Source organism: Legionella quinlivanii, assembly GCF_003265995.1.
Taxonomy (GTDB): domain Bacteria; phylum Pseudomonadota; class Gammaproteobacteria; order Legionellales; family Legionellaceae; genus Legionella_C; species Legionella_C quinlivanii_A.
This window is the reverse complement of sequence record NZ_MVJN01000012.1, coordinates 1-57,671: the sequence shown is the minus strand read 5'-3', so window position 1 is coordinate 57,671 and position 57,671 is coordinate 1. Positions and strand designations below refer to the sequence as shown.

Genomic DNA, 57,671 nt, shown 5'->3' with positions numbered 1-57,671 from the left:
TTGAGTGCCGGTTTTATTGGCAATATGGCCAGCCAGGGTGTTGCTAGTATGGCCGGCTTACAGGAAGGAATGCATTGGGGTGCGGCATTGACCACCGCATTGGCCACAATGGCAAGTGCCGGTTTAATGCGCGGCATGAAAATGGATGGATTGGCAAAAGATGCCCTCGGCTTTTTAAGTGACAAGTCGCCTGCGCTATTCAATTTTTCCTCTGCAGCAGAAATGATGAGTCAAAATGCACTCAGTCAGGGAATAACGCTCGCTGCCAACCAGCAAAAGCATTTCGACTGGCAACGGCTGGCCGCCAGTGGCGTCACAGCAGGTCTAATGGGAGGAGAGGCAGGGGGGAGAGTCAGTAATGCCTTAAGAGCAATCGATAAAACCGAAATGATTAACACCGAGCTTAATTCATTACTAAATCAAGGCAGCCACGCCCTTCTGACCGGCCAAAGCATCAACACTTTGCAGATACTGGAAGACAATCTGGGAGATAGCATAGGTCAGGGCATTATGAAATCAGCAATTCAAGATTCTGAGAGTAATGAGCTAAACATAGAGGATTCAAGTCCAAGCCCCGAAGACAGCATTGAATCCCTCTATCTCGACAATGGAGAGAGTATCCTTCTGAATCTCAACGAAAATTCAACCGCCCAATCTATCCTTCCCCAAACAGATCCATTATCCTTGGCAACCAACAACGAATTAGACTTAAGAAACACCCTCACGGATCTGTACAATTATGGAAAGAACTCAATAATGGATAGATACAACAGCTTAACCCAAGGCCTGAATGACCTGGAAAAAGAATATAACGTCAGATCCCACTTTTATGACATATTACGAGATCTAAAACCAGAACCGATTGACAATACCCCCAGCTGGCTCGAAGATGTCGTCTCGTTTGGAATTGATCTCATACCCGTAGTAGGCCAAATTAAAGGAGGCATGGAGTTTTATACCGGCCGAGACATGGTAAGTCTCCAGGAAATGAACGGCAGTATGGCCCTTCTATCCCTAATTCCCCTCGCCAAACCACTCATCAAAACAGTTAAGTTTTTGAGTAAAACTAAGGCTGGAAAAGTGATTTCAACATATAAAGCAACTATCATAAGACACTCAGCAAATGCAGCTATAGCTGGTGGGAGTTCTTATGGTGCAGCTGTGTCAACGGGGGATGAGCATCCTATACAAACAGCTATACTGGCAACATTTGCGGGAATGATTGTCGGGTGCAAAGTAAATCCTAGTAGAGCAACTGCCACTAAAATTAATTTTCTTGCAGGTGGGGGCATAAGCTACGCTAATCAAGGAGTTGATTGGTATAAGACTGGGAAACCTGTAAGTTTAGGAAAAGTTTTCATAAACGCTACTTTTACAAGCCTAGGGGCTGCTTGGACTTGGGGCATGCCTGCAATTACAGCGGCAATGCTGAGATTTCAAACTGAAACGCCATCCATAAAAATAGGGGAAGAGCTCTATGACAAAATTTACCAAACAAAATCTTAAGTTTGTTGATGTAAGTCTAGGACCAAAAGGCTTCTTGATATGGATGTTTTTTCCTGCATTGTTTTTTATTCTGTTTATAATGACAATATGCATTGATGCATTACTACACATTTCTGAAGCCCAAGACGCCTTGGTTCATTTGATAGGTGGTTCAATGGTTTCTTGGTTCCTTTTCCGAGTGAGCTGTACATTGTTATTCGCTTTGAAAAGTGTCCAGGAAATTATAGTAGACGGAGATTACCTCTGTCTAAGATCATTTTTGGGAAGAAAGGACCGATTCCACATTGATACACTATTGGACGTAACCTATTTAAAAAATAATTGGTTGTTTACAGAATCACCTATTTTTAAGGTTGGCGGTGAACACATAGAATTATCATTCAAGACTAAATCGAAAGTTTACATAGGGGATAATGTAGATGGATACAGTGAGCTGAAAGCTATTTTAGGTGAAAAAATTAATCAGAGGTTGAAACTAGACAATCAGGAATTAAACTTTGTTGACCATATTTATGGTTCAAAAGGAAGGCAAATTTGGCTGGCCCTCCCTTCTTGTGTATTTTTTATTCTCGTCTTTTTTTGCGGAATCGTATGCTTTTCTACTAGCAGCTTGAATGTTGTTGAACGTATTGTGATTATTTTGGGTATTCTATTGGCGATGGCTTTTGTTGTACTAAGTATGCGAACAATATTTCTTGCAACTAAAACGGCACAGAATGTGAGCATTGATAATAACTCAATAAAAATTAGATTTTTTTCGGGATGTACTAAGAAGTATTTTTTTTCCGAAATTATCTCAATCCAGGAAGTAAAAAATACTAGGTTTTTCACAGAAGACTCAAATCTGTTTATGCAGGACAAGAATCATTTATTGATTAAACTTCAAAATAAGAAAAAAATCTATATGAGCGAAAACTTTGAGTATTATGATAAATTGAAGTTAGCTTTATTAGAAAGATTTGATCAGCCTTGCTAGATTGTACTTGCTGAAGTGCGATTAAAGTTTATCGCAAACATCCTGCACAGGGTTATGTCATATAAAATTATTTTTAATATAAATTAATGCTCACTTCAGTAAAAGAATGAAAATTAGTAATTAAGAACGGGTTGCTTTAATTGCATTAAAAAATGGTGAAAGAATATATGATTAGCATAAAGATTGAAAAAAAAACGATATAAATATCTCGGCCTGGGATTATTTTTCTCGTGTTTGTTGAAAATTCATTTCTTTGAATTTATGATTGCGCTAGCTGTAGTAAATGGATGTAGTTCATGACATTGTATGAGTTTAAATACATTATAGAAGAAATCATATCAGCCTATTATCAGAATAAGTACAATCTTTTAATGGATTCAATTAATCGGATTCTGGACTGTAATTTGACTAGTTCCATTGAAAAAATGACAAGTCTTACTATTTTATTGGAGGGATTATATAAACATTCTTGGACTTTATTTTCTCCTGAACAATTAAATAATCTTAGAATGATGAGATGGTCTAATCATTATGGAACGCCAACAGTCCCGTTTCTTCTCACATTTAGCTTTCAGATTAATCAAGTTTGCAACTCTCTCAAGTCAGGAGGTTCAACGCTTGTCAATTTAGAGGCTCTCAAAGCCTCCCCCTTATATACCATAGATCATATAAATCAGGTGTTGGTCAAACCTAATTCAATATTTGAAGTCGCTATACCACAGCTTTTACAGTCAAACGAAGCTTTTATCAAAACCCATAATCCGCTGGGCGGTTTTGTTGTAAAACCCTGTGACATTATTTCAGAGCAATTCCTTTTACATGCTGGACAATGCTATCAAAACAATGGAGCTGTATTGGAAATTGGAGCTGGTTTTGGAGCTGCATCACTTTTAGCGGGTTCAAAGGGTGTTAAAGTTTTTTGCAATGATATTTCTGCAGAAAATCTTGCTGTAGTTAAGCAACTTCATCTGAACCAGACAAAAGAAGGCATCACTGCCTCTGGAGATGCTTCTGAGTTCATATTAATACCAGGTGATTTTCCAGATGAATTATTCAGCCTACCCAAGAACTATTTCGATGCAATATTAATTAGTCGCGTCTTACATTTTTTTAAAGGAGAAAAAATAGATAAGGCGGTTTCATTTGCGGCCAAATTATTAAAACCGGGTGGAAAGTTATATATTATTTGTGAAACTCCATATTTGAAAAATTGGCAGAGCTTTTTGCCTGAGTATGAGAAAAGATTAAAGGATAATATTGAATGGCCTGGGGAAATTACTAATCCGGCCGATTATGAATGCAGTGGTAGAGTAAGCTCCTTGCCATCTTTTGTGCATTGGATGACTAAAGAAGTTCTTGAGAGAACATTAGAGCGAGCAGATTTAATTTTAGATTATTCAACTTACATTAACAGGAAGAAGCAATTTCCAGATGACTTAATATTATCAGAATATGGTAAAGAGAGTGTAGGAATTATAGGAGCAAGGAAAATTCCATGTTGAGTAGTACATTAGCCTGGTGGAATATTATCGTTCTTACTATCAAAGAATTTTTTAGTGAACGTGTTGATAAACCTCAATTTGAAATTGTTGATTTGTATGAGTGTAGTAAAACTAAATATACAAAAGCAGTCATTAAACTATCTCAAAGGCATATAATTGAAAAAAATATTAGTGACATAGTTGTTGATAACAATTTTATTGAGTGTTTAGACAAAAAAACAGTTCGCACTTTAACTTATATAGCCACCGTTGAAAGATTGAAACCAGACTACACGATTATCACCCAGCAAATGAGGGATGAGGTGGAAGGGTATATGCTTGAATTAAAATCAAAAAATGGAAGGGAAACTATTACAGGAACCCCTACAGAAATTTCTAGGGATAAAGATCTGATTTCTAAGCTGAACCCAATTGATGCTAACAGAGTAGGATATATGGCAGGAGTATCTGACACTGTAAAAGACTATAAAAATACAAAAGCTCATTTGGAGAAATAATTTGCAGAGCATGCTCTTAGATAAATTAAGTTCTAAAAGTCAATATAAGTATCCACTACTCCTCTTGGGAATGTATCTTACAGCCTTACTCGCCACTGTCTGTCTGGCTAGTAGAATTACTCAAATTGGGCCTATGCTTGAGCCAGGGGGAATTTTTATCTTTCCATTTACTTTTTGCATATGTGATATTGTGGGTGAGGTTTATGGGTATGCTTATCCACGCTTATTCATTTGGATTGGAATCATTTCCGAGGTTTTGTTCTCACTGATTGTTATCGGCGTTTCTCATTTGCCTGCTCCTGAGTTTTTAACTGGAGTTGAAGCTTATAAAATTGTTTTTGATCCAACGCTGAGATATGTTTGTTCAGGGCTTCTTGGATTATTCGTTGGTGAATTCGCAAATATTTACATCTTAGCGAAATGGAAAATTCGTTTAAAGGGGCGGCTTTATCTTTTAAGAAGTTTATTATCAACAGTTTTTGGTCAAGCTATATTAACAGTAATTGTTGATTTACTTAATTACTCTGGAGTTATTAAAGGAGGTGATTTACTTTGGATGATGTTATGCGGTTTTTTTTGGAAATTTTGTTGTGCACTAATTATGGTCTTCCCATCTTGGATTTTAGTTAAGTATTTGAAAAAAATTGAAAATGTAGATCATTACGATATTCACACCAATTTTAATCCATTTGTTTTAGAAATGAAGGAGGTTAGGTTGATTTAATACTGGATTCTTACCTCTATCAATATTCCAATAATCTTATCATCTTTATTATCGAGCTTAACCAAGCTCATGTTTTCACTAGTTTCTTGCATTTTGATGAAATTGTTTTGTTGCTCAATAAATAGTCTATTAAACAGAATTTGATCGCTTCCCTTTCTATAAACAATTACAAAATCCCTATCTTTTGGAATTTTTGCTACATCAAATATTAAAAAGGAGTTTAAAGGAAACAATGGCTCCATTGAGCTGTTATTCATAATCAGAGCAAACGAGCCTTGTGAGACATGTTGGTTAATCCATAATGTTTCATCTTCATCAGAAAAACATGAGGGCCATGATTTTAATAGTTCCCAATCTATGATAGGAACAGTTTGTATCTTTAAATCAGATTTTAGTTCCTCTGATATTTTTATTGTCATTGGCGTAAAGCCTAATAGCTCCTCTTGAGTAACGGAGAAATAATTAGCTATGGCCAATAATGCTTTCTTTCGTGGCTTTTTTGTTGAGCCCGCTAAAATGTGGTGAATGGTTGGTTGAGGTATTTGAGTTAATCTGGCTAACTCACTAACCGTCAAATTCCCATGAATACGCATTAAATGAGTCAGATTAGTAATTAGGTCATTTTCTTTCATAAATTATTTAATAAATTTATTCTATTGCGATTGACAAGTAGTATTGCATACTTGTAAATTATGTCAATTTGAATAATCTTATTCAAATTTATTCAAAACGTATTTAATGAGGAGCAAATATGGATGAGCAACCAGAGCGTGTTTTGGCGTACCAATTGGCTTTAACGATTGATGATGAAGCATTGATGAAAGTGGCTCGGCGTTGTGATCGGCGTAGTTTTCGTCATTTGTTGGAGGCTCGGGTCAGGGATAATCAGAAGAAGATGTTGACTATGATTTTTCCTCCCTCCAGTCATTTTTATTTTATATAAGAAAATTGTCACAATTAGCTTTAAGGAAGAAGTAATGAAGTTTTTAATTCCCACCGATTTGAATGATACCCATACCTTGTTTGTGAAGTTTGCTCTTGAGCGTGTTAATCATGAAGTGAGATTGCTCTATCCAGCTGATTTCCCTACTCGGCAGACCAATTCAGTGTATATCAAAAAAGGGGAATATGAATGGCGTTGTTCGGATTGCTATGAGTCGGTACTTAATAATCACTATGATGTGGTATGGTGGCGCGGAATTAGAACATTCATTCCACGGGAGGCCTTGCATGCTGATGATTATGAGTTCACTCTGAAAGAAAATGCCTTGTTTTATGATTCTTTGTTTGAAAACTTGAATGATGATGCCTGGTGGGTGAATAGTAAAGAAGCCTCTAATCGAGCACGTTCCAAATTGTTACAATTAAAATTAGCTCAGGAATGTGGGCTATTGGTACCCTACACCTTATGCTCCAATGATCCTTTGGAGATTCGTCACTTTGTCATTCACAACGAAGATAAGACTGGAGTCATTTACAAGCCCTTGACTACTTCTTGCTGGCATGAAGAAAAGCAAATCAAAATGACTAATCCATCACAAGTCAGATTTTTGGGATTACCTCCCAATAAGGTTCTGCAATTGACTCCCGGGATTTACCAGATGGAAGTTAAGAAGGATTATGAGATTGTAATTAATTGCTTTGGTGATTTTATGGTTGCCGCGAAACTTGTAGATCGCTCTCCTGAAAAATCTACATTAAATTGGCAGTCGATTGCTCAAGGCCAAGTTGAAGTTGAGCCTTATGAAGCCCCTGAAGAGTTACAAAAGAAATTGCGTTTGCTGATGTCAAAATTAGGCTTGGTTTATGGCTCTTTCAGCTTTATCCGCGATAGTGAAGGACAATATATTTTTAATGAAGCCCATGATGACAGGCAAATTCTCTGGCTTGAGGAATGCAATCCGGAGTTTAGAATACTGGATATTTTTGTGCAGTTTTTACAATCAAAAACTATAAAATTCAAATGGCAGCCGAAAAAATTTCAGCATAGCCTCGAGCGTTATAGGGCGCAAGTTAGCAGCGCATTTACCGAAAACAGAGATTATCGATTGGATTTGAACAATTTGCCCTTCGAGTCGATGGATTATGTTATGAAAATTACCTATGACAAAGATTGGTGGCGCCCATACGACTAGAACCTTTTCAATATTTATTAACGTTGATTAAGTTCAGGATTAATAATGTATTGCCCTTGAGCGGGTGTCCATTCATGGAATTATAGAGCTGATCACCATATGGATACCCCTTTTCTGAATATAATGATTTCTTAATGTTTGAGTGAGATATTGTATCAGAATCGGGCACTTGGGCAAAAATAGTACAGAATAGCCTGTTGTACGTGGTTAACGGCACCCATGACATATAAATCAAAGGCCGAAGAATTAATCATCGGCCAGATGTCAACAGATTCTAATTATCCAAAACAATACGATATCGTGCTTTACCTGAGCGCAGATGATCCAAAGCTTTATTCACGTCTTTCATTGCAAAGTGTTCAGTCATGGGGATGATGTTGTGTCGTGCGCAGAATTGCAGCATGTCTTGGATGGTAGCCGGGCTGCCGAGAGGGGAGCCTGAGATACTGCGCTGAGTCATAATCAGTTGCATTGATTGTGCAGGAATAGGCGCGGAGGTTACACCAACTGTATGAAGACGTCCATGTGGAGCAAGCGCATTAATGTAGGCTGACCAATCCAGATTAGCATTAGTGGTGTTCATTATAAAGTCAAACTGTCCTGCAAGTGCTTCGATTGCTTTTGGATCTTTTGAATTAACGACATGATGCGCGCCCATCTCTTTGGCTTCTGCTTCTTTGCCAGGGGAAGACGAAAAGGCTGTAACTTCGCATCCCCATTTGTTGAGAAACTGTAATGCCAAATGACCTAGCCCGCCAATACCAATAACGCCTACGCGATGAGTAGGGCGCACTTCAAATTGCACAATAGGGTTGAATACAGTAATTCCGCCGCAGAATAATGGACCGGCATTTTTAGCATCAATCGCATCGGGTAATGCGATTGCCCATTCTGAGTTACAACGCACCGTATCTGCAAATCCACCATGTCGTCCGATTATCGTTTGTTCTGCCGTTCCACAAAGATTATGATCCCCACTGAGACAACGATGGCAATGCATGCAGCTTCCACTAAACCAACCCAGGCCTACACGCTGTCCGATTTTCAGATTTTTAACATGATCTCCGACAGTCTTAACCGTCCCTATGACTTCATGACCAGGAACAATCGGATAATTACTGAAACCCCATTCATTATCAATCATAGCCAGATCTGAATGGCAAATGCCGCATGATTCCACTTTAATATCAACTTGATCTGCACCAATTTCACCTAAATCATATTCGAAAGGAGAAAGTTGACTGGATTTTTCTCTGGTTGCATAGGCATGGACTTTGGTCATGATAATTCCCTTTGAGATTTGGAGTTGGTATTTTTTTAAGGCCATAGAATTTATTAAAAATAAGATTGGCAGAGCATTGACTGCTTGTCAAATTAGAATAAACGCACCTACAAGCACATTTTCGCATCTAATGCCTGCGTAAGCGTTTTATGCAACACCTAATGAAAAAGAACTGAATAACATTCCGGATTGCCATTCTGAATGTTTCAAAAGATAATGAGTTTTTTAATAGTTAAGGATATCTATGTTAAGTCTGTTTCGGAAAGCACCTGCGGCTTCGCAAGCTACGATCATGCCTGTTCATGACAAAAATCCCAAGGGAGAAACTGCACTTCATCGCGCAGCGAGAGTTGGGAATAGTAAACTTATGGATGAGCTGTTAAAGGACGCAGCTTTGGTTAATGCTCAGACAGACCTTGGGGATACTGCATTACTTTTTGCGGCCCGCGGGCATCATTATGAAGCCGCGAAAACACTGATAAATCATAAGGCTTCCGTCACAATAGCTAACAAACAGGGCGAATTGCCTATTCACTTTGCAGCGACTGCGGCTGATGTGGATTTAAATGTCTTGATCTGGAGCAAAGAGACGCTTAACGCATTGAACACGCAGGGTGAAAACCCTTTGCATTATGCGGTTGCTGCTGGAAGCCTCCCAAATGTAAAAATGCTCTTGGCGAATGGCATCAATACTAATCAGGCTACTATAAAAGCTTCTTCTTTTGCATCAAAAGGCCTTCATACCTTCCCTGGATTGAGTACTCCCGTTCACTATGCTTTACATAGAGAAGATTTAGGCATCCTGCGGGAGTTGATGCGATACGACTACAACAGAAATTTGCAGAATCAACGAGGGGAGACTGCCGCATTTCTGGCTGTAAGCCACAAGCAGGCTGACAGTCTGACGGAAGAGGAGCTGCGCAGTTTGCTAAAAGGTCTTCATCTGGAAAAATTAACCGGGAACAAGGAAACAGTGCTTCATGCTGCGTCAAACAATACGAAGATCACTGCTTCGCAATTAACCACTATCTTATCCATAGTTAACCCTGAAGCTGAGGATAAGAGCCGTCGGGTTAATCATACGATAATGGATGCTAAAAACGATTCAGGAAAGACCGCTTTAATTCAGGCGGTTATCCAGAAACAATTAGGCAAAGTGGAGCTTTTGTTAACTCATGGAGCCAATCCTGATATCGTAGACGCATCAGGATTTACCGCTATCGTCTACGCCGCTCAGAAGGGCGATAATGCGATGCTTGAAAAACTGAAAGCAGGAGGGGCTGATTTTACCGGGCAAGCGGGTGAGCTTGCTATTAAACAAGCCTTATTAAATAAACATATTTCTACTGCTACACTGCTGATTAAATCAGGAGCGAAGGCCCAAACGCCTGTTTATCCAAGCGTAAGAATGAAAACATATTCTAGCATCAGCTCATATAGTTCAATCAGTGAATCTGTAAAAGTCAATGATGGTAAAGATCACCTGGGCTGTATTAAAGCAGGAGATACTGCTTTACATATTACTGCCAGACGAAGCAGCTTGAATGAGGCAGAGAAAGCAGAGAACCTGGCATTGGCTACTGCTTGTCTGGAGCAAAATAAAGGGCTGGTGAATGTGGGTAATGCCAAAGGGAAAACGCCTCCCTTTTATGCCTTAAAGACCCTTAATGAAGATATCGCTCCTCAGTTATCCTCCAAAGGAGCGCAATTTATAGAAAGCAGTAAGGAGCCTTCGAGCAGTCATCGAGATCCTCGTTATTACTCCCTGGACATGGCCGCAGCTGACTCATTATTTACCAGGGAAACAAGAGCTCTCTTTTTCAAGGGGGAATACGTATTAACTCCAGAGCAGTTATCCATTAAACAGAAAGTGGCCGAAAAATACCATTTGTCAGGAAAAGATGTACCTCCACCGGCTAAAATGGCTGACTTGGGAGCAGAGGAGATGTTGGTTCAGGAAGGTGAGGAGGCCTCTCAGGGACCAAGAGCGCTAAGCTGCTAGGGATGAGACTGATGAGCCAGAATTAACCTGATTGAATTTGGTAATTTTAAAGCAGCCAGTTAAGCAATGCCTGCCCTTGCCTTCGCAAAGGACGGGCATATGCTTTGAACTACAATCCAAATTTAACCGGCATAACCTCTATCCAGTTCCTGAGCTGGATGTGGCTGTTCTTTTCGTTGTATGAGATAGGCACTTAAAGACTCTGCCCGGCTTAATATTTCCTGACCTATTGTTTGCAAATGACCAGAAAATTTCTCTTCTTTTAATATTTGAATTAAGCCGGCTAATTCTTCACCGCCCAAATCATTCAGGTTCCCTTCATGGGTTCGGATAAATTGATTAAGTTTGTTCCTCAGGTTTGATACATTGAAATTTTCCTTTTCATTGGCTGTTTTCCAAAAGGTTCTGTCCATAAAGCCGTTTCTGGAAAAAATATCATCGAGATAATCTTTAGCCATTGTCTCAAGTTTAGCCGTCAACTCGATAATATCTTCTTTGCAACGAATTTCATAAGCCTGAAAATCCTGCAGCACCGTAGTATCCTGTACCCAGTGTCGTACAATTTGATCTTCCATCTGGTTTATTGTACTTAACAGGCGGCTATGCCCGCTTTGATTGAGTTTACGTCCGCTTCGTTGCTGATTTTTCGCGATATCATCATCGAGTATGTTATTACGGGTTTCGCGAAGAACATTCAAAAGTTCAATATAGCGATTGGGACTTGCTGCTTCTTTATTATTAAGTCTTACGAGCAAAGAATTAATTTGTTGATCACGCGTTTCAGATTTAAACCAGGCTCCTTTGTATTGTTTACCCAGGAGAGTCAAGTTCTTTTCGAGATCGGTTAATAAAGCTTTACTCTCTTTTTTGCCATGAAGAGCATTTAAATCCAGATTGGGTTTGCCGATAATTGCTAATTCATTGGCTATCTGGAATAAGCCTTGCTGTTGCACCGGACTGAGGTCGCGCACCAGACGCAAGTTGCTCGAGGGCTTTTGCGCTAAAATCCGTCTGCTTTCCTGAGTATAGTGTTTAAGGCCATCTTCCAAAAGCATTTCATTTTTCTTGTCTGACCAATTAATGCGTCGGGTCTCATTCTGTCTAGCATTGACAAAGGCCTGGTGATTTAGCATATGCAGCCACATCACGCGGTTACGGGTCTGATTGGCAGTTTTGTTATCAAATTGATACCAGCTTTCCTGTCGAACATTTTCTTTCATCAGCTCCACGTCACCACGGCAGTCAGAGGCTTTTTTGTAAAACCACTCAGCCATATCCTTTACGGCGTCCTGCTGCTCATCAGGAGTATCGCTCAGATAGACCGCCAGATTATCGTGCAAATATTGTTCTTGAGGCAGTTTATTGGTGCTTTGCAGAATAGCATTCAGTTTTTCAATTTCGACAGAGTTGTTTTGCTGAAAACGATTAACTCCTTCAAAAATGTAAGCCAATTCCTGCGGGCTGGATTTAGGTTCGCTGCCCACCGCCATAAATAATGCCCTTAAAAGAGGCTCTAATTCCCTGTCTTTAATGTTTCTGTTTTCAGCATAACGCAGCGATTGCATCAGACTGGCTGGATTGGCCTGTATATTTAGCTGAAAGCCGCTCCATACTTTGAGTAAAATAGCTAAAGAACTTGCAGGTAATAATTTTAAATTCTGATCAAAGGCTTTTTTATCGCCAAGATTGAGAAGAGAGCTTTCTTCAACAATTTTTCTGATGCTGTTCAATGATTGACAGCAAGCCGAGAAGTCGCTGAGGTTTTGATTTAAGTGACGGGCGAGCCTCAAAAGGGCGCTGACATCTGTTTGGGTTATTGAGAGATCTCCCATCGCGGTCTGCCAATCTTCGAGACTGAATAAACAATTGGTTGCATGGGATTGCAATTCTTTGCTTACAGCAGGCATCTTATAGAATAGCGAGACAAACCACTGAGCGCCTTTTACCAAATCACTGTGCCTTTCATGCCTTGCTCTATGCAGGAATTGTTCTAATGCCTGCAAGAGTTCTTTGAGTTGCTCGCTGGATTCCTGCTGTAATGACCATTTGATAGAGCCCAGAACCTGGCAATAAATTTTGAACAGCTCGGCAGTCATATGTTGTTGATTAGCCAGGCGCAACAGATGCTTTAAGCCGCCATCACTAAATGAATGCTGTGCAAGAATTTCCTGTAATGTTTCCAGGCTGAAAGGGGGATTATTCGTAAAGCGGATTAACTCTTGACTGGCTATCGGCATTTGTTCATGCATTGACAGATACCACTGCGAACCTGCGGCCAGATTGGAATGACCCTGAGCTTTTGCGGATTGCAAAAACTGAGTATAGGTTTGCAGACCTTGTCTTAGCTTTTCTTTAGTTTCTCTTTGTTTAGACCAGCGAATTCCAGCTAAAGATTGACAGCATAGACTAAAGTCTTCCAGACTCATCAATTGCTCATTTGCTTTATGAAGTAAAATCTCGATTCCGGCTTCGTCAAAAGAGTGTTTCTCAAACTGCGCCTGCAAATCTTGCAGCTTAAATGGCGGTCTGAGAACAAAGCGATCCAACTCTTGCTGGACAGAGGGCATTTCTTGCAGGCTGGATAAATACCAGAGCGAGGCATTGCCGGGTTCGGTATTGCCTTGCTGCTCTGCGGTCTCCAGGAATTGCTGATAGCTCTTAAGCATCGGCCCCGTTTGTCCTCTGACGTTCGATTCAGATTTCCAGGTGGCCAACATTTGATTTATCACGTTAGCCGACTGTTTCTGCTGTTCTGTAGAGAAATGGTATTTGCTAACCCACAGCTGGTTTAAAACTTTTAGGTCAGAAACTTGCAAATTGGCAGCCATTTCAGGTGAGATAACTGCTGGTTGCAAGCACTGATACCAGCCTTTTCCTTGCTCATTCAGGAGACTGCTAATTACCGGAAGTGCTGCGCTTGTCATGCCTTCGGCAAGGGAGCTCCACAGAGCTCGCAGTTCGGCCCGATATTGACCTTCATTAAGATTCCACCAGTGCCCCGTTTTCTTTACCAGGGTGTTGAATGAATCCCAGTTAACCCCTTCAGAAAACTGTTGCATGACCCTGGCAAACTGCTGCAGAAATAATTCGCGATCTTCTTCAGGCAGCTGAGTCATCAAGTCTTCACAGTGACGCAGCATTCGAATGCGCTGAACATAGTTACTTTGGGTCGCTTCTTTCAGTTGAGTAAACAATTTTCCTTCATCATTGGGGAAGCTATGCGCCAAATGCCAGAGGCTTTCATTGTCTTCATAACTCATTGCTCCACCGGAAAAGCGGTGTGACATATCTGACATTGGAGTATCATGAAGCAGATTATCAATGTTTTCCAAATACAGCTTACCCCAGCGCAGTTGTTCATATTCTGAAAACTGACCTAAATAATTAAGCAGAGGCAGGATCCGGCCTACGCGGTCCTTATCTTCCAGAAGACCAGGTCCGGTCATCCACTGGCTTAAGATGTGTTGTAGCGAGGGGTGTAGTTTTCCACTTAAGCGTACAAATGACTGACGAATTTCGGATGACACAGCTTTTAAAATATCATCCGCGTTGGGAGTAAGCAGGCCGCCGGCTTTGATTTGGCCATGTATGGGGGAGGCCTTGGTTATTTGCTGTACGCGGATTTTTAATTGTTCACTGAACTGCTCAATACTCACGAATTCCTGAGCATCATGGGTGAAACTTTCTAAAATATCCGCTTGAGTTGCCAGGATTGCCAGCTGTTCGGGAATGCTGTTAAGAAGCTCATGGCTCTTTGTGCCAACTGGCAGGGCAGAGAGGATTGCACCCAGATTAGCCATGTTATAAGTGCTCTTGTCAGCGGGTTGGAATTGTTCCAGCTGAATAAGCAAAGTTATTTCCGCAGCCGGTGTGAAGTTGAAGGGAGTGATATTCACTTTGCCCATTAACTCCTCATAATTCGCCTGTAAATCTTTGGCCGCTTCACCAATTCGCTCTTCGATAAGACGAATCTTTTCTAAAGAAGTTAAGTGATTCAAGGCGGAAATACTCAGCCATTTTTTCTCAAGACTATTGAGATGGCGAGTCAGCATGCTGGTAAACTCTGAGGCTTGTCCCGGATCAATGAAAGTGGAAATCAGGCGCATTCCCCAACCGGAAAATTGAGCGATACCGGTACGAAAACCCTGAGTGGCTGCATTTTGCAAGGTAAATACATATTCACGCAAAAGCATAACCTGCTCAAACAGTTTTTCATTTTCAGAATTACCAGGAACTTCCTGTAAACTCGCTTTGATCTTGCCGTGCTCGAGCCCAGGTGTGGCCTCAATAATTCGCAATAACTGCTCGCGTTCCTGTTGCAGCTCGTCTTCGAGATAAAACTGAAACACTTGACCTTCTTCACCGTTTCGAGCGGTACGACCACCGGTTTGTAATAAATCATTGACATCGCCAGTATCGAAAATAAATACGGCTTCAACGCCGACGTTATCACCGCGGCCAAAGCCTGAAGCTACCAGAGCGATCCCTTTTTGCTTTTTACCTCCCTTCCATTCTTCCATCCTTTGTTTCTTCGCAAGCACTTCGCTGCTGGTTTCTTTATCTTCATTGGTATAGAAAAGGAGATTTTCCAATTCCTCTTTGCTTAATCGCGCGCTAAGAATGGATTTGATTTCAAGAACCTTCTTATCGTTTTTACAAGCAAAAAGTACCGATTTCTTTTCTGCCATGCAAAGCTTGAGCTGTTGCAACATGGCCTCAATCCGCTGCTCCTGGTTTCGATAAAATCTGGCATTATGCCAGTACCGTAAATCGCTTTGATTGGTTGATACATGCAATACCTGCGTTCCATGTTCCTTATTCAATGCCTGCGCTTGTGAAGTGGAAATTGTAGCCGTGAAGCCTTCCCAGCGTTTCCATAAACGGGGTATCAGTGTCGATGCGACTTGTGAACTGATAATATGACTTTCTGGAAGCACATGATAGTTCTGAGCTTCATTCTGTTTTTTCGCTTCCTCGTTGAGGTTCGTGGCTACTAGCTGATGAACTCCTGCGCTAAAGGTAGAGCCAGTCGCTTTATGATTGTTGGTTGTAAGAGGAACAATTTCTTTTAACAGATAAGAAGCGCCGCCGATCGGCACATTGTCTTCCAGAACTGAATATTTTTCACCTCGCTGCAGTGACATGGCTTCATGGGCAGATTGAATCCAGCTGACCAACTGTAAACCGTCACGCGCCAGTAAGAGCAGGTATTTGGTTTTTTCCTCATCATCCTGTGCTTTTTCGACCAGAAATTCTAATAATGCCTCAACACTTTCCCTGGTGATTTCTTCTATTTTAAAGCGCTCTTTATGTGTTTCATAGAAATCATTTAATGCCCGGTAAAACCAAATCATTTGTTTAGGAGTACGTCCGGTAGGGCGGGCATAGTTAAATGCCATTTTTCGGCCTTGACCAAAATAAGTGTCATCGAATTCATCGCCCAAGCCTTCTGATTTATCAGGATCAATCTCAATCGGTTGACCCTGGAAGCTTTGTTCATCAAGAAACAGGGATAGATCCCCCAGTGTTGTATAATGAACCTGAGCCCCGGTATAACTCTCTCGACTGGATTTGGGAGTGATTGTCGAAGTGCTTATATTTAAGTAGTCATAAAAGGCCTGGTAATCTTCCAAATCCCGCTCAGCCAAACTGCGTTTGGCGGTAAAGACGGTGGCAGTTTGTCCTTGTGCTGCTTTTTTGGCGGCGCGCATGGCCACGAAATGGCTTTTTCCTTCACCAGTGCCCAGACGCAGTACCCGGCTGGATGCAGTGACGGCCACATCATTGGCAATCAAGGCGAATTGCTGAGCCATGTGCGGATATTTGCGGGTGGTTAAGCCAAGAGCATGAAATTCCAGCGCCCATATCTGCACCTGACGGCTATCGCTCGCAGGGCTCTTACACAGGCGATGAAATGCTTCAGCTAATTCATTCCGGCTCAGATCCGCAATCGCCTTATTGCAACCCTCAACAAAAGCTTCGCCGGTTTCCAGCCGCTTTAATTCAGCAAACATCAGGCTGATTCTGGCAATTTCCGTTGCGGTCAGTGGACGATTGACCTTCCCGTCAGTAACCCGGGTCGAAGTAAACATGCGCCGCAGATCAGCTGCGCGCGTTTTAGGCACATGGCTGTGGTCTGGCCGTATTTCTGGATGAGGGTTTTTAAGGAAGCCTGATAATTCCTTTTTAAAATCATGGCTGATATCAGCTCGTTTGAGCAAACGTATTAAATCATCGGCACCAGGTGATGGCTGATGGGGATAAGCAGCTGCCAGTGCAGTCAGTTCATCCAGGGACAATCTGCTTAAGCGTTCTATGAGTTTAGGCGCTTTGCGGTCCAGTTCATATTCATAGGCCTCCTTGTCACGCAAACCGGGTTGCAGACAGCTCCAGGCAATAATGTGGAACACCAGGGCACGTTCAGCACTTCGCTCGTCGCCCAATTTCGCCATGACCTGATTGAACAGGTTTTCTTCACGAGGATCTGCCGCTATCGCCTTTAGCCACAGCGCTGTAGATTTGTGCCAGGCCTCTTTCACAGACTGGTTGGGCATAGGATGGTTCAATAATTGCCGTAGTTTGGCAAAACGATTTTCCATGCTCATTTTATTAAGGCTGCTATTCAATATTTGCAAAGCTGAATCACGGCTGGCAGCATGCTGCTCGGAAGATAAAAGATTGATGGCTTCAGTCAGCAGGCTGGTAGTGCGCGCGTACTGATATTCATGCAGAGCTAGCTGGCATAGCGCTGTTTGCTGTGGTCGGCTGAAAACGGTGTTCTTCAGAATACCCTTTAAAGGAATAATCAAATCCTGTGGAAAGTCTTTTTCCGCATTATCAATTGGTTTTGCTTTTAATAGTTCGTCAGCAAGAATAACCTGTAACATATCCAATGGAAACGGGACCTGTTCATCTTCAGGTTTTAATACATCCAGAATCTTACTGAAGTAACTGGCACTCCATACCTGATCTTTCGCTGTTTTTTCGAGGATGGCCAGCAGAGGCTCCACCTCATTCAAATAGGTGCGGTTTAGCTGTAAGCTGGTAAAAAAAGCAATCAGCGGTTGTAAAGCTTCTGTGGCTTCACCTTGGGTAGGGATGACAATATGGTTTTTAAGGAAAGTCCACAAACGATGCTGGTGATCGACAAAGAGGCCTAATTTTGCAGGACGCTCTTCTTCAGCAAGATTGCGAAATTCTCCAGAGCGCGAGTATTTGAACAGAATGTTTTGATCGGAAAGTCTGCTAATAAACTGCTTACGAATCGCTGTACGATTGACCGGTCTATTGTTCATTTCCCCGATAGTCCTGAGAAAATCATCCCAGTTTTTCGGCTGATGCAATGCCAGGGGGGTACCCTGATTAAAATTAACGGAGAATAAATGGTTTAATAACAAATCCAACTCATTCATTACGGCTAAAGTTAAACCCTCTGTCGCTTGTATAAAATCTCGTAATTGTTTTTCGGTAAATGCACCAAATAAGGTAGCCGCTTTGTAGGCAGCCAGTTGCAGAAATTGAGGATAACTGGCTTTAAAAGCAAGTTTAATCTCAAAGAGATTAAGCAAATCCTGTATTTTTGCCTGATTGCCGCCTTCCATCAATAAATCCAGCGCCTCCAGGAAATTTCCATGTGGGTAAGCTGCCAGTAATGTCTGTCCCCGCCGGGTTTGTAAAATGTCCTTAGCTGCATCCAGAGTATTGAGCGTAATGTTGATTTGAGCATGGCCCAAACGAAAAATAGCTTCATGTAAATGGCTGGCAATACTGGTCACTAAGGAGACTGGAAGGCTTTGCACTTGATCAACGATGGCAGGCATTTGACGCGCGTCATATTGGGTATAAAGAAGCCAGAGCAACTGATGGCGCGATAACAAATCATTATTGGCGAGTTTATCACTAATGAGACTGTAATCTTCGTGGCTGAATTGTGAGCGTGACGCTAACGTCCTGCGAATATTCAAGGCTGCCTCATTTGAGGTCCAGCTGAAGATTGAAGATAATTCCGGGGCGTAAGTCGGCTTGCCATGTTTAAAATGAGATAACTTAAGCTCCTCATCAAAATATTTGAAGTGTTCTTGCTGAATAGCATAGTGCACGCCGCCATGGGTTAAATCCATTTTATGCAGTGATTTTAAAAAGCGCGTCTTTTCCTCCTGGGCAGGAAGACTGCGCAGAGAATCGAGTATACGATCAACTTCGACCAGCATATTTCGCGGTTCAAACTGCGAAAACTCATCGCCAGATAAAGACAGATCCATCTTGGCGAGTTCTTTGACCAGATAATCAAAGGCTTTCCATAGTACTTCAGTGTGTTCAGCAGGCACATGATTCAAATGTTTACTGCAAAAGCCTAGCCAGGCTTCTCTGTGCGGCTGGGCTCTGGCTGGAGCCAATTGTTCAATCATGCTGTCAATAGCAGTGAAGAAAGCAGGACTAATATAGAAATTATAGTTTTCAGCTTTACTTAATACCTCAGAGTGAAACGCATCGAAAAACTGGTTGCCTAACTGGTTCTCAATCTGGCGAAACTTTGCAATCAGTAAACCAAGGGTTTCCTCGCCATTACGATAATAAACCTGGCCAAGCGCCCGGAGGGTGCTGATATCCGCTTGCCCGCGTTTAGCCCACATTTTGGTCCATTCAGCCAACTCAGGTTGTCGGGAGAATAAAATGTCACAGGCGCGGGGAAGTTTTAGTAGCAGATCCTGCTCTTTTAGTTTGAAAAATGCTGTGATGGCCTCTGGTCCACCGTATTGCCAGGCTTGAATAAACACCTGCCAGTGTCGAAGCACACGGGGAACGTCTTTTACCATTGCTGCAATATCAGGATTTTTTACTGAAAAGGTTTTCCATTCTTCTGAATAGTCTTTTTCAGGTTGCAACACTTCAAAGAGAACGAGAGGCTGGAAATCATCTGCAGTTTCCAGTTTGGGCCTGCGTTCAAGATAATAATCAATATTGAATTGACGAAAGTCTCCTTCCCAAAACTCCTGAACGGGTTTAGTTACTTGCAAGTCAACTGTAAGCGGGGTTGGAACGCCGCAGACATAGCCCATTTCAATGTTGTAACAAAGAATCAGCTGACCATCTTTGGAGCGCTGAGTGTAGATACCTTTCGGTGTGTTATTTGTTTTGGGACCAGAAGAAAGGCGCGTATGATGACGCAGCATCACCTTTGCTGCATCGAGAGTCATTGCCGATATTACATGCGGGGCTTTGACTCTGGGCTCTGCATTAATCCAGGTATGGAAAAACGCCTGCAAAGGAGTTTCTTCAGGTGTACCAAGTGGTGCATAACGTTTAACATCACATTGATTTTCTGCGATGTAGTCCTGATAGTATTTCCCCAGTAAGCGGTCGATATTGTCATAAGTGACCAGCTCACTGGTAATAACTTCTTCAACTACCTGAAGCCCCATCCGCTGTTGTTCCTGTTGTATCTGGCGGTTTTGCTGAATTTCCTGCTGCTGTTGCATTTGCAATTGCACCCCGCTGCCTCGCTGCAAAGGCCAGGGGCCTTTATCTGCGTCGTCAAAGTGCAGTTTAATTGATTCAGCCGATGGGTGGAGGGCTTTGGGTTCAGCGAAGGCATTATCTGATTTGGCGTGATCGAAACGACTATTTTCCCTGATTTGCAATGAAAGCATTGCCCCCTGTTTCAGGTGTCGGTTATTAAGAATCACATTATTCAATTGACGATAAAGGGAACGCAGCTCACGATATTCTTCGGTGGTGGTCTTATCTCCCTCAAGTTCGGGAATGACAATCAGTCCGGTCCAGCGGCCTCTCTGGGCGGCTCTCGCCAATTCACTCAAAAAAGTCGCGAATTCGCGTTTATGACGCAGACATTGAGCCAGATTAATTTGTTCGAAACTGTCTTTTTCATTAATGTGCTCAAGCAAGGCAATATAGGCTTTGTCATTGCCTGGCTGGTAGGCTGCACTGATTTGATTAAAGGGAAATGAATAACCATTACGTAAATGATCTGATAATAAGGCAAGATACTCCCTGACTTCATGCTGCTGGCAGGAGAGATAGAATAAGGGGCGGTTGCGGCCATAGATGCTCAGCAGATTTTCACTGAGATCTGAATCTCTCAAAAAAGACAGCACTTCGGATAGTCCTTTGACGCCCATGTCTTCAATACACTGCTTGAATATTTTATGCTCTTTTTTATTGGCAGCCAGATCATCTGCTTCATTCAGATGCAGTAACCAGAAACGTGCGACCCGTTGCCAGTAGTTGTCGACCATTGGCGGTAAATAACCGGATTCCTTAAGCCAGCGGTTACGGCCAAGAACTGGTAATAGCTCATCTCGCAGTTGTCTCAGTGAGTGATTAGCTTCATTAATTAGCAACTCAGTGATGTGTGCATTATCCTGCACTTGTTTTTTGATGAGTAATGATTCTTCCAGATTCAGATTAAACTTCGCTGGCAGGTGAATTTTAAGTTTTGGCTGCTTCGACTGACCGCGAAATGTATTGAGCACCATCGCAGTTGCCATATCTCTTTGAGGAATAGTACGTGAGCTTTTATCAAGCGACATGTAATTAAAGAAAGCACTATTGGTTTCAGTTTCGCGGCAAGCATTTTTATGCTCAAGCTGAAAAGAGGATTGATCAATGTTGTCTGGTACGGTCAAAGTGGTCAATTCGTTTTCAATTCTGAGAACAGGAGGATAGCCAAATCGAGTCATTGCAGGTACCAGACCTGGGATATTTGAACGATAGGCAGGCTTCCAATGCGCATCGAATACATTTATCTCATATTCATTTTCGCCAAAAATGCGAATGACATCGACCAGACTGTTGGGAGTGATAGGTTTTCCAGCGATATTGGGTAAGGCGGAAATGGCTGCTAGTTTTATGGGGAGGTAGCCAGCCCACTTCCCTTCAGGAGTTGTGTCCTGGAGCGTCTTATTTATTCTTTTAAATGCCTCGGTACAGAAGCGATTATATTCCTGTTCATAACAGCTGTAATGCACGCCTTTTGCGTCATCATCCCCACGGAACTGGGCAAATACATAGCATCCTAATAAGAAATTAAAATCGGAGGAGACATCAAAAAGCCAGGTCTTACTGATATTCTGATCCAGCCATGCAATTGCGGTATAGCCCGTTGAAATGAGATTAATTGCTTTTCTCGCACTCACTTCCTGAAATTCAATGGCCAGTCGTTTTTCAAGCTCCTTCTTTTCTTCTTCAAGAAGAGGGGTTTCACAATAAATCTGAGGATTCATTTTATTGCGCAGATCAACAACACCCCATTTAGCAAGGCCTTTGGGATCTCGATTAAAATTGACGATGAGCGCATTATTACGTAATTTGATTGCCTGCGCGTTTTCGGGCTGAATATTCAAAAGATTGAATACATTGAACTCGAAATGCCTGCCTTTATGAGCGGCTCGGTGTTTTATGTGTTCAGTTAATCGCAGCATATCCAGGTAGGTGACGGGCTCCGCTGGTTTTAGTTGTCCGGTAGCGGTTTTCTCCAAAAAGCCTGGTTGTAGAGAGGGTTTTCCTTCAAAAGGAGGCACAAAAACCATTTTTTCCAGAAAACACTTCCTCACGGATTGATCGGTTTGAAGAATTTCTGAAATAGTCTGGCTGATTTCGCCAATAGTAAAGAGTTTTCTGGAGTTGAGCTGAGAGATAATCTTGTCAAATAATTCTGTATAACTTCCTTTTCGTTTATGTTTGATTTCTTCTTCCAAAACCGGGAGGTTGAAAAGCCCATGAAAATGAGTTTCGAGCGCCTCAAAGATTTCTTCAAAATTATCGAAATTATACTTTTGGCGAAGTTTGGGAAAAGAATCAGAATACATGAGACACCTCAAAGCATGGAAGTAGGCTAAGTTTAGAGAGATTTCCTTAAAGAAATATTAAGAACTCGGTGGGGCTAAATTATGTCATCTATCGGTATAGAACTGACCCTCCTTGAGGCTCATGATTACAAGTGGCTAGAATCTAGATCCTGGCGTACTCAGTGACAGAGTTGTGTGAACAGGGTATTTTTAAACGAAGATGCTCGTACCAGGCAATCTATTGTTAAGGGAATAGACATCTTCACAATTAAGCTTCTCGCTAAGGAAAGTGAGCACTGAGGCAGGGATCTCGTAATTTATAGCAAGAATCCTGAGTATCTTCGTCAAATCAGATTGAGACTGAGGAAGTTTAATAGCCATTTCTATATCATCATCACAGGACACTATTAATTGAGGGCCCAGGGCCTGATATAAAGAACACTTTAACTTTTTCTTTAAAGCGAGATTATTATTTATTGGTAAAACAAGTGAAGCTTTTGATGTATTGATATACCAAAATATAATTTCATCACTACTACATCCGAAGAATATAGGATGAGAAAGGCATATAGTTGACTCGTTGTGCTTAATTTTCCAAGTTAGTATAAATTTTTTTCTTTGGGATTTGGGAGCAAAAAAGCCAAATATATCACCTTCATCTTCTTCTGATACATAATTATAATTTTCTTCGCAAGAATAGAGGTTATCATCTTTAATTCGGGTTTCATTCTCTGCATACCTTACTAATTTTTCATAAGCCGTTTGTAATGCTTGAAAATCAGTTGTTGCTTGCTCGTTATTTTGATTTTTATCAGGGTGGTATTTTAAAACCAGCTTCTTATATTCTCTTTTAACATCGGTAAGTGTGGCAGAAGAATTTAATCCCAAAAGGTGCAAATAAGGTTGAAGCGATGGTATATAAGGCATGTGATTTATTAACTGACTATTTTGTCATTCAGGATAATTGTAAAAAAAAAAGGGCTGCTCAACTCTGTTAGCCCTCCAATTAAGGCGGCTCCGATCCAATCGGCCATCAAAAAAAATTGAGCTGAGAGTCAATAATGCCCAATTATGCATGAATCTATCTTATTTTCCAGCACTTCATCCATTCCAGAGCCATACATTATTAATGCGCATGGGCGTAAATAATGTTAACGCGATCTAAATTAACATGCTGTTTTGCGCGCCAAAGCTCATAATTAATTTGCATTTGCATCCAGCTTTCTGGGCTCCTGCCAAAGGCTTTACTAAGCTTTAATGCCATTTCGGGAGACAAATCGGACTCTCCCTTGATTAATCTTGAGAAAGTGGAAGGAGCAACATCGAGATCATGGGCTGCTTTTCTTAAGCTAATGTTCAATGGCTCAATATAAGTTTCTTTAATAAATTCACCTGGATGTGGTGGATTATGCTGGGTAATCATTAGTGATAATCCTCGTAATTTACAATGTAAGCATCGCCGTCAATAAACTCAAATGTTATTCGCCAGTTACCGTTGACCGTGATTGACCAACTGTTCTTACGATCACCTTTTAATTTATGGAGGTAATAACCTGGCAAATCCATATCTTCAATAACCTGAGCGGTATCAAGAGCACTTAACTGTAATCTTAATTTTTTACAATGCTTTGCTTGAATACCAGAATAATCTCCTTTTTCAAAAAAGAGTTTCAGACCTTTATGTTTAAATGATTTTATCATAATAAAAGCATTATAGCCTGTTGCGCATCACGAATCAATCGTAAGATTTTAAATATATCAGGACCAGGTTGAGAGCCTTGGAAATTATTCTTCCCCTTCCAATGCCTGTTGCCGGCATTTATTTTTCCATTCGAGATCTACGGTGCCTTCTTCCAAGGGTTCGAGTTCTGCATTGACCGCTACGCGATTATCAAATACAAAACAACTGCCTTCCCATAAGGAATTTTCCTGGATGGTTTCAAGATAATTGAGGATGCCGCCCTCAAGATGGTAAACCTGTTCAAAGCCCAGCTTCTTGAGATAAGCGGTTGATTTCTCACAACGGATACCGCCAGTACAAAACATGGCTATTTTTTTGTGCTTGTCCTGCATCAGATTATTCTGCACGTATTCAGGAAAATCTCTGAAGTTTAAGGTCTTTGGATTGATTGCGCCTTTAAAACTGCCAAGACTGACTTCATAGTCATTTCGCGTATCAATAGTAAGTACCTCAGGATCCTGAATCAGCTGGTTCCATTCCTCAGGTTTTACATAAATACCCGCTTGAGTGGCCGCATCGATATCGTCAATTCCGAAGGATACAATTTCCTTGCGCAGTTTAACTTTGGACTTGTCAAAGGGATTAGTCTCGTCATAGCTTTTTTTAAAGTGAAGATCAGCAAAGCCGGAATAGCTTCTTAAGTGTTCAATGAATGCCTCTACATCATTCTCCAATCCTGCGAAAGTACCATTAATGCCCTCGTGGGCGAGAATGATTGTACCCTTAATGCCATGTTCCACCATTTTATCCAACAAAGGTTCTCTTAAGGTTTCATGGTTGGGTATAGAAACAAATTTGTAAAATGCTGCGACTAAGTATGACTTCATGACTGCTAACCTAAATGTACAATAACGCGTTAATGATAAGATTGTATCAAATTTAATCTTATCTGTGCTAATGAGGGGCTAATTATTATAAAAAACTCCTGACATGAAAAGGGGTTAATCAGTAGTTTCCCCTGTTTCCTAACTGGAAATCATTGGCAGATGGCGTTATCATTTTGGAAGTTAAGTATAAAAGGAATCAGCATGCCTTATGTGTTGTGGATATTATTATTCACGGTTTGTCCAATAAGCTGGGCTCTCGAGGATTTTGATCGTCAGCAGATTGAGGAGCGGATCAAGCCGGTAGGCAGTGTGGATATTGAGGAGGATGCGGGTAGTGCCTCAACTCAGAAAAAGGCACCTGCGGCAGAGAAAGCCGTTGCGAAAAAGCCAGGCCAGGATACTTTTGAACAATTTTGTTCAGTATGCCATCAGGCAGGTGTTGCCGGGGCCCCCAAACTGCATGACGCCGCTGATTGGAAACCGCGTTTAGGCAAGGGAATCGACGGCTTGACTGCCTCTGCTACTAAAGGACTTAATGCAATGCCGCCTAAGGGCACATGCCAGTCCTGCACAGAGCAGGATTTGAAAGAGGCCATTCAATACATGTTGCCGCCATCATGAACCTTATAAATCCTAAACGGCTGCAATATATATTGGTATTAATCAGTCTGCTGGTTTTTGGCGCTTCTCTGTACTTTCAATATATAAAAGGTATGGAGCCTTGTCCGCTTTGTATTATGCAGCGGATTTGCGTGCTCATTATAGTTTGCATCGGCATCGCTATGATGTTTGCCAAGGCTATTTTGCAACTGCAAAAAATGCAATTGCTGCAGATTGTATTTGCCGGGGCCGGGCTTTTTTTCGCTGGGCGGCAATTATGGCTTCAGTCTTTGCCTGCTGATCAGGTTCCAGCCTGTTTACCTGGGCTTGATGTCATGGTGAAATATTTCCCCCTGAAAGATGTCATGCACGCTCTGTTCTGGGGATCGGGTGATTGTGCTGAAGTGAACTGGCAATGGCTGGGCTTATCAATGCCTGCCTGGTCTGCTTTATATTTTTTATTCATTATTATCGGTTCAATGATTATTTATTATCTGAATGAAAAGTCACTATAAAATCAGGCTTGCATAAATTCCCAACGATTGACGTATAATGTCGGCAAATTGGAATTTGAATTGTAATAGTGTTTATTCCATTGAAATGCGCTATTGGGAATTGATATAACAGGTTAGATAGATTTTCATGTCAACATTTAATTGTGAAGTAATTGCCAGATATTCCCGCAACAAGGCGCGTATTATTCGCGTGTCCACTCCTCATGGGGAATTTATAAGCCCGGTATTCATGCCCGTAGGCACTCGCGCAGGCGTTAATAATATGATGCCTTTAGAGCTGAAAGAAGCCGGCAGCCAGATTATTTTAGGCGGTAACACCTATCATATGCTTTGTGCTCCGGGTATGGAAGTCATTGAACAGGCCGGCGGCATGCATCCCTTTATGGGTTGGGATGGCCCGATGCTGACCGACAGCGGCGGCTTTCAGGTTTTTAGCCTGTCCAAAAACAAGGAAATCTGTCGTATTGATGAAGAGGGTGCTCATTTTCAATTGCCGGGGGATTCTCGTCTGATTCATATGACACCGGAAATGTCTCTGGAAACCCAGAAAATAATTGGCGCAGATATCATCATGGCCTTTGACCAATGCACACCAGACGCATCCAGCTTTGAAGAAGTGCGCCAGATTATGGAAAGAACACATCGCTGGCTTTTGCAGTCCATTGATTATCACCAGCAGTATCCTGCTTCGCGCTACGGTGCCAGACAGGCGCTTTTCGGTATCATTCAAGGGGGCATTTTCCAGGAGCTGCGCTCTGAAAGTGCTAAGTTTGTAGCCAGTATGGATTTGGACGGGATCGCTATTGGTGGTGAGACCGTCGGCTTCGACATGAAGAAAACAGTCGAGATTATCCAGTGGGTCAGAGAATATCTTCCTGAAAATAAACCCCGCTATACAATGGGGGTGGGTATGTCGCCCCAGGATTTACTCGATGTAGTGGCTCAAGGTATCGACATGTTCGATTGCGTAGCCCCCACCCGTAATGCAAGACATGGAGCCTTATACTCTGGTAAAATTGTTAAAGATGGCCATTGGCTGCGTTTTGCCAGTGAGTATGATAATCATCGGCTGCAAATCAAAAAATCCTGCTTTGCCAATGATCTGGCTCCGATCATGGAAGATTGCCTTTGCTATACCTGCAAAACGCATTCACGAGCTTATCTGCATCATTTGTTTAAACAGAAATCCAATGTTTTCACCGCACTGGCCAGCATTCATAATGTGCATGTCATGCACGAGGTTTGCACGCAAATGCGAAATCTGATTCTTAACGAAACTCGCAATTAAAACTATTTCAACAGGAGATTTCATGATCATTATCAACACATCAAAGGGCGATATTCACTTGCAGTTACACGCAGATACAACCCCTGAGACGGTGGAAAATTTTAAAAATTATGTAAACAGTGGTTTTTACAACGACACCATTTTTCACCGCGTGATCCCAGGCTTTATGATTCAGGGTGGCGGATTAACTGCTGATATGCAACAAAAAAAGACCAACAGCCCGGTCAAAAATGAAGCGAAAACAGCGAAGCTTAACAAGCGTGGTACCATCGCTATGGCAAGAACAATGGATCCCCATTCCGCCACCGCACAGTTCTTCATTAATGTGGTCGATAATGGGTTTCTTGATTTTAAAGCGGAAAATGCCCAGGGTTTTGGTTACTGCGTATTTGGTGAAGTGGTAGAGGGCATGGATGTTGTTGATGAAATTGCCAAGGTGAAAACGGGCAATAAAATGGGTCACTCAGACGTGCCGGTGGAAGAAGTTATTATTCACGGTATGCGTGAAGAGTAATAATTGGAGCTGGGCTGATAAGTCCATAGCCGTCAGGCTAAGAATATCTGATCCCCTCTCCACCGCGCGCAGCGTGAGGGAGAGGGGGCTATAACCAAGGTCGCGTAGCGATTCATTAATCATATTTCTCTGATTATGGTTTATTGCCACAACAAAATGGAATCACTAACGTGATAAATTTTTTAACCCCCTCACCCTTCCCTCTCCCCCACGCTGCGCGCGGTGGAGAGGGGATAACATTACTTCTTAGCCTGACGGCTATGGGCTGCAAAGCCCGGCCTCTTAGTTCCCTTTTCTTCTTGTCCCCATTATTTCAAACTTAGGCATTTCGATGTGATAAAAAATAGCCAGTAAGCGGGCAGTAAATATGCTCATAAAGGTAGCCACAATATTGATATTGACGGGCACCTTAAAATGCTCCAGACCAATAAAAAGCAAACCCCCAGCCAGTGCAATCATGGCATAGAGTTCCTTTCTTAATACCAGTGGAATATCATTGCATAAAATATCCCGCAGCATCCCTCCGCTGACTCCTGTTAACATACCGCCAATAACCGCAACCAGGGGTGGGAAACCGCTGGCTAAAATTTTCTGTGTTCCAATAATAACAAAAGTGGATAATCCCAGGGCGTCGAGGATTAAAAATATTTTCATAATTTTGAGCAGGGAATTCGCGATAAAAATTGTCAAAACCGCGCATGCTGCAGTAAAAAGAAGGTATTCAGGATGGGTAACCCAGGTGAGGGGATAGGTGTCAAAGAGTACGTCTCTGACCGTGCCCCCGCCTAAGGCGGTGATACAGGCGATAACAATCACACCAAAAAAATCCATTTTCTTGCGGCCCGCTGACAAAGCGCCAGTAATGGCTTCAATTCCAATACCGATAATGAATAATCCATCAAGCAACATATTTTTCTTAATGCTTAAAAAAAGGGCATGATAGCATTATTTGTGAAGAGTAAGAAATTCATCTACGATATAAGAAAAAATAATAAAATTTAATTATAGGCTCGACAAGTGAAGCAATCCTTAGGTAATCTGGAGCAGGTATGGTAAACGATGAACAGCAGGAACCCGAATTGTTTTTAAATCTAATGGATAGCGACGCACAGCTCAATATCGTCAATCTCGATAGCAAATTAGAGAGCATGGCTGTGGAAGTTCAGCAAAAACTTGCTGTTATAGCGGAAGGTGATGCGCTGGTGCTTCCTCTCCAAACACTTCTGAGCGAAATTGATAAGGCTCGGGAGAGTATCAGGGGATTGGTATCGATGGTGTTGGAGGAAGGCGTGACAAAGGAAAGCTTCCAGCAGCAGAATAAAGAGCAGTTAGAACAATTCAACGATGTCATTCTCCAGGCAGTGAACAATATTGATGCCGTTAAGCAGCGATTTGATGAGATGCAATAGCAGGTATATTGCTCCCTGGATTTTAAATGATTATTGTAGTTAAGGTTGGTACACAAAGCATTCTGACAAACGATGGAACGCCCAACGAGCCCGTCATTCTGCATCTGGTTGAGCAAATTGTTCACCTGCAGGAGCAGGGAAATCATGTCATTCTGGTCAGCTCCGGAGCAGTTGGTGCGGGGCGAAAAATAAGTAAAGATTATCTGGCCCGCCAATACGGGCATTCCATCGCTGAAAAACAGGTGCTGGCATCGATTGGTCAGCCTGAACTGATGAAAACCTACTCTTCTCTTTTTGGCAAGTACCAACTACTCACGGCGCAGCTGTTGTTAACCAAACATGATTTTCATACCCGTCAGCATTATTTAAGTATTGCCCGACTAATCAGAGAATTGTTAAATCATCGCAATATTATTCCCATTATTAATGAAAATGACAGCGTGGCGATTCAGGAATTAATGTTTACCGATAATGATGAATTAGCTGGACTAATTGCCGCACAGGTTAACGCTGACAAATTGATTATCCTGAGTAATATTGCAGGTGTTTTTAGTCATCATCCGGACAGTCCGGAGGCGCGTCTTATTTCTGAAATTAAAAACGACAATGATTGGCCAAGCGTTTCCAGTCTCAAAAGCACGATGGGGAGAGGGGGAATGGCTGGTAAGTTGTCCACTGCACGTAAAATGTCAAAACTGGGTATCACCACGCACATCGCCAGTATGGATGAGCCCTATATTCTTTTAAAAATTCTGGCAGGCGAAACTATCGGCACCAGGATTTTACCGCGAAAAAATGCGTCCAACATAAAACGATGGATGGCTTACAATGCGGAAAAGCCGCATGGGGCGATATCTATTAATAAAGGCTTATTTGAGATTTTTAAAGACAATCGCCGAGTGATTAGCCTGCTGCCTGTAGGGATTGAAAGTTGTATTGGCGAATTCAGGAAAGGGGATTTAGTCGAAATTTTATTCGAGCATATGAAAGTCGGCATTGGCATTGCCCGCTATGACGCGAGTAAATTGAAGGAATTTCTGGGCCAAAAGGATAAACCCGAATTTATTCATTATGACCATTTACATATTTTTTAGTAATCTGTCATTGATAGTCTAAATGTCGATAAAGCCGCGGCAAGTAGGAGGGGATTTAAAATGCAGCAGGATATTATTTCTGAATTAAAAAAACTGCGGCAGGCTAGCCGAAAACTTTCGGCTTTAAGCGAAGCTAAAATCGACGCGATTCTGCATTCATTGGCCCACACTTTACGGCAATTGATTCCAGAGGTTTTATCTGAAAACCAAAAGGATCTGCTGCAAATGTCCTCCTCGGACCCACGTTATGATCGATTACTACTGACTGAAGAACGACTCCATTCGCTGGCTGATGATGTCATCGCGGTAGCCAATTTTCCAAGCCCCTTGCATCAGATTCTTGAGGAGAAACAACGGCCGAATGGGTTAAAAATTCAAAAAGTCTCGGTTCCTCTGGGAGTGGTGGCGATCATTTATGAGGCCAGGCCCAATGTCACTATTGATGTATTTGGCTTGTGTTTCAAGTCTGGAAATGCTTGTGTTTTGAAAGGAGGGAAGGAGGCAGAGCATAGCAACCGCATGCTGGTTTCAATTATCAAGAGAGCTCTGCGTGAAAATGATGTGGACGAAGATGTTGTGTATTTGTTCCCCAATGAGCGGGAAGTATTGCCGGCTTTGCTCAATGCCAATGACTATATCGATGTATGTATCCCGCGTGGTAGTCAGAGCCTGATTGATTTCGTAAGAGAGCATGCGCGCATCCCTGTTATTGAAACTGGTGCCGGGATTGTTCACACCTATTTTGATAAAAGTGGTGATTTGGAAAAAGCTGTGCCGGTTATTTACAATGCCAAAACCCGACGCGTCAGCGTCTGTAATGCGCTGGATACACTCATCATTCATGCTGAGCGGCTTTTCGAACTTCCGCAAATTGTTGCAGCGATGGCAAAAAAGGATGTAGAAATTTTCGCTGATTCGCCAAGCTTTGAAAGTCTGCACCCATTTTACCCGGAACACTTGCTTCACAGGGCTGAAGATAAGGATTACGGACAGGAGTTTTTAGATTATAAAATGTCGATTAAAACAGTGGATTCTCCATTAAAGGCCATCGAACATATTAATCGTTACAGTTCAGGTCATAGCGAAGCGATCATTGCCGAAGACTCCGAGGTAATAGATTATTTTCTGCAGACGGTGGATGCTGCAGCACTTTACGTCAATACGTCTACCGCTTTTACTGATGGCGGGCAATTTGGTCTGGGTGCGGAAATCGGCATCAGTACGCAAAAGTTGCATGCCCGAGGACCCATGGGCCTAAAAGCCCTGACCAGCTACAAATGGCTGGTCTGGGGAAATGGTCAAATAAGAGTTTAACGGGTGCTAAAAATCGTGATGTGTTTCCTGATCAATAATGGAGAGGGCTTTCACGGTTTCCAATCCGAAGCTCATTGCAAAATCAATGCTTTGTTTAATTTTCTGTTTATCATCAGAAAATGAGGTTTTATCCCCCACAATAGCAAGTATACAGCCGCAAAAAATTGGAATGGGATTGGTTTCTGTACTAATTAATTTAGCACTCATTAATGAACTTAAGGTAAATAGCTGCGCACACTCCATCTCGGTTGCCAGAATACCTGCCAAATGCATGGTTTTCATATACTGATCATTCTCTTCCATGAATGAATAGTGAAACTCACGCGCATACAGCGAGCTTTTAGAATGGACAATACCGAAATGAACAGGGAATTGATGAGCCAGAAGTCTTGCGGCACGGTGGGCGGCAATCAGGCATTCCATGGAAGCAATCGCCGGATATTCTCTATAAATATAATCCCAAGACGCCTTATCGTCACGAACCGCTGCAGTGGCCACAACAATATCGCCCACATGAATAGTATCCGGTTGCAGTGAGCCCGCAGTACCGATACGAAGCAACCGCCGAGCGCCGAGCATAATGAGTTCATTAATAATAATGTCGGCGCTAGGTCCTCCCATTCCTGTGGAAATGGCTGCGACATCAATCGCTTTGCCCTGGTTTAGTAATTTTCCCATGTAAAAATTATGCTGTCGGGGATGTTTTCTGACAATCACCTCTTCAAATTGCTCGCTGAGCTCTCGTGCCCGTTCATCAGAGCCGGTCAGAAAAATGTATCGGCCAATACCGTTATTGCCTGAAAAATCTTCATGGCTTGCATTAATATGCTGCGTTTCAATGAGTGGCATATCCTTACTCTGTCCTCAGAAATCGATAAATTAATTTCATCCTAGCTTTAGTCTGACTCACTGGCAAGTAAACTGATGAACCGTATCGATTTTTGCTCAAAATAAGTCTATAACTTAGTAATAAAGAGATTGGAGAGGCAGACATGCGCCTGTTAAAACCTTCCGCTGAGCAAGCGAAATCCGGACTGAAAGTGCTCAGGGCGATAATGCTGGCCGATCCTGAAATTAAGGAGTTAACGGAGCTTCAAATCAGAACCCTCGATGCTGCTCAAAAATTCATTACCGATACCCATTTTCCTTTAGAGGAACTCAGCGAGCCGGTTGAACCCGAAGAGCTGGCGCAGCAATTTATTGATCCTGCGTTAAGGAAGCAATTTGCTGAGGCAATGGTGGTTGTCTCTACAGTCAATGGAACCCCTAAAGCGGAGCAGGTCGATCTGGTACGAGCTTATACAAAAGCGCTTCAGGTCGATAGCAGTTTAGTGGATGCACTGCAAAAGCTCGCTAATCAGCACCGTGTTCTTTATGCCTTTGATGTGGTTCGTCATATGTATATTGGTGAAACAATCTCCAAGGCCTGGGAAAAAGAAAAGTTCAAAGGGATTTATAAAATTGTGGGCGGAATGAAGGGTTTTTATCAGGATGCCGAACTCGCTAAAAAATACCATGAATTAAAAGAATTTCCTGATGGTACGCTGGGGAAGGAGTTCTGGCGATTTTATGATGAGCATCAGTTTATATTTCCGGGAGAAAAATACGGCACTCCGGTGATGATGACCTATCATGACATGGCGCATGTTGTTGGCGGTTACGACACGACACCTGTGGGTGAGCTTAAAGTGGCCTCTTTCACAGCCGGATTTAGAAATGTGGGCAGACCCTGGATTTTATTATTTATTATCAGCCAGTTCCATTTAGGCGTTAAAACCGTTCCCATCGATGTCCCGCGCATGACCGGTAATTTTAATCCGGAGGAGCAATTCCTTGCTTTAAAAAGAGGAAGTCTGATGAACATCGATTTGTTTGATAACTGGGATTACTGGGAAGTAATGGACCAGCCTCTCGAGCAAATTCGCAAGACTTTTAATGTCTTGCCGCAAGAAAAAGTGTTGGAAATTGCACAAAGCGAAAACTAAATAGCGTCTTTGCTCTGAAAACTCATGTATTCAATTTGTTTGCTGGCTTCTTAACTGTTATCATTTCATAACCCTGAAAAAGAGATTGCTCTTAACGCCTGTTATTTCAGCACAGGGGGAATGCTATTTTTTGCGGCATGCCTCGTTACGGGACGGGACTTGCTATTAAGTTATATTAAACTGTCATCCCCGCGGAGGCGGGGATCCAGCTCTTAGCTAGCTATAATGCCAGTTGAGGAATGGATTCCCGCCTCCGCGGGAATGACAAATTCCTTAACCTTATGGCACCGATGGCAGGTCCCGGTTATCCGGAAACAGGATCGCTGCATTTTCTTTAAGGCTTGACGACATTTACGCGAATGCAGTTCAACAATGATAGTATTTATGAAAATAGTTTTACAAATTTTAATAACTTTAATGGTTTTTAGTTCCTCTGGTTACACACAGCGCCAAATAGCGATTACCATCGATGACTTGCCTTTTGTAGGCGAGTATAAAAATTTTCACCTGGACCGGATTATCAAGCTTGTTAAGGATAATGAGATTCCAGTCACAGGCTTCGTAATTGCTGGGAATGTGCGACAGGACAACTGGCCGATGCTTCATAAATTCCGAGATGCGGGATTTGGGGTAGGTAACCACACCATGTCTCACATTAATTTAAATAAGGTGAAGACTGAAAGGTATATCCAGGAGATCGAGGAGGCGGACAAGATACTGGCGCCGGTGCTGACAGAGCCTAAATACTTCCGCTACCCCTATCTGGCGATGGGGAAACAGAAAAAAAAGGAAAAGGTATTGAAATACCTCGCATCGAAGCATTATAAAATTGCTCCGATTACCATTGACAGCAAAGACTTCATATTTAACCAGCGGCTTTTATCGGTGCCGCAGGATGACCGAAGAGCCTATTTGGAAGAAGTGAAATATGATTATCTGGAGTTCATCTGGAAGCAGACTTTGATTGCCGAAGAAAATAATCGTTATAACCATAAAACAGATCAGGCACAGATTCTACTAATTCATGCCAATATTTTGAATGCTTATGTGCTGCCCGACATTATTAACCTGTATCGTGAACATGGTTATACCTTCGTCACCCTGGACGAAGCCTTGCAAACATTTAACTTTGCACAACCGCAGCAAAAACTGGTAAAGAAAGATAAAACCACGATTGAAAAGTTAATCGACGAATATTTTGAATGGGATTAGATTGATAAGGAGTCAATTTTCATGGACCAGAAAACAATTAAATGGGGAATTTTGGGTACAAGTTCTATTTCTCAGCATATGGCAGCGGCTATTGCTGAATCAAGGAATGGGCAGGTCATCGCGGTAGCCGGGAGAGACGCGGAGAAGTCTAAAGCCTTTGCCAAGGAATTTTCCATTTCCAAACCCTGCAATCATTACGCTGATTTACTGACTGATCCGGAAATTGATGCGGTCTACATAGGCTTGCCGAATCATTTGCATAAAGAGTGGGCGGTTAAAAGCCTGGAGGCTGGTAAGCATGTATTGTGTGAAAAACCCCTGGCCCTCAATGAAGAAGAAACGCTCGATATAATGGCCACTGCGCAAATAAAAGGCCTGGTTTGCATGGAAGCCATTATGTATCGTTGTCATCCACTGATACAGGAAATTAAATCCATTTTGCAGCAGAACCTGATTGGCCACGTTCAATTATTCCAGGCAGTTTACACAGCCAAAATAGCCCATCTGGCTAATCCTGTAGCAGGTGGAGCTATTTTTAATCTGGGTTGTTATCCATTGTCCCTGATCCGCTATTTATCAACGGCTAATGTAGTCAATTTAAAAACAATTGGAATAAGGAATGCGAACCATTCCCATAATGATACTCGCTCATCAGCTATTCTAAGTTTTGACGATCAATCCCTCGCTGCCATCACTGTTTCTGATGATCTGGATATGAGCTGGCAATTTGCTATCTGGGGTACCAAGGGACGACTGGAGATGCTTAGCAATCCCTGGTTCCCGAACAATGGGGAGCAGGTTTTCCGCGTTTATCGTTCTAATGAGGAGAAGCCGCAGGAAATAAAGCTGACAAGTCCATTGTCTGCATACACCTATCAGATTAATACGATGAATACATTAATTATTGAGCCTTCTGCCAAACTACTGGAACGAGTAACGCTTCAGGAAAGTCTGGAGAATGTCAGATTATTGGATGAGTGGCGAACCCAGGCACTTAGTCTGGCGAAAGAGGAATTGGATTTTTGCTCCTGAGCTTGCGCCGCGTCCTGTAAAAAGGTATCAATATAAATTTGAGAGGAATTAATGCTTATGAAAAGGATTTTGGTTTCTGCATTGCTAAGTTTATCATCGTTTTCCTTGGGTGCCGCCAGCACCGAACCACTCCATTTTGCCCATCAGAAAATTCAATCCACAGTGGATAACTATCTTGCCACAAGAGGGAAAGTTGAGCATTTAACCGGGATTGCTGTTGCCATATTTCTGCCGCAGAAAATGGGGTCTCAGGAAGGCACGATTCAGAGCTTTTATGCCGGCAATGAAGGACAGGCGCCATTTGATAAACCAGTTACTGCAAAAACCTTGTTTGAAATTGGGAGTATAACCAAATCGTTTATAGCCGCCCTGCTGTTACAACTGGAGGGTGAGGGCAAGCTGTCCATTGAAGATCCCGTGGGTAAATGGTTACCGCAATATCCACAATGGAAGGATGTCAAAATAAAAGATCTATTGAATATGACCAGCGGTATCCCGAATTATAGTGCTAATGAACAATTCGATAAAATTATGGAAGAAAACATGACGCGTCAGTGGTCAGATGCCGAATTGTTACAATATGCTGATCCCGCTAAACCGATTGCTCCGCGTTCCGACACCCATTTTGATTACTCCAACAGCAATTATATCCTCGCGGGAATGATTGTGGAAAAAGTAAGCAATACGAAAATTGCAGATCAACTGCAGAAGCGTTTGTTAACGCCTTTATTATTAATGAACAGCTACTATCCTGCCGGAGAAAATGGCCAGGCGCTTTTGGAGAAATTAATACCGCAGATGGCGCATGGATACACTTATGATGAGAAAACAGAAAAATTAATTGATATCACTAAAAATAATTTATCCTGGGCGGGAGCTGCCGGTGCAATTGTATCCGATATAAGCGATGTAATTCACTGGGTGCAGGCGCTGTACAATGGCAAAATGTTTGGTGAAAATTATCGCCAGAAAGCCTTGAGAGAACTTAAGACAGTAGTTTCCATTCCTGGCGGCAAGGAGATTGCAAATATCGATGCCCAACAAAAAGATGGATTTGGCTTAGGCGTCGGATATTTTTATGAGCCAAAACTTGAAAACCGTTTCTGGGCTTACGAAGGCAGCACCCTCGGATATCGGGTGGCCTATATATGGAGTGAATGCAGTAATCTGACAGTGGCCGTCGCGCTAAATAGCAAAGCGGGTGAGGGCAATCCTTCTTCGCCGCAAGGGGATGGCATCAAAGATTTAAGTTTGCAAATCTATAAAAATATAATTGAGATGCATCCGGAGTTTAACTGTAAAAATTTATAAGCCAAAATCCATGTATCCGGCAAATCACATCTTCAATTTACGCGCAAACTGTGTCATTCCCGCGCAGGCGGGAATCTATTTCATCTGCCGCACTATGCCAAATTATTGATAGATTTTCCGCCTGCGCGGAAATGACAGAGACAATAGCCAGGCTCTGAATTTCGGTGAAAATAACTTATTATAGTGGCTCAAGGTATCCTTTTCAGGAATCGCCAAGCGGAGAGCATGCATGCAAAATCCCTATTTTCACCTGCTTAAAACCGTCTGGGCGCATGGCCAGACCTGGCGCCGGGCTATTATCGGATATTACATCGCCTATATTATTGCCCAGGCCTGTATGAGCTTAAGTCCTTATGCCTTTGGAAAAACCATTGATGTTTTGCAACATTTTGAACCTGGGCGGTTACAAGAAGTCCTGTACTGGCTGATCATGGGAGTGCTGCTGGTTCCCTTGTTCTGGCTTTTTCATGGCCCGGCGCGGGTTGTAGAGAGACGGGTTGCGCTTCGCATACAGCAGGCGTTCCAGTTGCAAATTTATGAGAAGCTCACTGAATTACCTCTTAAATGGCATCAGGATCATCATTCAGGAAATATTATCACCCGATTAAATCGCGCCTCGACAGCCCTTAGACGCTTTGCAGAAGAACAATTTATTTATATTGAGACGATTATCAAGTTTCTGGTGTCTATAGCCTTCCTGTTCTGGCTTTCTTTACCGGTCGGAGTATTCAGTTTTCTTGCCTGTCTAACAGCAGCCCTTATGGTGATCTGGTTTGATCGCAAACTAATTCCGCTTTATGAATCAGAAAATGAGGTGGAGAATCATGTGGGCGCTGGTCTTTTTGACTATATCAGTAATATTACGACTATTTTAACGCTCCGACTGGCTCAGTTTACACGCAATAACCTCTCACAGCGTCTCATAGCCATCTGGCCATTTTTCAGGAAGGAATCGGTCGTCAACGAGTTGAAGTGGTTCATTATGGGCATGCTTCTGACCGTGGTTCAATCGATTATTCTGATTGTGTATATCGTTTATCATTTGCAAACCACTGATGGCATTTTGATTGGAACGGTGGTGATGATTTTTCGTTATCAGTGGGATCTGGCTGAAGTGTTTTATGCGCTGAGTATGCACTATAGCGACCTGGTTCGCATGGATACAGATGTAAAGAGTATTCAACCGATTATTCAGGATCTTGAAGCTCTGTCCCATCCGGTACCGGGAGAAGCCCTGGCTCAGCAATGGCATAGTTTATCGATTAAAAATTTAACATTTACTCATTCTGAGTCTAATAAAAAAATGCCTGCTCAACCTATCAGCATTGGCATTAAACGCGGCGATAAAATTGCATTAATCGGTTCAAGCGGTGCGGGAAAAAGTACGCTGCTCCATTTATTGTCAGGCTTATATCACCCGCAAACGGTTGAACTTCAGATCGACGAGGTCAATTTTCATTCCCTGGAGCCGCTTCACGCAATCACTACCCTAATCCCTCAGGAGCCGGAAATTTTTGAAAACACGATTGAATTTAATATAACGATGGATATTGAGACGAGTCGGGAAGTGATTGATAAAGCAATTGAGCTGGCCTGCTTCAAACCTGTGCTTGAAAAACTGCCGAAAGGTCTGTTAACCGATATACGCGAAAGAGGGCTAAATTTATCGGTAGGGCAGAAGCAAAGGCTGGCTTTGGCAAGAGGGCTATTTGCGGCGCGATTCAGTTCTCTCATTCTCATGGACGAGCCAACCTCAAGTGTCGATTTGCCCACTGAAAAGCAAATTCTCTCGGGTATTATCGAGACATACCGCGAGGCAACGCTTGTAGTCACTCTTCATCGTCTGCATCTGTTGCCGCAATTTGATCGCGTTATTTTGCTCGAGCAGGGGGAGATTATTGCCGATGGATGTACTGATGAATTGTTAAACAGCAGTGGTCCTGTGCAGAAACTCTGGCAAAAATATCAGGCTAAAGCAAATTGAGATTGTATTTTTGACAGGATGGGGTTAATCCTTGCATAAATTTAATTCAATATTCTATCGATTATTTCTCTAAAGCCGTTCTGAATTTGGTCTATACTATACGTTAAAATTGATTTGGGCGGGTATTTCTGGTAATCTGCACAGTCTTTAAATAACTGGGTATGGTGCCTGACTTTCAGGTTCAGGTGGCGATACCGTAATGAAAGTGAGTAGTGATATGAATGCCAAAGTGAGTAGTGATACAAATACTTCTATTCATCCCCAATACGAAATAGTTAAAGTTACCTGTAGCTGTGGTCACAGTTTTGAAACTCGTTCCACACTGTGCAAGCCTTTAAATATTGAAGTATGTGCTTATTGCCATCCTTTTTACACCGGTAAACAAAAACTGGTTGATACTGGAGGACGTGTTCAGAAGTTCCTGGATCGTTATAAGAAACGTGAACAATAATTGGTTGAGAATATTTAAGAGAAACGTGGAGATTACAGGATCCATAAGGGGGCGCAACACTATGCGCCTTTTTTTTGCAGAATGACTGTTCTTTCTCTTGCTTTTTCTATATGATTTTTTCCGATTTCCCGAAAAGTGAGTGAGAATTTTGGATAAAGAGGTCTTAAAGCAACGCGCATTGGAATATCACGAATTTCCAACTCCTGGAAAACTTGGGGTTTATGTAACCAAGCCGACCAATTCTCAGGAGGATTTGTCCTTAGCATACACACCTGGAGTCGCAGAGCCGGTACTGGCGATCGCAGAAGATCCGGAAAATGCTTTCAGATATACAGCCAAAGGCAATTTAATTGCAGTTATGACCAACGGCACTGCTGTTTTGGGGTTGGGAGATGTAGGCGCATTAGCCAGCAAGCCCGTTATGGAAGGAAAAGCAGTCCTCTTCAAGCGTTTTGCTGATATCGATGTGTTTGATATTGAAATCGACGCAGAAAATCCACAGGCTTTTATCGCTACGGCCAAACGAATTGCGCCGACTTTTGGCGGTATTAATCTTGAAGATATCAAAGCCCCTGAGTGTTTTGAAATTGAACAAGCTTTAGTGGAACAATTATCCATCCCCGTATTTCATGACGATCAGCATGGCACTGCCATTGTAGTCGCGGCTGCTTTATTGAATGCCCTGGAACTTCAGAACAAGAAACTGGCAGACGCGCGTATTGTCTGTATTGGTGCAGGTGCTGCAGGTATTGCTTCCATGCGATTATTAGTTGCTTTAGGCGCTAATAAAGAAAATATGACCCTTTTAGATACAAAAGGCGTGATCCATACCGGGCGCGATGACTTAAATGCCTATAAGTTTGCCTTTGCCAGAACAACGGAAGCGAGAACCCTGGCGGATGCCCTGGTTGACGCGGACGTATTTATCGGTGTTGCAAAACCTGATTTACTAAGCGGTAATTTATTGAACCTGATGGCTCCGAAGCCGGTCATCTTTGCTTTATCCAACCCGATTCCCGAGATTTTACCTGAAGTGGCGCATGCCATCCGCGATGATATCATCATTGCAACCGGCCGAAGTGATTACCCTAATCAGGTTAATAATGTCCTATGTTTCCCTTACATTTTTCGTGGTGCTCTCGATGTCAGAGCAACCTGTATTAATCAGGCCATGCAAGTGGCGGCAGTCGAAGCAATTCGGAAGCTGGTGCATGAACCTGTACCTCAAGTAGTGAAGGATAACTATCCCGGGCTTGATCAATGTTGGGAATTTGGTCCTCATTACATTATTCCCAAGCCTATCGATCCTCGCTTAAAAGAACAAGTGTCCACTGCTGTGGCGAAAGCAGCAATAGCAAGTGGCGTTAGTCAGATCAAAAAGCGTTAATCCATCTTTTTGAAATTTGTGCTTAACCGTCGTTAAGGAGCTCATTTTGAGTAGTAAAAATGATAAAAGGTATTTATTGAGTGCCTGGTTGATTTGTGGTCTTGGTGCTATTTATTATAGCTATGAGTATTTTTTAAGAATATCACCGAGTGTTATGGAACCTGCTTTGCGCGAACATTTTAATTTGTCCGCCAGCGGCTTTGGTTTGTTATCTGCGTTTTACTATTATGCCTATGTTCCATTACAGATTCCTGTCGGAGTGCTGCTGGATCGATACGGTCCACGACTGCTCATTACTATCGCTTGCTTTATATGCGTAATTGGTACCTTTATTTTCGCAGGAACCAATGTTTTCTGGGTAGCGGCAACAGGTCGCTTTCTGGTTGGTTTTGGTTCCGCCTTTGCCTTTGTCGGTGTTTTAAAACTGGCGACTATCTGGTTGCCTGAAGATAAGCTGGCAATGGTATCCGGTATGGCCGCTGCTCTTGGTACGATTGGTGCCATGATTGGCGACAATCTTCTGGGTATTCTGGTTATTAAGATGGGCTGGAAGTATACTGTGCAATTGACCGCCTATGTGGGCATTGCGTTGATCTTTGTTCTGTGGTTCGGTATCAAGGATAAGAAGAGCCACCAGCGACGTAGCGGAACGGTTGATAATTTCCGTAAAAGTATGATTGACCTGGGTATTATTGCGCGCAATCGCCAAATCTGGATTAATGGTCTGTTTGGCTGCCTGGTTTATTTGCCTACCACTGTATTTGCTGAACTTTGGGGCATACCCTATTTGAAACACGCCCATGGACTCACTCAGGAAGGGGCTGACTTTGCCAATTCCCTGCTGTTTCTGGGTTTCACAATAGGCGCGCCGGTTATGGGGCTCATCTCTGATAAAATCAAACGCCGCAAGTTGCCGATGTTAGTTGGAGCAACGGGTGCTGCCATCATTATGATGATTGTGCTCTACTTCCCCGGCTTGAATGAGGGCAGTATCAGTGTCCTGATGTTTATGCTGGGTCTTCTATACAGCGCGCAATGTATTGTGTTTGCAGTAGGCCGTGAATTAAGCCCGACTGAAGCAGCGGGTACAGCGATGGCGATGACCAACATGATTGTTATGCTGGGTGCCATGTTCCTGCAGCCGCTGGTGGGCGAGCTATTGGATATGAGTTTCGCTTCACATGCGGGCGTTATCAATATCGACACCTTATCGCTAGATAAATTGCAACAGCTTTATACAGCGGATGACTATCAGTTTGCGCTGTCCATTATTCCGCTTGGAATAATAATCGCAGCTATCCTGACTTTTTTCCTCAAAGAAACTTATGCGAATACAAATGATTGAATCTATTAGTAGAAGACAAGCCCTGTTGGGAATATTAATTTGTACTGTAGGAGCTTTCTTCTACTGCTATGAATTTGTTTTGAGAATTATACCAGGCGCCTTGCAAAGCGAGCTTAGTGCTGCGTTTGGTCATATTTCAGCTACCACGTTTGGCCAATTATCTGCCTTTTACTATTTTGCCTATTCACCGATGCAGCTTCCTGTAGGCATGCTGATGGATCGCTACGGTCCGCGCAGACTGTTAACCTTCGCCTGCCTCTGCTGTACTCTGGGCTCATGGATGTTCACAAACACCTCTTCCATGCTTATCGCGGGCAGCGGTCGTTTTCTGGTGGGATTTGGCTCCTCATTTGCCTTTGTGGGTGTCCTGTCTCTGGCTTTGCGATGGCTGCCTCGTCGTTATTTTTCACTGGTTGCCGGGTTAATCACTACTCTGGGCATGCTCGGATTAGTGTATGGCGAAGTGAAAATTACCGATATGGCAGTGTCCTTAGGTCTGATGCATGTATTGTGGATGATGATCATTATTGGCGCAGTACTTAGTGTAATTACTTTCCTGGTCGTGCGCGATGGTCCTCAGGGACATATCGCTAACAAGCAACCGTGGCCGGAGTTTTTCGCGAATGTCTGGCATGTTTTATCTTCTCCGCAAGTCTGGCTTATCGGCTTTGTAGGGGCCTGTCTTTACACCTCCCTGTCTGTGTTTGGGGAATTATGGGGGAAAACCTATCTCGAACAGGCTCATCACCTCACGAAAGTGCAGGCGGCAAGAACCGTTTCAGCTATGTTTCTGGGATGGGCTGTCGGTGCGCCGATAGCCGGTTATTTCTCTGATATTAGTGGCAGAAGGGTGTTTCCTCTGGTGGCCGGTGCTATTTTAAGTCTTATTTGCATTAGCATCGTGCTGTATTATCCAGGCCTATCGTATACCACCTTAAATATTCTGCTCTTTCTCTATGGTGTATTCAGCGCGACAGAGATTATTGTATTTATTATGGGTAAGGAAAATAGCGGCGCCAAATTATCCGGCACTGTGTTTGCAGCAGTTAACATGATTGTCACTCTTGGCGGTGTGGTATTTCAGCCCCTGGTTGGTAAATTACTGGATACATTTGGTGATAGTCATGTGGTCGCAGGGGAGCATATCTACAGCATCGTGGATTATCAGCTTGCTCTTTCAGTTCTGCCGCTTTCATTGCTAATGGTGATGATTCTCGCTTTCTTCATGAAGGACTTTCGCTCAACTATTCAATAGGCGAAGCTGGCAACCAGAATTTTACTGGTTGCCATGCAAGAAAGGTCCTGGTCAATATGACAGATTTTGGCGTTAGCTGGAATAACCGTCAAAAACCGCAATCAGTTCCTTAGCCATTTGCCTGTTTTCGGCATTACAGCTAATCATACGGGGAACTTCAAGGGTAATAATCTGGCTCTCTTTATAGTGATGACGCGTAAATTCCGTATCATGATTTGAAATAAGTACGGTAATCCCTTGTTCTGCGCTTTGCTTAGCCAGAATAGCCAGGTCAATCTGGTCCTGCTCATAAAATTTAGTCCTGGTGTAAGAGGAGAAATTGGAGCTTCTCGAAAGTGGAACATAGGGGGGATCACAATAAATGATGTCACCCGCTTTTGCCTGAGCAAAAGTACTTCTGAAATCTGCTAAAAGAAATTCAGCTTTCTGACTTTGCTGATAAAAATTCAGTAATTCTTTTCTGGGAAAATAGGGTTTTTTATAGCGTCCAAAGGGTACGTTATAAATACCGCTCTTGTTATAGCGGCACAAGCCATTATAGCCATGCCGATTGAGATATAAGAACAAAGCACCGCGTCTTTTGATGTCAGTACAGTGATTAAATTCATCACGATACTGATAATAGAGACTTTCCACATTGTTTTCCGCTGTAAACAATTCAGCACAATCGCTAATAAACCGATCGCCTTCATTCTGTACCATTTGATAAAGATGAACCAGGTCGGGATTATTTTCTGCTAAAAGGTAACTGTCATATACAGAGTTTATGAACACTGCCCCAGAACCCGTAAAGGGTTCTATTAAACGCCTGGCTGGTTTCAGATGAGTTAGTATATGGTTTAAGCAATGGTATTTATTGCCTGCCCATTTAAGAAAGGGACGATATTTAACCATAAGCCTTCAGATCGAATAAAGTATTCAAATCTCAGTCCAAAAGGCTGAAGTATCGCCTACCAAACTCTAAAACGCAATGGTCAGTAAAAAAATCGCAGTCAAAGCCACCAAACTCAACATAGCATTGCCGCCGGGCACAATTTGCAGGCTGTCTGAGTTATCAATTCTGCGTGCACTCCAGGTCATTATTGCGGGCATAAGCAACAATAAGACAACACAGCAAACCCCGGCATAACCCAAGGCATGCAGGTAAATTCCTGGATTGATTAGCACTACGAAAAGGGGAGGCAGAAAAGTCAGCGCCAGAGTCCCTTTACCTTGAAGTCCGGATTTCTTTAAGGACAAGCCATCAGCCAGAAAATCAAATAACCCGATTGAGACTCCCAGGAATGCGGTAACCATACAAATGGAGGTGAAAAAGCCAAAAAAGCCGGTGATCCACTGGCTATGAACTGCACTACTCAGCGCATTAGTTAAGCCGCTAGTCGCATGTTCGGTTGTCATCAGACTCAATAAACCCTCATCACCGTCACGAGATACGACACCCATAATTACCGCATCCCATATAATGTAGCAAGCCAGGGGAATTAGTGAACCGTATAAAATAACTCGTCTTAAAGAAGCAACATCTTCATTAAAATAGTCGCGCAGGCTGGGTACTATCGATGCGAAACCAAATGAGGTAATCAGAATCATAAGGCTACCCGTAATGGCTTTCACTGAGCCGCCGCTTAAACTGCTGGTATCCACATGCGGGCTGATAATAGCCACTAATAACAGATAAACCCCGAGTTTGCCGAACATCAATCCACGGTTCACATAATCAACCGCACGGATCCCTGCATAAACCACCATACTGAATACTAAAGTAAAAAGCAATGAAGTAATCCAACTGGGAAAAGCGATGCCTAGCCTTGCTAAAATGCCATTTAATACATCACTGCCCCCTGATATATAGGCTGCCAGCAGCGTGTAGAGCAAGAACAAGTAAGTGATCCAGGCAATAATCTGCCCAGGCAAGCCCAGGGTTGACCTGGCCATAGATACCATATTGCTTCCGGGAGGAAGCCGCAAATTGACTTCGAGAATCAGGAATGCCCCCACAGTCATAATCAGCCAGCAGAGTATTAGAAAGAAGATGGAATTGGTAAATCCAACTTCAGCGGTTGACACTGGGAGAGCCAGCATACCACCACCAATAGAAGTTCCTACAATAAGAAGAATTCCGCCGAGTAATTTTGAGTTGGTCACTAATTTATCCATATTGATCAAATTTCATTCAGAAATGTTAAATAACAATGGATGCAATGTCAATAGGATTATTCCATAAACAATGTGTTCTTTGCCATAACAAAAGAAAAAACTATCCATTGCGCTCTTGTTTGAAACTTATCGCCTAAGCCTGAGTCTTCCTTTAATGCCTTAGGCGTTAAGTTATGATTTTAGATTAATGACTGAGTAATTGCCAAATTGCATTTATCATTAAAATAACGGAAAAAATAATTACTAACCACTGAGTGATTGCCCCTCCTGGGACAGTATAACGCCCGGCATAGCGTTTTCGACCATAAACCGTCATCAACGCGGGCAATAAAAGAAGCAGTATGACGCAAAAAATGCCGGCATAATTAAGAGCGCGTATATAGATACCTGGAGAGTAAATGACCAGGAGCAGCGGGGGCAGAAATGTCAGTATAAATAGCATTAGGCCGGCACGTCCTTTTTGCTCTACCTTAAATCCATCGGCCAGAAAGCTGATTAAACAGAGCGATACTCCCAGAAAGGCGGTTAGCATGCAGATAGATGTAAAAAAATTAAAAATGGAAGTGATTAACTGGCTATTGACGGTTCTGCTTAATATATCGGCCAGAGCGCTGGTCGTATGATCATCATGTAAAAGAGCGGCAAGGCCCTGATTACCCTCGGTGGGTACAGTTCCCATGATAATGGCATCCCAGGCCAGGTAACAAAACAGGGGAATACAGGAACCGATTAGAATGACTTTGCGCAGCGTCTTTAAATCATCATTAAAATAATCCCGCAGATTAGGAATGATAATCGCATATCCGAATGAGGTAATCAGAATCATCACCGTACCAGTGATGAATCGATAATCTCCTGATACCAGATGCGCAGGTTTTACATGAGGCGCGATGAGTAAGACCAAAAGGCAGTAAGCCCCCAATTTGCCAAACATTAGCAGACGATTGAAGAGGTCCACTTTTTTGATGCCGCCATATACAATCATACCAAAGATGAAAGTAAATAAGACAATGGCCTGCCATTCGCGCAGATGAATGTTAATAAAGCTGAGCAGGCTTGAAAATACATCTGCTCCGCCTGAAATATAACCCGCAAGCAAGGAATATAATAAAAAAAGATAGCTAAGCCAGGCAACTAAAAGTCCGGGAATCCCCAAAGTGGCCTCAGCCATAGAAACCATGTGTTTGCCTGGTGGAAGATAAAGATTCGCCTCAAGAATAAACAGAGCGCCAAGCGTCATTAAAGCCCAGCAGAACAGCAGGAAAAGAGAAGACTGCCAGAATCCAGTTGCAGCATTCGCTACCGGTAAGGCCAGCATTCCGCCGCCTATTGATGTTCCTACAATAAGTAATATACCGCCAATAAATCTTGAGTTCATCATAATCAATCCATCAGAAACACTCCATGTCAGTTATTTTGTTGCTGCAGCAGCAGGTTGACTCAGTGCAGAGCAATTAAACCATTGAATTTCCAGGCGGCGGTTCTGAGCGCTGCCATGAATAATCTTATTATCTGAAACCGCATGTTTATCGCCATAGCCCTCTGCATTTAACTGCTGCGCCGGGATGCCATTTGCCCACAGGAACGTTAACATCGCTTCGGCACGTGCCTGGGATAAATTGTTTTTATGTTCTCGTGAGCCAATGTCATCTGTAAAGCCCGCTACATAAATTGAGCAATTAACATGGCATCGAAGCAGTTTAACGATATTTACCAATCCTTCATAACACAAATCATTCAGCTTGGGCGAGTTAAACATGAAATAGCGATCAGTGGGAACGATTAAAGTCATCGTGTCCCCATACTGGATATACTGAATATCTTCTCTTTCCAGTGCTTTCAGCAGCGAGCGCCGACTGTCTTTGTAAATACTGTAGGATATGCCGGCGGCAGCGCCAATCCCTGTTCCAGTTAAGGTTGAACCAGCAACGGCTCCTGCGACAGTTCCAAACCCGCCAATCGTAGCGGTATCTTTGTACATTCGATTATAAGGCTTAAAATTGTTATAGGGAGGCTGATAACAGCTGCTTAAACCAAAAGCCAGCAGACCTGCAAAAACCAAACGCCGGGCATTTCGCATTAAAGGCATTCCTAATCCTGAACAGAACAATTTTTCCATTATTAAGGATCCCTTGCAATTTCGCAACGAGCAGAAGTGCTTTCCTTGAGAAATAAGGAAAAATTTTTTGATTAAACTACGCAGAAGCAAGGAGTTTGGGTATAGTTATCCTTTCATTAATTAAAAAAGTCGAACAATGACTGAAAAAAAAGTAACGTTTTCTACTGCACTCGCTGCCCTGGGCATCGTGTATGGCGATATTGGAACCAGTCCATTGTATGCAATCAAGGAAACATTGGGTGATCTGCCAATCAATCGAGTTGATGTGCTTGGCGTTTTATCGCTTATTTTTTGGTCGCTAATTATCATTATCTCAATAAAATATTTAATTGTTATTTTCCGGGCGGATAATGAAGGGGAGGGTGGAGGCCTGGCATTACTTGCCTTGCTCAAACAGCAACAGAGCAAGCATCGGCACTGGTTTTACCTCATTGCAATTTTTACAGCGGGCTTATTGATTGGGGATGGCATGCTGACCCCGGCAATTTCCGTTACCAGTGCGATGGAAGGCCTTGAGCTATTGTCGCCCAAATTCGACAGCTATATTACCTTATTATCATCCACTATTCTGATTTGTTTGTTTCTAATGCAATCCAAAGGAACAGGGCGCATTGGTGCTGCCTTTGGTCCTCTGATCTTACTGTGGTTTATAACGATTGGCGCATTGGGTTTCGTGCAGATTATTAAATACCCGCAAGTGCTTCAGGCAGTTCACCCTTATTATGCTTATGAGTTCTTTTATGAAAATGGCTGGCGGGCGTATTTGCTATTGGGAGGGGTTTTCCTGGCCGTAACCGGTGGAGAAGCTCTGTATGCAGACATTGGCCACTTTGGTAAAAATCCAATTCGCTATAGCTGGTTTTTTGTAGCGCTTCCAGGATTATTACTCAACTATTTTGGCCAGGGCGCCAATCTGCTCCTGCATCCTGAAGCAATAGAAAATCCCTTTTATCTGCTGGCTCCTTCCTGGTTTTTTATGCCTTTGCTGATTATTTCCACGCTGGCCACAGTTATCGCATCCCAGGCTGTCATATCGGCTACCTTTTCATTAACCAAACAGGCAGTTCTATTGGGTTTGTATCCTAAACTGCCGATTGTGCAGACCTCATCCGAACATCAGGGGCAGATTTACATTCCACAAATGAATTTTTTTCTGCTAATCGGTACGATGGCCTTGCTATTTTTCTTCAGAAGTACTGACGGATTGGCCAATGCGTATGGGATCGCGGTTAATCTGGATATGTTATTAGTAACAACAATGGTGGTGTATGCGGCTCGCACGGTATGGAAGTGGTCAATCTTGCGCATTGCCCTGGTTTTCACCGGGTTTTTAATCATTGACCTCGCATTTCTGGGAGCCAATTCACATAAGTTTCTTACCGGAGGCTGGGCCCCTGTATTTTTTGCCTTATTGGTTGCCATTGTCATGTACACCTGGAGTACGGGTCTTAAGCATCTGAAAGAACACTATTACATGCAGAAAGGCGATTTGCTGAAGATAATCAAACAGTTACATTATAAAAGTTTGAATCATCTGCCGGGTGTTACTGCAATTTTTCTGACCGATATTTATGATCGCAGCGGCGGCAGCTTTTTACATTTTCTTAAACTAAGTCTTGCGGTTCCTGAGAATATTCTGATTGTGAATTATCAGGTGGAAAATAAGCCCAGAGTTCATTATAGCAAACGCTTTGAGCTGACACAGCTTGATGAAAAAATCTGCCAGTTGACCCTGCATTATGGATTTATGGATAATATTTCCATTCCTCATGCCCTGTCAGCCCTTAATGAAAAAAAACTGCTGCCTTATGAGCTGAATGTTGATTCTGCAACTTATCTGGTTGAGATCCCCAATGTGATGGCATCCAAACGAATCAAAACATTGACCTTCTACTGGCAGGAGAAATTGTTTGCGTTTCTGATGCGAAACTACTCGGCTAATCTGAATATCGAGTTCTATAATTTGCCCTACAACCGTACTATTGCTATTGGAACGTACTTTTTCATATAGTCCCGCCTGCTATTTTGCCGAGCACTGTGCATTCAGGGGCTTCTCTGGTAAAACAATCTGTACATTAATCCCTTTAATAGTAGGGCTCGGCAAGGCTTCTTTAAGATAATCCATTAATGGCACATCAACTACTTTTCCAAAATTGGAGGATGCTTGTCGGAAAATTAACTGATCACCTTTCCAGAAGGCGAATCCGAGATGGGAAACGTTTAAATGGGTGCCAATAGCCTGTGTCAAATCCCAGTTCGGTCGAACAATTTCGATAATCGCTGCATCAGGAATCTGCTTGAAAAGATGAAGGTTGGGGACGCCCTTGGCATCAAATAAAGCAGTTAGAGGCAGATAATCAATCTGTTCTTTGGCCACAGCAAGCTTGCTGCCCCGCTGTTTAAGTCTGCTTAATCGCTTCTCGGTTTCTTTAGCGTCGGGAGAGTTTAAACGAATGGATTTACTGCTTAAGTGCTGATACCAGGAGGGCTTATCTACTATAGCTTCAGCAACTTTGTACACTGGCTGATTGTTTTTATCAGTAAAATTGCGCGTGATGTCTTTTACATACCCCTGCTGCTGATTATTGGTATTCCAGTCCAGGGCGGTGAAATGATTTCGATTAATAAAACCAATTTTACCATTCTGATATCTTAATTTTTGCAGGCAGACTTTATACTCCGAAGGGTTATTTGCAAGTGCGAGAGCCAAAACCGAAGTCACGAAGGTTTCGCAATCAAAACCATCGAAACGGTAGAGTGTCATCTGATCAAAATAAGCGTTATGTCCCTCCCCAAGCGAACCGAGGATATAGGGTTTTCCTACAAAAGAGCTGCTTAGTTTATCCAAACGGGCCTGCATGTTTAATTTAGAGATGTCAGGGATAGTGTGATATAGTTTCTCAATGCTTAGGTCTAACTCTTTTCGGGGAAGATCATTTATAGCAAAGACATTAAAGGTCAGCGTTAAACAGCTGGATAAAAGCATCAATTTTTTTAAAGAAGCCATAGTTCGCTTGAAGTAATGTAAGTGTAGCAGGCAAACAGTTTGAGGGAAATTTATGCTAAATGCAATATGGCTCGGAATGATCCTGCTTTCAGTATGCGTTGCGGTGATTCAAGGGCGAGTGGATCAACTGGTCAATGCGGTGACAGACTCTGCCAAGCTGGGTTTTGAAATTGCGATAGGTTTAACCGGTATTATGGCCTTATGGCTTGGGATAATGAATATCGCCACCGAGTCTGGCCTGGTTAATCGTTTAGCGAGGTTATTGAAGCCTGTCATGAAACCTGTATTTCCTGAAGTCCCGGTGGATGATCCGGCGATGGGCGCTATGGTGATGAATATTGCCGCCAATATGCTGGGCCTTGGCAACGCAGCAACTCCTTTTGGGTTAAAGGCGATGAAAGAATTACAGCGTTTAAATGAGCATGCACAGGAAGCGAGTAATGCGATGTGTACTTTTCTCGCGATTAACACTTCCAGTGTTCAGTTAATTCCGGCAACTGCAATCGCCTTTCTGGCTGCTAATGGTGCTTTGCATCCCAGCTCTGTCATCGTCAGTTCGCTTTTGGCTACTACTTGTTCAACAATAGTGGGTATTGTAGCTGTCAAACAGCTTGCCAAACTTCCGGTTTACCGAATAAATAAATTAAGTGTTTCTCATGAGTGATTTTGCTAATCAATTATCCAATTGGATGCTTCTTGCATTCGTTGTGGGAATACCAGCTTATGCAGCTCTGCGAAAAGTCGACGTTTTTGAAGCGTTTATCAATGGTGCAAAGCAGGGTTTTGAAACCAGTGTCAGCATTATTCCCTACTTAATCGCAATGATGGTCGCAATTGGTATGCTTCGCGCTTCTGGCTTCTTTGAGCTGCTGAGTAGTCTGTTGTCCCCTGTACTTTCCAAGCTGGGTATGCCTTCCGATTTATTACCTTTGGCCTTAATCCGCCCATTCTCCGGCAGTGCATCAACAGGCTTAATGGCGGAGCTCATTCATGATCATGGGGGCAATTCATTCATCGCCAAAACTGCTGCAACTATGATGGGTAGTACGGAAACTACATTCTACGTGATTGCAGTGTATTTTGGAGCGGTAGGAATTAAAAGAACAAGGCATGCTATCCCCGCCGGCTTACTTGCCGATTTGGCCGGAATCATCGCTAGTATTGCTGTTTGCCGTTATCTATTTGCATAATGATATTTGTATTGGGTATTCGTTTGCCTCTTTTGCCAATTTCATAAACGCGAAATTGGCTGAATAGAAGTAGTAGAAGAGAAGTGCTTTTCTGTATCCTTAATCAGAGTTCGAATCACTGTTCCCGATCGATGGCCAAACTGCAAAGCATGATCACCACGTGGAAAAAAACGCACCGGCTTATGATGTGAATTAGGCAGTGATTCGAATTCACTATAATTCACAGAAGCATCCTTTTTGCCAGAATAGATATGCCAGTGACTATGTCCAGATGAATCCTTCTGATATAAATGCTTTAAAGCGCGGGCTGCTTTGAGCATTAAATTTAAAAGGCCAAATAGAGAGGGGCCGTTGCCGCCAAAACGTGGGGAAGGCCCAGTAGTTTGTGCAGAATATACATCGGGATGCATATTTCGGTAGAACAGTTTAAGCGGACTTGCCATTTTATGAAATCCGCTCATGACAGCTGGCGCAAGCAAGGAAACGCATTTCACGGCTTTTCCATTCTCATTAGTGAGATTATTAATGAAAGCATTCTCTACGGTTAAAATCGCGCCTCCCATACTGTGTCCCACCAGTGCCAGTTCCGCCTGTGGATTTTGAGCATTGATGTGACTTAGAAATTTGCGAAAATCAATTCGCAATAAATCAGTAGAAATATTTCTTTTCTGTCTTTGGGCATCATTACCATGACCTCGATGATCATAAGCTATTACTTTAAAGCCATTTTTTACAGCTTCTCGTGCCAATTTATCCGCTGAATTCACGCTATCATGCCATCCATGCAGAAACACCATGATTTTTTCAGGAGTCGATGGAAGGTCAGGCTCCCAGATACGGGTAATAAATGTTTTGGATGGGTTGGATTGAAAGAGCTGCAGCGACTGTCTGAGATACTGTTTTAAATAACTATTAAAAGGATGGGTAAGCTCATTTAAAAACTCCTCGATTGCCTCAATCTTTTTCAAGTCGTTTTGCTCTCCATCCAGTATTATCCTTAGTTTTTCAATATCATGCTGTCTATATTCGGATATATTTCCTTGTTTCTCACTGATATATTTATCAATAGCAAAATGAACAAAATCATTTAGAGAAGAACCCAATGAAATGTTTCCATCTTTTGCCCCTTCAGGTGTCTCGTGTTTCGCGGAGTGTGGTTGTGGTGAATAACCGAATGTATTGAATGATAGCTGGAGTTCTTTATTAATCTTAAGGATTTCTTCTACTATCAATTCTTCCAGTACGCTTTTGTCGGTAATACCTGTGTAGTAAGAATCGCTGCTAAAATAATCCTCCAGTTCTGATAGTAAATCGTCAGGGTTGGCAGCAGTATTCACTGTTTTGCTAATGTAGGCAATGTCAGTTGCTCTATGAGGAGAAGCCGCTCGTCTTGGGTATTCCGTTTTATAGCGATGAAGAGCTGCTATTATTGTATCCTTTAAGATGGGGAATCCGTCTTTGTTGTCACTTTCCGACATCTTATGTCCAATCTGGTTGTGAGTTTAAATTATACATAGTGGGCAAAGCCAAGGCAAGCTTTCGTTATTGTAAAAAACCTGTCCTGAATCGATTGACTTAATTTGTGAGGGGGAAAGGCAAGATTAAAGCGGGCAAAGGGTCGTCTGGTATCGTTCATAGTACGCAAACGACCATTTAGTAGAGAAGTTACTCAGTTATTAGTATCAGTTCTCTGGTTTAGAATAGGGCAGAACCAACACCGTTGTGCCTACATCGATAAAGTTCTGATTTAACCATTTGGCCGCTCCTGGCAAAACGCGTATACAGCCGTGGCTGGAGTTGCGGCGTGGTACTTCATAGGCTGCATGAATGGCATAGCCGTCGTGGAAGTGCATGCAATAGGGCATTTTAGCGCCACCTTCTTTGCCGCCTGGAGTTTTGGCAATTGGGAATTCACTGGATTTGCAGTCCGCCCCTTTTTTATTGAACACCTGGAATGTGCCAACTACGGTTCGGCATGATTCATCAATGTCCTGGCAAAAATCCATACCACCGGAAGCGCTGCCAGTCATCACCCGATTGCCCTGTGCGTCATAAGCTGCCCAGGCATAGGCTTTGGGATCAAACACAAACAGCTTTTTACCGTTCGTATTCCAGGTCATTGGAAAAGCATTCTGGCCGCGGGTATCGTCCTGGTAGGGAGTAGTGTAATGAGGATATCCGGCATCATCGGTTATCACATCAGGTTTGTCGAATGTATCGCATGAAGTCAATAATCCTAAAGCCAGTGGGGCCGCCAACAACATTTTTTTCATTCGTTTGTCCTTAAATCTTGATTATGCTTTTTTATTGTTACTGTTTTTTCTAGCTGCACTTGCAAGCTGTGCCTCTTCAAACATCTTTAATTGTGCAAGAAGGGTTCTGGTGTTTGCCCTAAAGTTTGCCATTTCTCTGGCAGAAATTTCCAAACCTCTGGGCAAGTCAACGGTAGTAGGATTTCTGGGGAAATTATTGACATGAAACTCATAATGGCAATGAGGGCCAGAGGCAAGTCCGGATTGGCCCACGTAACCGATCACCTGGCCGCGCTTGACATAATCACCGCGTGATAAGCCTTTCTCAAATCGTAGCATGTGGCCATACACACTGCTGTAATTTTTGTCATGCTTAATTTTAATCATATTGCCATAGCCATTCTGGCGGCCAATAATTTCAATTTTCCCTGAGCCTGTGGCCATGATTGGTGTGCCAATAGACGCAGCGAGGTCGACGCCTTTATGGGCTCGTCGATAATGTAAAATAGGATGATACCTTGAAAGACTGAAGGAAGAGCTGATGTGGCTGAAACGGACCGGATAGCGGTTGAATGCTTTCTTCAGACTTCTGCCTTCGGGGGTGTAATAATCAGACTGACCATCGCGGTTAGTATGTCTTACCGCCTGAAATGTTTTTCCACGATTCTTGTAAGATACCGCCACAATATCACCAGTTCCGACTTGTTTGCCATCGATATAAAATGCCTGATAAATAATAGTGAATCGATCCCCGGCACGAATATCTTTGGCAAAATTAATATCCCAGGTAAAGATATCGGTCATTTGTTTAACCAGTTTTGGCGGGATATTGTAACGTTTGGCCGTTCCATAGAGGGAGCCATTCACGACGGCAGTTGCGAAATGATTATGGCTGTTCATTTTCTTTGCATCTATTTTGCTTCTATAGTGAGTGCCGTCACGATAGATGACCAGAAACTGGGTGCTGGTAAAAGGAAGCATCATTCGCTCAAGAACCTTATTCTTGATTTGAAGCTGAATATCCTGTCCTGGCTTCAACCGGGTGAGAGCCGAGGTATGCGGATTATCATGAAGAATCGTTTGCAACACTTTCTGGCTTATACCGGCGCGATTGAATACCAGTGCCAGGGAGTCACCCGGACGGGTTTTAATAATTTTCCAATCTTTTTCAGGGGGTATAGCCGCGGGCTTATTCGGTTTAGCCGTTTTGATTTCCGGTTTTTTTACCTCGGCCAGTTTTTTAGCTGCTTCCAGACTGGTTTTCTGCGGCTCAGCTTTCTCTATATGCTCCGCTTTCTCTATAATAGATGAGGGCGCTGGAATGGTTTCGCCTGCTTCAGCTTCTTCTGTATCCTCTTGCTCTTCCTCATTAACCGGAACTTCCTCTTCATCAGGAATATCTTTTTCCTGTTCTTCAAGTTCAGATAAGGTCGTTGATTTGCTGCTTACAGGTGGCTTAATCTTGTGTGGAAATGTCTTGACCAATATGAAAGGCAAGGCAAATGCAATCGCCAATGCGATAAGAGCCAACAGCTTGGATGGCTTGTTTGTATTATTTATTGAGACATTGGGTCGTTGATCCATGTTTCGCCTTTTGCTACTGCTAACCTCTAGAGTGATGTTAAAATTATTATTACAGTGATAATTAGGTTTATTATTACCATCCCAATAAAACGGCGAAATAATAATCGCACGTTTTTTAAAATTTGGTTACCCACTGAACATATAATCTGTTCTGTTATACGGTTCGCCAACTGGGGCATTCATGCCTAAAAAGCTGTCCTGTTTATTCATCCTCTAGCGAGAACACAATAACCGGGCTAAGATACTCGCTGGAACAACTTAGGTCAATCACTAAAAAAGGTTTTACTTGTATGATTATTGATGAATCGATGAATGCCGAACTGCAAAGAGGCTGTGAAGAAATCCTACCTGTTCAGGAATTTGAAAAAAAATTGCTCAAGGATAGACCTCTGATCATAAAAGCAGGATTTGATCCGACTGCTCCTGATTTACACTTAGGCCATACCGTATTATTGAATAAACTTCGGCAATTTCAACAGTTTGGACATCAGGTTGTTTTTTTGATCGGTGATTTCACCGCCATGATCGGTGACCCGACAGGAAAAAATGTCACACGCATGCCCTTAAGCCAGGAGGCCGTATTTGAGAATGCCAAAACTTATGAAGCACAGGTATTTAAAATTCTTGATCCAGAGAAAACAATCGTTCGTTTTAATTCTCAATGGATGGGGGCAATGAACGCAGCCGACCTAATTCGTCTTGCCGCCACACATACTGTTGCCAGGATGCTTGAGCGCGATGATTTCAGTAAACGTTATAGTACAGGACAGCCGATAGCCATTCATGAGTTTCTCTATCCATTAGTACAGGGCTATGACTCAGTAGCGCTTAAAGCAGATATTGAACTGGGAGGTACGGATCAGAAGTTTAATCTGTTAATGGGCCGAGAATTGCAGAAACATTTCGGCCATGAGCCGCAAGTCATTATGATGACCCCATTAATAGAAGGATTAGACGGTGTTAAGAAAATGTCGAAATCTTTAAACAACTATATAGGTATAGAAGAAGCTGCCGATAGTATGTTTGGAAAGATTATGTCGGTTAGCGATGAATTGATGTGGCGTTATATTAATCTGTTAAGTTTTAAATCCTCTGCCGATATCGCAAAAATGAAACGAGCGGTTGAAGAGGGCTATAATCCACGTGATGTTAAAATCGGATTGGCCAAGGAAATTATTGAACGCTTCCATAATAAGGAACAAGCCGATTTGGCGGAACAGTCTTTCATTGAGCGTTTTCGCAAGAATGAAATTCCTGATGATTTACCCGAACAAATTATTATATGTTCAGAGCCTTTAAGTGTTGCCCAGATTTTAAAGCAACTCGATTTAACAAAAAGTACTTCCGAATCCATTCGAATGACCGCACAGGGCGCAGTCAAGTTAAATGGTGAGCGTCTGGCGGATGCGGCATTGTTAATGGAAATGGAAAAAAGCTTTATTATTCAGGTAGGTAAGCGAAGAATTGCCAAGGTGCTTCTTAAAAAGGCAGGGTGATAAAAAAGAAATTTAAACTTTTTTGCAAAAAGTGTTTGACAAGGGAAGCGAAATCCGTAGAATACGCATCACGCCTTCGGGGCGAGTTGATTAAGAAGATGAAGACAAACTGTGTGGGCGCTTGAAGAGATTTGAGTGCTTGAGAAGTAAAGAATATAGTCAGAGAAATTT

The 57,671-nt window shown here is 42.5% G+C and carries 45 protein-coding genes (1 of these 45 running past the window's edge); 28 read left to right on the top strand and 17 right to left on the bottom strand.

Going from position 1 to position 57,671, the window contains the following annotated elements; all coding sequences use genetic code 11:
• The 5 genes from B1207_RS14110 to B1207_RS14090 all read left to right on the top strand — a co-directional run.
• A protein-coding gene (locus B1207_RS14110) for a LysM peptidoglycan-binding domain-containing protein (protein ID WP_112220547.1) crosses the window boundary here: on the top strand, positions 1 to 1,506 show its 3' end. It extends 9,732 nt beyond the left edge of the window; the window shows 1,506 of its 11,238 coding nt (coding positions 9,733-11,238); the start codon falls outside the window, past its left edge; it ends in the stop codon at positions 1,504 to 1,506.
• Complete coding sequence (locus tag B1207_RS14105) at positions 1,478 to 2,482, top strand: hypothetical protein (RefSeq protein ID WP_112220546.1); 1,005 nt, start codon at positions 1,478 to 1,480, stop codon at positions 2,480 to 2,482. The genes B1207_RS14110 and B1207_RS14105 overlap by 29 nt, the downstream gene beginning before the upstream one ends.
• 296 nt (positions 2,483 to 2,778) lie before the next feature.
• Entirely contained in the window at positions 2,779 to 3,984 is a 1,206-nt protein-coding gene (locus tag B1207_RS14100) for a class I SAM-dependent methyltransferase (RefSeq protein WP_112220545.1), read from the top strand.
• Positions 3,978 to 4,481, top strand: a complete 504-nt coding sequence (locus B1207_RS14095; RefSeq protein ID WP_112220544.1) for a hypothetical protein — start codon at positions 3,978 to 3,980, stop codon at positions 4,479 to 4,481. The genes B1207_RS14100 and B1207_RS14095 overlap by 7 nt, the downstream gene beginning before the upstream one ends.
• Before the next feature lie 70 nt (positions 4,482 to 4,551).
• Positions 4,552 to 5,205: a queuosine precursor transporter gene (locus tag B1207_RS14090; RefSeq protein WP_253255875.1), complete on the top strand. Its 654-nt coding sequence runs from the start codon at positions 4,552 to 4,554 to the stop codon at positions 5,203 to 5,205.
• Here the strand turns inward: B1207_RS14090 and B1207_RS14085 are convergent.
• Entirely contained in the window at positions 5,202 to 5,837 is a 636-nt protein-coding gene (locus B1207_RS14085; protein ID WP_112220542.1) for a LexA family protein, read from the bottom strand. The two genes, B1207_RS14090 and B1207_RS14085, sit on opposite strands and share 4 nt — an antisense overlap.
• 119 nt (positions 5,838 to 5,956) lie before the next feature.
• Here B1207_RS14085 and B1207_RS14080 point away from each other — a divergent pair, with 119 nt between their 5' ends.
• Both B1207_RS14080 and B1207_RS14075 read left to right on the top strand, forming a co-directional pair.
• Positions 5,957 to 6,148, top strand: coding sequence for a hypothetical protein (locus B1207_RS14080; protein WP_112220541.1), 192 nt, complete (start codon positions 5,957 to 5,959; stop codon positions 6,146 to 6,148).
• 34 nt (positions 6,149 to 6,182) lie between these two features.
• Positions 6,183 to 7,340 (top strand): hypothetical protein, encoded by a 1,158-nt coding sequence (locus tag B1207_RS14075; RefSeq protein WP_112220540.1) that lies wholly within the window; start codon positions 6,183 to 6,185, stop codon positions 7,338 to 7,340.
• A 274-nt stretch (positions 7,341 to 7,614) separates the two neighbouring features.
• Here the strand turns inward: B1207_RS14075 and ahr are convergent, their stop codons facing one another.
• The gene (ahr, locus tag B1207_RS14070; RefSeq protein ID WP_112220539.1) at positions 7,615 to 8,622 is read right to left on the bottom strand and encodes an NADPH-dependent aldehyde reductase Ahr; all 1,008 of its coding nucleotides are present in this window, start codon (positions 8,620 to 8,622) and stop codon (positions 7,615 to 7,617) included.
• A 244-nt stretch (positions 8,623 to 8,866) separates the two neighbouring features.
• Here ahr and B1207_RS14065 point away from each other — a divergent pair, with 244 nt between their 5' ends.
• Entirely contained in the window at positions 8,867 to 10,624 is a 1,758-nt protein-coding gene (locus B1207_RS14065) for an ankyrin repeat domain-containing protein (protein ID WP_112220538.1), read from the top strand.
• Positions 10,625 to 10,746: 122 nt separating this feature from the next.
• Here the strand turns inward: B1207_RS14065 and B1207_RS14060 are convergent, their stop codons facing one another.
• The 5 genes from B1207_RS14060 to trhO all read right to left on the bottom strand — a co-directional run bounded on the left by B1207_RS14060 (position 10,747) and on the right by trhO (position 24,999).
• A complete protein-coding gene (locus B1207_RS14060; protein WP_112220537.1) occupies positions 10,747 to 22,452 on the bottom strand; it encodes a hypothetical protein in 11,706 nt (3,901 codons plus the stop codon).
• Between the two features lie 189 nt (positions 22,453 to 22,641).
• The gene (locus B1207_RS14055) at positions 22,642 to 23,358 is read right to left on the bottom strand and encodes a J domain-containing protein (protein ID WP_112220536.1); all 717 of its coding nucleotides are present in this window, start codon (positions 23,356 to 23,358) and stop codon (positions 22,642 to 22,644) included.
• A gap of 199 nt (positions 23,359 to 23,557) precedes the next feature.
• Entirely contained in the window at positions 23,558 to 23,854 is a 297-nt protein-coding gene (locus tag B1207_RS14050) for a HigA family addiction module antitoxin (protein WP_216362473.1), read from the bottom strand.
• Complete coding sequence (locus B1207_RS14045; protein WP_112220535.1) at positions 23,854 to 24,132, bottom strand: type II toxin-antitoxin system RelE/ParE family toxin; 279 nt, start codon at positions 24,130 to 24,132, stop codon at positions 23,854 to 23,856. The genes B1207_RS14050 and B1207_RS14045 overlap by 1 nt, the downstream gene beginning before the upstream one ends.
• A gap of 84 nt (positions 24,133 to 24,216) precedes the next feature.
• On the bottom strand, positions 24,217 to 24,999 hold the full coding sequence (trhO, locus tag B1207_RS14040; protein ID WP_112220534.1) for an oxygen-dependent tRNA uridine(34) hydroxylase TrhO: 783 nt from the start codon (positions 24,997 to 24,999) through the stop codon (positions 24,217 to 24,219).
• Positions 25,000 to 25,200: 201 nt separating this feature from the next.
• Between trhO and B1207_RS14035 the strand changes: the two genes are divergently transcribed.
• From B1207_RS14035 to B1207_RS14020, 4 genes are all read left to right on the top strand, one after another.
• Positions 25,201 to 25,620 carry a c-type cytochrome gene (locus tag B1207_RS14035; protein WP_112220533.1) on the top strand — a complete coding sequence of 140 codons (420 nt, stop codon included), beginning with the start codon at positions 25,201 to 25,203 and terminating at the stop codon, positions 25,618 to 25,620.
• Positions 25,617 to 26,114, top strand: coding sequence for a disulfide bond formation protein B (locus B1207_RS14030; protein ID WP_112220532.1), 498 nt, complete (start codon positions 25,617 to 25,619; stop codon positions 26,112 to 26,114). Before B1207_RS14035 ends, B1207_RS14030 begins: the two co-directional genes overlap by 4 nt.
• 127 nt (positions 26,115 to 26,241) lie before the next feature.
• Positions 26,242 to 27,402 (top strand): tRNA guanosine(34) transglycosylase Tgt, encoded by a 1,161-nt coding sequence (gene tgt, locus B1207_RS14025; RefSeq protein WP_112220531.1) that lies wholly within the window; start codon positions 26,242 to 26,244, stop codon positions 27,400 to 27,402.
• A 22-nt stretch (positions 27,403 to 27,424) separates the two neighbouring features.
• Positions 27,425 to 27,916, top strand: coding sequence for a peptidylprolyl isomerase (locus tag B1207_RS14020; protein ID WP_112220530.1), 492 nt, complete (start codon positions 27,425 to 27,427; stop codon positions 27,914 to 27,916).
• 282 nt (positions 27,917 to 28,198) lie between these two features.
• Here the strand turns inward: B1207_RS14020 and B1207_RS14015 are convergent, their stop codons facing one another.
• Positions 28,199 to 28,825, bottom strand: a complete 627-nt coding sequence (locus B1207_RS14015; protein WP_112220529.1) for a trimeric intracellular cation channel family protein — start codon at positions 28,823 to 28,825, stop codon at positions 28,199 to 28,201.
• 140 nt (positions 28,826 to 28,965) lie between these two features.
• On the opposite strand from B1207_RS14015, the gene B1207_RS14010 reads away from it, so the two are divergent.
• Genes B1207_RS14010 through B1207_RS14000 form a run of 3 tightly spaced genes read left to right on the top strand, consistent with a single transcriptional unit; the run spans position 28,966 to position 31,733 of the window.
• Positions 28,966 to 29,325, top strand: a complete 360-nt coding sequence (locus tag B1207_RS14010; RefSeq protein ID WP_112220528.1) for a hypothetical protein — start codon at positions 28,966 to 28,968, stop codon at positions 29,323 to 29,325.
• Between the two features lie 26 nt (positions 29,326 to 29,351).
• Positions 29,352 to 30,419: a glutamate 5-kinase gene (gene proB / locus B1207_RS14005; RefSeq protein ID WP_112220527.1), complete on the top strand. Its 1,068-nt coding sequence runs from the start codon at positions 29,352 to 29,354 to the stop codon at positions 30,417 to 30,419.
• Between the two features lie 60 nt (positions 30,420 to 30,479).
• Positions 30,480 to 31,733 carry a glutamate-5-semialdehyde dehydrogenase gene (locus B1207_RS14000; RefSeq protein ID WP_112220526.1) on the top strand — a complete coding sequence of 418 codons (1,254 nt, stop codon included), beginning with the start codon at positions 30,480 to 30,482 and terminating at the stop codon, positions 31,731 to 31,733.
• Between the two features lie 6 nt (positions 31,734 to 31,739).
• Here B1207_RS14000 and B1207_RS13995 read toward each other — a convergent pair whose 3' ends face one another.
• Complete coding sequence (locus B1207_RS13995; protein ID WP_112220525.1) at positions 31,740 to 32,582, bottom strand: nucleoside phosphorylase; 843 nt, start codon at positions 32,580 to 32,582, stop codon at positions 31,740 to 31,742.
• A 143-nt stretch (positions 32,583 to 32,725) separates the two neighbouring features.
• Here B1207_RS13995 and B1207_RS13990 point away from each other — a divergent pair, with 143 nt between their 5' ends.
• The 9 genes from B1207_RS13990 to B1207_RS13950 all read left to right on the top strand — a co-directional run bounded on the left by B1207_RS13990 (position 32,726) and on the right by B1207_RS13950 (position 43,695).
• On the top strand, positions 32,726 to 33,718 hold the full coding sequence (locus B1207_RS13990; RefSeq protein WP_112220524.1) for a hypothetical protein: 993 nt from the start codon (positions 32,726 to 32,728) through the stop codon (positions 33,716 to 33,718).
• Positions 33,719 to 34,102: 384 nt separating this feature from the next.
• Positions 34,103 to 34,930 (top strand): polysaccharide deacetylase family protein, encoded by an 828-nt coding sequence (locus B1207_RS13985; protein ID WP_253255874.1) that lies wholly within the window; start codon positions 34,103 to 34,105, stop codon positions 34,928 to 34,930.
• A gap of 21 nt (positions 34,931 to 34,951) precedes the next feature.
• Positions 34,952 to 35,962 (top strand): Gfo/Idh/MocA family protein, encoded by a 1,011-nt coding sequence (locus B1207_RS13980; RefSeq protein ID WP_112220522.1) that lies wholly within the window; start codon positions 34,952 to 34,954, stop codon positions 35,960 to 35,962.
• A 57-nt stretch (positions 35,963 to 36,019) separates the two neighbouring features.
• A complete protein-coding gene (locus tag B1207_RS13975; protein WP_172458310.1) occupies positions 36,020 to 37,273 on the top strand; it encodes a serine hydrolase domain-containing protein in 1,254 nt (417 codons plus the stop codon).
• A gap of 229 nt (positions 37,274 to 37,502) precedes the next feature.
• Positions 37,503 to 39,257 carry an ABC transporter ATP-binding protein gene (locus B1207_RS13970; RefSeq protein ID WP_112220520.1) on the top strand — a complete coding sequence of 585 codons (1,755 nt, stop codon included), beginning with the start codon at positions 37,503 to 37,505 and terminating at the stop codon, positions 39,255 to 39,257.
• A gap of 217 nt (positions 39,258 to 39,474) precedes the next feature.
• Positions 39,475 to 39,708, top strand: coding sequence for a 50S ribosomal protein L31 (gene rpmE / locus B1207_RS13965; RefSeq protein ID WP_058506354.1), 234 nt, complete (start codon positions 39,475 to 39,477; stop codon positions 39,706 to 39,708).
• 148 nt (positions 39,709 to 39,856) lie between these two features.
• On the top strand, positions 39,857 to 41,095 hold the full coding sequence (locus B1207_RS13960; protein WP_058506339.1) for a malic enzyme-like NAD(P)-binding protein: 1,239 nt from the start codon (positions 39,857 to 39,859) through the stop codon (positions 41,093 to 41,095).
• A gap of 46 nt (positions 41,096 to 41,141) precedes the next feature.
• Positions 41,142 to 42,440, top strand: a complete 1,299-nt coding sequence (locus tag B1207_RS13955) for an MFS transporter (RefSeq protein ID WP_112220519.1) — start codon at positions 41,142 to 41,144, stop codon at positions 42,438 to 42,440.
• Positions 42,421 to 43,695, top strand: coding sequence for an MFS transporter (locus tag B1207_RS13950; protein ID WP_112220518.1), 1,275 nt, complete (start codon positions 42,421 to 42,423; stop codon positions 43,693 to 43,695). The genes B1207_RS13955 and B1207_RS13950 overlap by 20 nt, the downstream gene beginning before the upstream one ends.
• A gap of 72 nt (positions 43,696 to 43,767) precedes the next feature.
• Here the strand turns inward: B1207_RS13950 and B1207_RS13945 are convergent, their stop codons facing one another.
• The 4 genes from B1207_RS13945 to cmpA all read right to left on the bottom strand — a co-directional run bounded on the left by B1207_RS13945 (position 43,768) and on the right by cmpA (position 47,971).
• Entirely contained in the window at positions 43,768 to 44,589 is an 822-nt protein-coding gene (locus B1207_RS13945) for a Dam family site-specific DNA-(adenine-N6)-methyltransferase (RefSeq protein WP_112220517.1), read from the bottom strand.
• A gap of 66 nt (positions 44,590 to 44,655) precedes the next feature.
• Positions 44,656 to 45,840 (bottom strand): amino acid permease, encoded by a 1,185-nt coding sequence (locus tag B1207_RS13940; RefSeq protein WP_172458311.1) that lies wholly within the window; start codon positions 45,838 to 45,840, stop codon positions 44,656 to 44,658.
• A 196-nt stretch (positions 45,841 to 46,036) separates the two neighbouring features.
• Entirely contained in the window at positions 46,037 to 47,230 is a 1,194-nt protein-coding gene (locus tag B1207_RS13935; protein WP_112220572.1) for an amino acid permease, read from the bottom strand.
• Positions 47,231 to 47,263: 33 nt separating this feature from the next.
• Positions 47,264 to 47,971 (bottom strand): C-OmpA-like family protein CmpA, encoded by a 708-nt coding sequence (gene cmpA, locus B1207_RS13930; RefSeq protein ID WP_253255873.1) that lies wholly within the window; start codon positions 47,969 to 47,971, stop codon positions 47,264 to 47,266.
• Positions 47,972 to 48,107: 136 nt separating this feature from the next.
• Between cmpA and B1207_RS13925 the strand changes: the two genes are divergently transcribed.
• On the top strand, positions 48,108 to 49,982 hold the full coding sequence (locus B1207_RS13925; RefSeq protein WP_112220515.1) for a potassium transporter Kup: 1,875 nt from the start codon (positions 48,108 to 48,110) through the stop codon (positions 49,980 to 49,982).
• Positions 49,983 to 49,991: 9 nt separating this feature from the next.
• Here the strand turns inward: B1207_RS13925 and B1207_RS13920 are convergent, their stop codons facing one another.
• Positions 49,992 to 50,978, bottom strand: a complete 987-nt coding sequence (locus B1207_RS13920; protein WP_112220514.1) for an N-acetylmuramoyl-L-alanine amidase-like domain-containing protein — start codon at positions 50,976 to 50,978, stop codon at positions 49,992 to 49,994.
• Positions 50,979 to 51,030: 52 nt separating this feature from the next.
• Between B1207_RS13920 and B1207_RS13915 the strand changes: the two genes are divergently transcribed.
• Both B1207_RS13915 and B1207_RS13910 read left to right on the top strand, forming a co-directional pair.
• Complete coding sequence (locus B1207_RS13915; RefSeq protein WP_112220513.1) at positions 51,031 to 51,642, top strand: nucleoside recognition domain-containing protein; 612 nt, start codon at positions 51,031 to 51,033, stop codon at positions 51,640 to 51,642.
• Positions 51,635 to 52,168: a spore maturation protein gene (locus B1207_RS13910; RefSeq protein ID WP_112220512.1), complete on the top strand. Its 534-nt coding sequence runs from the start codon at positions 51,635 to 51,637 to the stop codon at positions 52,166 to 52,168. Before B1207_RS13915 ends, B1207_RS13910 begins: the two co-directional genes overlap by 8 nt.
• 41 nt (positions 52,169 to 52,209) lie before the next feature.
• Here the strand turns inward: B1207_RS13910 and B1207_RS13905 are convergent, their stop codons facing one another.
• The 3 genes from B1207_RS13905 to B1207_RS13895 all read right to left on the bottom strand — a co-directional run bounded on the left by B1207_RS13905 (position 52,210) and on the right by B1207_RS13895 (position 56,004).
• Positions 52,210 to 53,646, bottom strand: coding sequence for an alpha/beta hydrolase (locus B1207_RS13905; protein WP_112220511.1), 1,437 nt, complete (start codon positions 53,644 to 53,646; stop codon positions 52,210 to 52,212).
• A gap of 204 nt (positions 53,647 to 53,850) precedes the next feature.
• Positions 53,851 to 54,441 (bottom strand): L,D-transpeptidase, encoded by a 591-nt coding sequence (locus tag B1207_RS13900; protein ID WP_112220510.1) that lies wholly within the window; start codon positions 54,439 to 54,441, stop codon positions 53,851 to 53,853.
• Positions 54,442 to 54,462: 21 nt separating this feature from the next.
• Complete coding sequence (locus B1207_RS13895) at positions 54,463 to 56,004, bottom strand: M23 family metallopeptidase (protein WP_112220509.1); 1,542 nt, start codon at positions 56,002 to 56,004, stop codon at positions 54,463 to 54,465.
• Between the two features lie 290 nt (positions 56,005 to 56,294).
• On the opposite strand from B1207_RS13895, the gene tyrS reads away from it, so the two are divergent.
• Positions 56,295 to 57,500, top strand: a complete 1,206-nt coding sequence (gene tyrS / locus B1207_RS13890) for a tyrosine--tRNA ligase (RefSeq protein WP_112220508.1) — start codon at positions 56,295 to 56,297, stop codon at positions 57,498 to 57,500.
• Positions 57,501 to 57,671 lie beyond the last annotated feature (171 nt).

Bases quoted from the DNA above. Each gene is read 5' to 3' on its own strand.
- B1207_RS13910 (WP_112220512.1), top strand. From the start codon at position 51,635: ATGAGTGATTTTGCTAATCAATTATCCAATTGGATGCTTCTTGCATTC.
- B1207_RS13900 (WP_112220510.1), bottom strand. From the start codon at position 54,441: ATGAAAAAAATGTTGTTGGCGGCCCCACTGGCTTTAGGATTATTGACT.
- B1207_RS14000 (WP_112220526.1), top strand. From the start codon at position 30,480: ATGCAGCAGGATATTATTTCTGAATTAAAAAAACTGCGGCAGGCTAGC.
- B1207_RS13980 (WP_112220522.1), top strand. From the start codon at position 34,952: ATGGACCAGAAAACAATTAAATGGGGAATTTTGGGTACAAGTTCTATT.
- B1207_RS14050 (WP_216362473.1), bottom strand. From the start codon at position 23,854: ATGATTACCCAGCATAATCCACCACATCCAGGTGAATTTATTAAAGAA.
- B1207_RS14075 (WP_112220540.1), top strand. From the start codon at position 6,183: ATGAAGTTTTTAATTCCCACCGATTTGAATGATACCCATACCTTGTTT.
- B1207_RS14015 (WP_112220529.1), bottom strand. From the start codon at position 28,825: ATGTTGCTTGATGGATTATTCATTATCGGTATTGGAATTGAAGCCATT.
- tyrS (WP_112220508.1), top strand. From the start codon at position 56,295: ATGATTATTGATGAATCGATGAATGCCGAACTGCAAAGAGGCTGTGAA.
- B1207_RS14085 (WP_112220542.1), bottom strand. From the start codon at position 5,837: ATGAAAGAAAATGACCTAATTACTAATCTGACTCATTTAATGCGTATT.
- B1207_RS14055 (WP_112220536.1), bottom strand. From the start codon at position 23,358: ATGCCTTATATACCATCGCTTCAACCTTATTTGCACCTTTTGGGATTA.
- tgt (WP_112220531.1), top strand. From the start codon at position 26,242: ATGTCAACATTTAATTGTGAAGTAATTGCCAGATATTCCCGCAACAAG.
- B1207_RS13925 (WP_112220515.1), top strand. From the start codon at position 48,108: ATGACTGAAAAAAAAGTAACGTTTTCTACTGCACTCGCTGCCCTGGGC.
- B1207_RS14020 (WP_112220530.1), top strand. From the start codon at position 27,425: ATGATCATTATCAACACATCAAAGGGCGATATTCACTTGCAGTTACAC.
- B1207_RS14095 (WP_112220544.1), top strand. From the start codon at position 3,978: ATGTTGAGTAGTACATTAGCCTGGTGGAATATTATCGTTCTTACTATC.
- B1207_RS13975 (WP_172458310.1), top strand. From the start codon at position 36,020: ATGAAAAGGATTTTGGTTTCTGCATTGCTAAGTTTATCATCGTTTTCC.
- cmpA (WP_253255873.1), bottom strand. From the start codon at position 47,971: ATGGAAAAATTGTTCTGTTCAGGATTAGGAATGCCTTTAATGCGAAAT.
- B1207_RS13995 (WP_112220525.1), bottom strand. From the start codon at position 32,582: ATGCCACTCATTGAAACGCAGCATATTAATGCAAGCCATGAAGATTTT.
- B1207_RS13945 (WP_112220517.1), bottom strand. From the start codon at position 44,589: ATGGTTAAATATCGTCCCTTTCTTAAATGGGCAGGCAATAAATACCAT.
- B1207_RS14010 (WP_112220528.1), top strand. From the start codon at position 28,966: ATGGTAAACGATGAACAGCAGGAACCCGAATTGTTTTTAAATCTAATG.
- B1207_RS13935 (WP_112220572.1), bottom strand. From the start codon at position 47,230: ATGAACTCAAGATTTATTGGCGGTATATTACTTATTGTAGGAACATCA.
- B1207_RS14100 (WP_112220545.1), top strand. From the start codon at position 2,779: ATGACATTGTATGAGTTTAAATACATTATAGAAGAAATCATATCAGCC.
- trhO (WP_112220534.1), bottom strand. From the start codon at position 24,999: ATGAAGTCATACTTAGTCGCAGCATTTTACAAATTTGTTTCTATACCC.
- B1207_RS14080 (WP_112220541.1), top strand. From the start codon at position 5,957: ATGGATGAGCAACCAGAGCGTGTTTTGGCGTACCAATTGGCTTTAACG.
- B1207_RS13970 (WP_112220520.1), top strand. From the start codon at position 37,503: ATGCAAAATCCCTATTTTCACCTGCTTAAAACCGTCTGGGCGCATGGC.
- B1207_RS13950 (WP_112220518.1), top strand. From the start codon at position 42,421: ATGCGAATACAAATGATTGAATCTATTAGTAGAAGACAAGCCCTGTTG.
- rpmE (WP_058506354.1), top strand. From the start codon at position 39,475: ATGAATGCCAAAGTGAGTAGTGATACAAATACTTCTATTCATCCCCAA.
- B1207_RS14045 (WP_112220535.1), bottom strand. From the start codon at position 24,132: ATGATAAAATCATTTAAACATAAAGGTCTGAAACTCTTTTTTGAAAAA.
- B1207_RS14060 (WP_112220537.1), bottom strand. From the start codon at position 22,452: ATGTATTCTGATTCTTTTCCCAAACTTCGCCAAAAGTATAATTTCGAT.
- B1207_RS14105 (WP_112220546.1), top strand. From the start codon at position 1,478: ATGACAAAATTTACCAAACAAAATCTTAAGTTTGTTGATGTAAGTCTA.
- B1207_RS14090 (WP_253255875.1), top strand. From the start codon at position 4,552: ATGTATCTTACAGCCTTACTCGCCACTGTCTGTCTGGCTAGTAGAATT.
- B1207_RS14065 (WP_112220538.1), top strand. From the start codon at position 8,867: ATGTTAAGTCTGTTTCGGAAAGCACCTGCGGCTTCGCAAGCTACGATC.
- B1207_RS13920 (WP_112220514.1), bottom strand. From the start codon at position 50,978: ATGGCTTCTTTAAAAAAATTGATGCTTTTATCCAGCTGTTTAACGCTG.
- B1207_RS14030 (WP_112220532.1), top strand. From the start codon at position 25,617: ATGAACCTTATAAATCCTAAACGGCTGCAATATATATTGGTATTAATC.
- B1207_RS13915 (WP_112220513.1), top strand. From the start codon at position 51,031: ATGCTAAATGCAATATGGCTCGGAATGATCCTGCTTTCAGTATGCGTT.
- ahr (WP_112220539.1), bottom strand. From the start codon at position 8,622: ATGACCAAAGTCCATGCCTATGCAACCAGAGAAAAATCCAGTCAACTT.
- B1207_RS13895 (WP_112220509.1), bottom strand. From the start codon at position 56,004: ATGGATCAACGACCCAATGTCTCAATAAATAATACAAACAAGCCATCC.
- B1207_RS13990 (WP_112220524.1), top strand. From the start codon at position 32,726: ATGCGCCTGTTAAAACCTTCCGCTGAGCAAGCGAAATCCGGACTGAAA.
- B1207_RS14035 (WP_112220533.1), top strand. From the start codon at position 25,201: ATGCCTTATGTGTTGTGGATATTATTATTCACGGTTTGTCCAATAAGC.
- proB (WP_112220527.1), top strand. From the start codon at position 29,352: ATGATTATTGTAGTTAAGGTTGGTACACAAAGCATTCTGACAAACGAT.
- B1207_RS13905 (WP_112220511.1), bottom strand. From the start codon at position 53,646: ATGTCGGAAAGTGACAACAAAGACGGATTCCCCATCTTAAAGGATACA.
- B1207_RS13985 (WP_253255874.1), top strand. From the start codon at position 34,103: ATGAAAATAGTTTTACAAATTTTAATAACTTTAATGGTTTTTAGTTCC.